50 protein-coding genes and 1 pseudogene (2 of these 51 only partly in view) are annotated in these 57,671 nt (G+C 56.9%); 44 read left to right on the forward strand and 7 right to left on the reverse strand.

Annotated elements, in window-relative coordinates; translation table 11 throughout:
* From HOP44_RS03120 to HOP44_RS03225, 22 genes are all read left to right on the forward strand, one after another.
* Nucleotides 1–562, forward strand: partial view of an immunity protein Imm33 domain-containing protein gene (locus HOP44_RS03120; RefSeq protein ID WP_216667452.1) — the 3' portion only. 62 nt of this gene lie to the left of the window's left edge; the window shows 562 of its 624 coding nt (coding positions 63–624); its start codon lies beyond the left edge, outside the window; the stop codon is at nucleotides 560–562.
* A gap of 280 nt (nucleotides 563–842) precedes the next feature.
* Nucleotides 843–1,448 carry an RNA polymerase sigma factor gene (locus tag HOP44_RS03125; RefSeq protein ID WP_172196247.1) on the forward strand — a complete coding sequence of 202 codons (606 nt, stop codon included), beginning with the start codon at nucleotides 843–845 and terminating at the stop codon, nucleotides 1,446–1,448.
* A complete protein-coding gene (locus tag HOP44_RS03130; RefSeq protein WP_172250456.1) occupies nucleotides 1,438–2,061 on the forward strand; it encodes a zf-HC2 domain-containing protein in 624 nt (207 codons plus the stop codon). Before HOP44_RS03125 ends, HOP44_RS03130 begins: the two co-directional genes overlap by 11 nt.
* A 38-nt stretch (nucleotides 2,062–2,099) precedes the next feature.
* Nucleotides 2,100–2,705 (forward strand): histidine phosphatase family protein, encoded by a 606-nt coding sequence (locus tag HOP44_RS03135; protein ID WP_172250458.1) that lies wholly within the window; start codon nucleotides 2,100–2,102, stop codon nucleotides 2,703–2,705.
* A 297-nt stretch (nucleotides 2,706–3,002) separates the two neighbouring features.
* Nucleotides 3,003–3,221, forward strand: a complete 219-nt coding sequence (locus HOP44_RS03140; RefSeq protein ID WP_172196250.1) for an IDEAL domain-containing protein — start codon at nucleotides 3,003–3,005, stop codon at nucleotides 3,219–3,221.
* A gap of 117 nt (nucleotides 3,222–3,338) precedes the next feature.
* The gene (locus HOP44_RS03145; RefSeq protein WP_172250460.1) at nucleotides 3,339–4,001 is read left to right on the forward strand and encodes a DUF1405 domain-containing protein; all 663 of its coding nucleotides are present in this window, start codon (nucleotides 3,339–3,341) and stop codon (nucleotides 3,999–4,001) included.
* Nucleotides 4,002–4,101: 100 nt separating this feature from the next.
* The gene (locus HOP44_RS03150) at nucleotides 4,102–4,455 is read left to right on the forward strand and encodes a nucleotide pyrophosphohydrolase (RefSeq protein WP_172250462.1); all 354 of its coding nucleotides are present in this window, start codon (nucleotides 4,102–4,104) and stop codon (nucleotides 4,453–4,455) included.
* Nucleotides 4,452–5,252, forward strand: coding sequence for a 4-hydroxy-tetrahydrodipicolinate reductase (dapB, locus tag HOP44_RS03155; protein ID WP_172250464.1), 801 nt, complete (start codon nucleotides 4,452–4,454; stop codon nucleotides 5,250–5,252). Before HOP44_RS03150 ends, dapB begins: the two co-directional genes overlap by 4 nt.
* A gap of 36 nt (nucleotides 5,253–5,288) precedes the next feature.
* Complete coding sequence (gene mgsA / locus HOP44_RS03160; protein ID WP_172250466.1) at nucleotides 5,289–5,714, forward strand: methylglyoxal synthase; 426 nt, start codon at nucleotides 5,289–5,291, stop codon at nucleotides 5,712–5,714.
* Nucleotides 5,707–6,408, forward strand: coding sequence for a bacillithiol biosynthesis deacetylase BshB1 (gene bshB1 / locus HOP44_RS03165; RefSeq protein WP_172250468.1), 702 nt, complete (start codon nucleotides 5,707–5,709; stop codon nucleotides 6,406–6,408). The genes mgsA and bshB1 overlap by 8 nt, the downstream gene beginning before the upstream one ends.
* A gap of 63 nt (nucleotides 6,409–6,471) precedes the next feature.
* Nucleotides 6,472–7,632 (forward strand): N-acetyl-alpha-D-glucosaminyl L-malate synthase BshA, encoded by a 1,161-nt coding sequence (gene bshA, locus HOP44_RS03170; protein ID WP_172250470.1) that lies wholly within the window; start codon nucleotides 6,472–6,474, stop codon nucleotides 7,630–7,632.
* 50 nt (nucleotides 7,633–7,682) lie between these two features.
* Complete coding sequence (locus tag HOP44_RS03175; RefSeq protein ID WP_172251545.1) at nucleotides 7,683–8,963, forward strand: CCA tRNA nucleotidyltransferase; 1,281 nt, start codon at nucleotides 7,683–7,685, stop codon at nucleotides 8,961–8,963.
* A gap of 92 nt (nucleotides 8,964–9,055) precedes the next feature.
* Nucleotides 9,056–10,018: a biotin--[acetyl-CoA-carboxylase] ligase gene (locus HOP44_RS03180; RefSeq protein WP_246369617.1), complete on the forward strand. Its 963-nt coding sequence runs from the start codon at nucleotides 9,056–9,058 to the stop codon at nucleotides 10,016–10,018.
* Between the two features lie 334 nt (nucleotides 10,019–10,352).
* A complete protein-coding gene (panB, locus tag HOP44_RS03185; RefSeq protein WP_172250474.1) occupies nucleotides 10,353–11,282 on the forward strand; it encodes a 3-methyl-2-oxobutanoate hydroxymethyltransferase in 930 nt (309 codons plus the stop codon).
* On the forward strand, nucleotides 11,279–12,193 hold the full coding sequence (panC, locus tag HOP44_RS03190) for a pantoate--beta-alanine ligase (protein ID WP_172250476.1): 915 nt from the start codon (nucleotides 11,279–11,281) through the stop codon (nucleotides 12,191–12,193). Before panB ends, panC begins: the two co-directional genes overlap by 4 nt.
* Nucleotides 12,186–12,569: an aspartate 1-decarboxylase gene (panD, locus tag HOP44_RS03195; protein WP_172250478.1), complete on the forward strand. Its 384-nt coding sequence runs from the start codon at nucleotides 12,186–12,188 to the stop codon at nucleotides 12,567–12,569. Before panC ends, panD begins: the two co-directional genes overlap by 8 nt.
* 176 nt (nucleotides 12,570–12,745) lie before the next feature.
* Nucleotides 12,746–15,610, forward strand: coding sequence for an ATP-dependent DNA helicase DinG (gene dinG / locus HOP44_RS03200; protein WP_172251546.1), 2,865 nt, complete (start codon nucleotides 12,746–12,748; stop codon nucleotides 15,608–15,610).
* 25 nt (nucleotides 15,611–15,635) lie between these two features.
* On the forward strand, nucleotides 15,636–16,313 hold the full coding sequence (locus HOP44_RS03205) for a redox-sensing transcriptional repressor Rex (protein ID WP_172250480.1): 678 nt from the start codon (nucleotides 15,636–15,638) through the stop codon (nucleotides 16,311–16,313).
* A complete protein-coding gene (locus tag HOP44_RS03210) occupies nucleotides 16,276–17,586 on the forward strand; it encodes an amidohydrolase (RefSeq protein WP_172250482.1) in 1,311 nt (436 codons plus the stop codon). The genes HOP44_RS03205 and HOP44_RS03210 overlap by 38 nt, the downstream gene beginning before the upstream one ends.
* Nucleotides 17,587–17,611: 25 nt before the next feature.
* Nucleotides 17,612–18,130, forward strand: coding sequence for a DUF5590 domain-containing protein (locus tag HOP44_RS03215; protein WP_172250484.1), 519 nt, complete (start codon nucleotides 17,612–17,614; stop codon nucleotides 18,128–18,130).
* 516 nt (nucleotides 18,131–18,646) lie between these two features.
* A complete protein-coding gene (locus tag HOP44_RS03220) occupies nucleotides 18,647–19,192 on the forward strand; it encodes a heavy-metal-associated domain-containing protein (protein WP_172250486.1) in 546 nt (181 codons plus the stop codon).
* Nucleotides 19,185–20,687, forward strand: coding sequence for an AAA family ATPase (locus tag HOP44_RS03225; protein ID WP_172250488.1), 1,503 nt, complete (start codon nucleotides 19,185–19,187; stop codon nucleotides 20,685–20,687). Before HOP44_RS03220 ends, HOP44_RS03225 begins: the two co-directional genes overlap by 8 nt.
* A 147-nt stretch (nucleotides 20,688–20,834) precedes the next feature.
* Here HOP44_RS03225 and HOP44_RS23105 read toward each other — a convergent pair whose 3' ends face one another.
* Nucleotides 20,835–21,644 carry a tautomerase family protein gene (locus HOP44_RS23105; protein WP_172250490.1) on the reverse strand — a complete coding sequence of 270 codons (810 nt, stop codon included), beginning with the start codon at nucleotides 21,642–21,644 and terminating at the stop codon, nucleotides 20,835–20,837.
* Nucleotides 21,645–21,754: 110 nt separating this feature from the next.
* Here HOP44_RS23105 and HOP44_RS03235 point away from each other — a divergent pair, with 110 nt between their 5' ends.
* From HOP44_RS03235 to HOP44_RS03255, 5 genes are all read left to right on the forward strand, one after another.
* On the forward strand, nucleotides 21,755–22,669 hold the full coding sequence (locus HOP44_RS03235; protein ID WP_172250492.1) for a LysR family transcriptional regulator: 915 nt from the start codon (nucleotides 21,755–21,757) through the stop codon (nucleotides 22,667–22,669).
* A 165-nt stretch (nucleotides 22,670–22,834) separates the two neighbouring features.
* Nucleotides 22,835–23,707, forward strand: coding sequence for a 3-hydroxyacyl-CoA dehydrogenase family protein (locus tag HOP44_RS03240; RefSeq protein WP_172250494.1), 873 nt, complete (start codon nucleotides 22,835–22,837; stop codon nucleotides 23,705–23,707).
* Nucleotides 23,704–24,912 (forward strand): acetate/propionate family kinase, encoded by a 1,209-nt coding sequence (locus HOP44_RS03245; RefSeq protein WP_172250496.1) that lies wholly within the window; start codon nucleotides 23,704–23,706, stop codon nucleotides 24,910–24,912. The genes HOP44_RS03240 and HOP44_RS03245 overlap by 4 nt, the downstream gene beginning before the upstream one ends.
* A gap of 23 nt (nucleotides 24,913–24,935) precedes the next feature.
* Nucleotides 24,936–26,231, forward strand: coding sequence for an asparagine--tRNA ligase (asnS, locus tag HOP44_RS03250; protein WP_172250498.1), 1,296 nt, complete (start codon nucleotides 24,936–24,938; stop codon nucleotides 26,229–26,231).
* 57 nt (nucleotides 26,232–26,288) lie between these two features.
* Nucleotides 26,289–26,969 carry a DnaD domain protein gene (locus tag HOP44_RS03255; protein ID WP_172250500.1) on the forward strand — a complete coding sequence of 227 codons (681 nt, stop codon included), beginning with the start codon at nucleotides 26,289–26,291 and terminating at the stop codon, nucleotides 26,967–26,969.
* Between the two features lie 321 nt (nucleotides 26,970–27,290).
* Here the strand turns inward: HOP44_RS03255 and HOP44_RS03260 are convergent, their stop codons facing one another.
* Nucleotides 27,291–28,163: a carbohydrate ABC transporter permease gene (locus HOP44_RS03260; RefSeq protein ID WP_172196272.1), complete on the reverse strand. Its 873-nt coding sequence runs from the start codon at nucleotides 28,161–28,163 to the stop codon at nucleotides 27,291–27,293.
* Nucleotides 28,164–28,297: 134 nt separating this feature from the next.
* Entirely contained in the window at nucleotides 28,298–29,248 is a 951-nt protein-coding gene (locus tag HOP44_RS03265; RefSeq protein WP_172250502.1) for an ABC transporter permease, read from the reverse strand.
* Between the two features lie 144 nt (nucleotides 29,249–29,392).
* Between HOP44_RS03265 and HOP44_RS03270 the strand changes: the two genes are divergently transcribed.
* The 6 genes from HOP44_RS03270 to HOP44_RS03295 all read left to right on the forward strand — a co-directional run bounded on the left by HOP44_RS03270 (nucleotide 29,393) and on the right by HOP44_RS03295 (nucleotide 37,087).
* Nucleotides 29,393–31,195 (forward strand): sensor histidine kinase, encoded by a 1,803-nt coding sequence (locus tag HOP44_RS03270; RefSeq protein WP_246369552.1) that lies wholly within the window; start codon nucleotides 29,393–29,395, stop codon nucleotides 31,193–31,195.
* A 21-nt stretch (nucleotides 31,196–31,216) separates the two neighbouring features.
* Nucleotides 31,217–32,824, forward strand: a complete 1,608-nt coding sequence (locus tag HOP44_RS03275) for a response regulator (protein ID WP_172250504.1) — start codon at nucleotides 31,217–31,219, stop codon at nucleotides 32,822–32,824.
* A 111-nt stretch (nucleotides 32,825–32,935) separates the two neighbouring features.
* Entirely contained in the window at nucleotides 32,936–34,609 is a 1,674-nt protein-coding gene (locus tag HOP44_RS03280; RefSeq protein ID WP_172250506.1) for a type 2 periplasmic-binding domain-containing protein, read from the forward strand.
* Nucleotides 34,610–34,855: 246 nt separating this feature from the next.
* Nucleotides 34,856–35,389, forward strand: coding sequence for an RNA polymerase sigma factor (locus tag HOP44_RS03285; protein ID WP_172196276.1), 534 nt, complete (start codon nucleotides 34,856–34,858; stop codon nucleotides 35,387–35,389).
* A complete protein-coding gene (locus tag HOP44_RS03290; protein WP_172250508.1) occupies nucleotides 35,386–35,859 on the forward strand; it encodes a hypothetical protein in 474 nt (157 codons plus the stop codon). Before HOP44_RS03285 ends, HOP44_RS03290 begins: the two co-directional genes overlap by 4 nt.
* A complete protein-coding gene (locus HOP44_RS03295; protein ID WP_172250510.1) occupies nucleotides 35,840–37,087 on the forward strand; it encodes a multi-tm2 domain protein in 1,248 nt (415 codons plus the stop codon). Before HOP44_RS03290 ends, HOP44_RS03295 begins: the two co-directional genes overlap by 20 nt.
* A 156-nt stretch (nucleotides 37,088–37,243) precedes the next feature.
* Here the strand turns inward: HOP44_RS03295 and proC are convergent, their stop codons facing one another.
* The 4 genes from proC to HOP44_RS03315 form a co-directional block, all read right to left on the reverse strand.
* Entirely contained in the window at nucleotides 37,244–38,122 is an 879-nt protein-coding gene (proC, locus tag HOP44_RS03300; protein WP_172250512.1) for a pyrroline-5-carboxylate reductase, read from the reverse strand.
* 58 nt (nucleotides 38,123–38,180) lie between these two features.
* Nucleotides 38,181–39,494: a glutamate-5-semialdehyde dehydrogenase gene (locus HOP44_RS03305; RefSeq protein ID WP_172250514.1), complete on the reverse strand. Its 1,314-nt coding sequence runs from the start codon at nucleotides 39,492–39,494 to the stop codon at nucleotides 38,181–38,183.
* Nucleotides 39,495–39,553: 59 nt separating this feature from the next.
* Nucleotides 39,554–40,657 carry a glutamate 5-kinase gene (gene proB / locus HOP44_RS03310; RefSeq protein ID WP_172250516.1) on the reverse strand — a complete coding sequence of 368 codons (1,104 nt, stop codon included), beginning with the start codon at nucleotides 40,655–40,657 and terminating at the stop codon, nucleotides 39,554–39,556.
* Between the two features lie 493 nt (nucleotides 40,658–41,150).
* Complete coding sequence (locus tag HOP44_RS03315) at nucleotides 41,151–42,068, reverse strand: LysR family transcriptional regulator (protein ID WP_172250518.1); 918 nt, start codon at nucleotides 42,066–42,068, stop codon at nucleotides 41,151–41,153.
* Nucleotides 42,069–42,306: 238 nt separating this feature from the next.
* Here HOP44_RS03315 and leuC point away from each other — a divergent pair, with 238 nt between their 5' ends.
* From leuC to HOP44_RS03370, 11 genes and pseudogenes are all read left to right on the forward strand, one after another.
* Nucleotides 42,307–43,728 (forward strand): 3-isopropylmalate dehydratase large subunit, encoded by a 1,422-nt coding sequence (leuC, locus tag HOP44_RS03320; protein WP_172196283.1) that lies wholly within the window; start codon nucleotides 42,307–42,309, stop codon nucleotides 43,726–43,728.
* Nucleotides 43,729–43,755: 27 nt separating this feature from the next.
* On the forward strand, nucleotides 43,756–44,358 hold the full coding sequence (gene leuD / locus HOP44_RS03325) for a 3-isopropylmalate dehydratase small subunit (RefSeq protein WP_172250520.1): 603 nt from the start codon (nucleotides 43,756–43,758) through the stop codon (nucleotides 44,356–44,358).
* A 230-nt stretch (nucleotides 44,359–44,588) separates the two neighbouring features.
* Nucleotides 44,589–45,131: a stalk domain-containing protein gene (locus HOP44_RS03330; protein ID WP_172250522.1), complete on the forward strand. Its 543-nt coding sequence runs from the start codon at nucleotides 44,589–44,591 to the stop codon at nucleotides 45,129–45,131.
* A gap of 139 nt (nucleotides 45,132–45,270) precedes the next feature.
* Nucleotides 45,271–45,474, forward strand: a pseudogene (locus HOP44_RS23225) (N-acetylmuramoyl-L-alanine amidase family protein); the annotation flags it as partial.
* Nucleotides 45,449–45,778, forward strand: a complete 330-nt coding sequence (locus HOP44_RS03335) for an N-acetylmuramoyl-L-alanine amidase (protein ID WP_253915564.1) — start codon at nucleotides 45,449–45,451, stop codon at nucleotides 45,776–45,778. The pseudogene HOP44_RS23225 and the gene HOP44_RS03335, both read left to right, overlap by 26 nt.
* A 167-nt stretch (nucleotides 45,779–45,945) precedes the next feature.
* A complete protein-coding gene (locus HOP44_RS03345; RefSeq protein WP_172250526.1) occupies nucleotides 45,946–47,355 on the forward strand; it encodes an N-acetylmuramoyl-L-alanine amidase family protein in 1,410 nt (469 codons plus the stop codon).
* A gap of 129 nt (nucleotides 47,356–47,484) precedes the next feature.
* Nucleotides 47,485–50,208, forward strand: a complete 2,724-nt coding sequence (locus tag HOP44_RS03350; RefSeq protein WP_172250528.1) for an S-layer homology domain-containing protein — start codon at nucleotides 47,485–47,487, stop codon at nucleotides 50,206–50,208.
* Nucleotides 50,209–50,342: 134 nt separating this feature from the next.
* Nucleotides 50,343–51,014 (forward strand): endonuclease III, encoded by a 672-nt coding sequence (gene nth / locus HOP44_RS03355; RefSeq protein ID WP_172250530.1) that lies wholly within the window; start codon nucleotides 50,343–50,345, stop codon nucleotides 51,012–51,014.
* An 81-nt stretch (nucleotides 51,015–51,095) separates the two neighbouring features.
* Nucleotides 51,096–51,353, forward strand: coding sequence for an NAD/NADP transhydrogenase alpha subunit (locus tag HOP44_RS03360; protein ID WP_172196301.1), 258 nt, complete (start codon nucleotides 51,096–51,098; stop codon nucleotides 51,351–51,353).
* Between the two features lie 45 nt (nucleotides 51,354–51,398).
* Complete coding sequence (locus HOP44_RS03365) at nucleotides 51,399–55,217, forward strand: dynamin family protein (protein WP_172250532.1); 3,819 nt, start codon at nucleotides 51,399–51,401, stop codon at nucleotides 55,215–55,217.
* A gap of 234 nt (nucleotides 55,218–55,451) precedes the next feature.
* Nucleotides 55,452–57,671, forward strand: partial view of a putative bifunctional diguanylate cyclase/phosphodiesterase gene (locus HOP44_RS03370; RefSeq protein ID WP_172250534.1) — the 5' portion only. It continues 198 nt past the right edge of the window; only the first 2,220 of its 2,418 coding nucleotides appear in the window; the start codon lies at nucleotides 55,452–55,454; the stop codon falls past the right edge of the window.

Below are 57,671 nucleotides of genomic sequence, written 5' to 3' on the forward strand. Positions count from 1 at the left end.
ACTGGAAGCGCAGGGCAAGTTTTTGTTGGATCTGTTTCGGGATACGGAGGAAAAAGCCGGTTTTCTCGAACCCGGCATGAAGATCCAGATCGGCTGGAGCATCCTGTTCGTGCATCAGCAGGATGAATCGAACGTGCACATTCTGGCTCCGGATTACGCGTCCGATCCGTTCGGACGGACGACCGAAGATCTGTCGGCGACCCTTTCGGTGCAGCTGGCGCAAAACCAGGTCCTGAAGCTTGCGGGAGCCCAAGGGGAGACCGCCTTGTTCCAAGATACCCTGATTGCTTCGGAACGCGGACTGGAGGCCGAACGCATCTATTTGGAGCGCACCGAGAACCGGGAAGGCGGAATCTCCGGCTGGTATCTGGGGCCTGCGGAAAGCGAACCGGTCGAGCAGAGCGAATTAAGGCGGTATTATGTCTACCAGCTCTTCAACCGGCGTCCCGGTGCCTTACAAGTCCTGGCGCTGCCCAAAGGATACGTGGCGGTCTTGGACGGCGAGCATTTGGAGGCGCTGCTCGACGGCGACGACCGGAAAGTCTGGCCGGCCGACAACTGAAGCCGCAAAAGTGCCAAGTCAATTCCCATGAAGGACAGCCCATACACCGCGGCGGATCGCAGCGGTTTTTTTGGCTGTCCGGTTTCCTGCGGAACCGCGGGAATTCCGGCAAAATCGGGTAAATACAAAAAGAAAAGAAAAAAACCGGTCCCTACTGCAACTTTATCGCGTTCTTGTCCGTCTATGAGTCGACTGCCCGCACTTTTGGCAAAATACGGGCGATGTGATAAAATGAGCTGTAGAATTTTTTTTGCGGCAATCGAGGGAGGGCGCGTTTTCGATGGAAGATTCCCAGTTGATTCGGGAAATTAAAGCGGGGAATGTCGAACTTTACTCTGTTCTCATGCGGCGCTATCAGCGCAAAATCCTGGCATTTACGTACTATATGTTAAAGGGCGCGGGCCTCGGTCATCTTGCCGAAGACGTCAGTTCCGAAACTTTTTATAAAGCGTTCAAAAGTCTGCAGTCTTTCCGGGAAGTGGAAGCTTCTTTCTCGACCTGGCTGTATACCATTGCAAGAAATACCGCATTGAGCGAACTTCGCCGGAACCGCGCGATGAGCGTGCCGCTCGAAGACGGGGAACTGATCACGGATTCGTCGACGGACGCGGCGCCCGAGCAGGCCCTGCTGCGCAGCGAACAGGTGGGCATGGTGCGTACGGCAATCGACAATCTGCCGGAGAAACAGCGTGCGGCGCTTATTCTGCGCGAATACGATCAGATGGACTATCAGGAGATCGCACGTATCCTCGGACAAAGTATCAGCTCGGTGAAATCCCTGCTGTTCCGGGCGCGCCTGAGTATCAAAACCCAATTGGAACCCTATTATTGCGGCCCGGTCTACGAAGAAGAGATGTACAAGGGGATGAGACCGAATGAAGGGTAGAGAAGAAGGTGGACACCGGAGCGGTTCGCGCTGGAATCCGAATGCCCGGCGTCCGACCGATCTTCCGGAAGATCTAAAAAACAACGGGTTGCCTCCGGAAGACCGGACGGATGAAACCTTCGACTTCGACGATTTCCCCGATCTCGAAGAATTGATGCAGCAGGCGGGAACGGATCTGCCGGAAATGGATGCGGAACGGATGAACCGCAGCGTCATGGACCGGATTTACGAGGAATCTCCTTGGCTGCTGCCCGGCGAATCGAAGACTTATGCTTCACAGCACAGGTTTCGCAGCCGTGCCGCGGTTTGGATCGCCGCCCTGCTCGCCGTTTTCCTTGTCAGTTTCGTTTATCTGGCCGGCTGGGGAATTCCGGACAAACAGCAGAGCGCGACGCGCGAAGTTCCGGCCGGCGTAATCGTTCAGCCGCTGACCGTCGATTCCGGAGTCGTCGAGACGCCGCCCGATACCCAACCGGCCGCGGATCGGGGAATCGTCGAACCGTTGGTCGCGCAGATCGGCCCGACCCATCCGCAGTATTGGATGTTCTTGTCGTTGACCGGCATGGGACTCGCCCTGCTGTCGTTGACCCGGATCGCAAGAATGCGCAGATAACCGCTTGAAAGCGATCGAGAAAGGTTGTGGAGATGCCGATGCTTATCGGATTGATCAGACATGGACTTACCGATTGGAATGCGGCGGGCCGCATCCAAGGCCGCAGCGATATCCCGCTCAATGATGAAGGACGCCGTCAGGCGGCCGTATTGGCCCGGCGTCTTGCGGAAGAAACCTACCGTTGGGATTTCGTGATTTCCAGCGGACTGCTTCGGGCACAGGAAACGGCCGAGATTATCGCCGCCCAATTGAAGCTGCCGATGCTTGAAGCCGATTCGCGTCTCGCGGAACGCGGATTCGGCCAAGTGGAAGGGCTGACCCAGGCCGAGCGGGAAGAGCGATTCGGGGCCGAGTGGAACACCCAGGATATCGGTCAGGAGAAGCTTGAAGCGCTTGAAGAACGGGCTTTGTCTTTTATCGCCGATCTGGAAGCGAAATATCCGGACAGCCATATCCTTGTCGTCACGCACGGGGGGCTTCTGGCCCAGCTGTATGCCGCTCTCTACAAAGGCAGACATACCGAGCGGATCGGCAACCTCTCGCTGACGGTGCTGGAAAAACGGGGAGAGCAGTGGGAACCTCTCATCTATAACTGCACCAAACATCTGCTTAAAGAACCTGCGGCAGACCCAAGAACTCCCTGAAATCCAAGCCTTTCTTCGGCAGCCGCCGACGAAAGGCTTTTTTTGGTTTAAACGCCCCCAGACGTTCTTGCTAAATAAAAATCATGATTTTTACCGTTTTCTGGTGCAAGCTCTCCCTTTCTGGTTAAATTCAAAGAAAGGAGCCCGACTCTTTTCTCTTTTTTTAAAATCGAGAAAAATTGAGGACGCTCTCAATTCTTTCACGCACGGGGTATGCGGGGGAATCCCTACTCCAGCCAGAAGTCGTCGAAGCAGAGTCGGTTGCCGGATGATACGATAACTCGGGAGGTGCGTCCTTTGGACAAGATGAAAGCCGCTTACGAAGTGATGTTGGGCCTGGCCGCCGAGATGGTATGGGATGAAGCGCTGCGCAGACGGCGCTGCGAAATGCTGCAGCAGGACATCGATGCCGCTCTCGCCAATGGGGACGAATTGGCTTTTCTGGCGCTGACCGGCGAATTGAAGCTGCTGGAAGGCCGTTCGATTTCGTCTGAATCCTCGCGCTTGCCAACTTGAAGAAGCCGCAGTTAAAATAGAAATGGGTTCATCACAGCCTGGCCGCCGACGCGGTCAGGCTTTTTGTGAAGGAACGGCTGTTGAAAAGTCGCCCGAATTTGGCGTGGGAGGAAGAAAATGACGCTTTCTTGGTTGTGGAGCCGGGCTCTGCTGACCGACCGAAGGATTCTCTGGCTGCTGCTTGTCAGCAATTTGATCGGAACGGTATACGGATATATTTGGTACGGCGGCCAGTTGGCCAATGTATGGGAAACCCAGCCGGTTTGGCAAATCGTATTTGTTCCGGACAGTCCGACCGGCAGTTTGTTCTTTACGCTTGCCGTATTGGGCCTGCTTTTTCCTCCTTCTTCGAGATGGATGAAAGGGACCTTGAATCTGATCGAGGCGCTGGCGGTTGTCACTTCGGTTAAATACGGGGTATGGGCGATTTCGATTATTGTCTGGGACGCGGGTCTGGGTTATCCGATCGAGCCTCTCAGTTGGATGCTGATTGCGTCTCACGGCATCATGGCGTTTGAAGCGCTGCTGTATGTCCGTTTCTTCAGTCTGGGCGTGCTGTGGCTGATTCCGGCCGCGGTTTGGACTTTTGCAAACGATACGATCGATTATACCTACGGGATTTTTCCGTATCTGTCGCCGGAACATCTGGCCCGGATCGATCAGGTACGCAGCTTCACGTTTGCGCTGACGGCGGCCAGTGTACTGGCCGGATGGGCGGCGATTCGAGGAGCCGGCAGGAGATGGAGATCCGGCGAAAGACAGGTTCGGCGTTCCCGGTAGCTTGGCCGCTGTCATTGTGTTGGAAATGTCTTTGCGATAACATAAGGAAGAATGCAGCGCAAGCCGGTAGGTCAGAAGAACAGCGAAAGGGGGAATCGGCATGGAGAAAAGTCTGGCGGAAATGCAGCGGGAAGTCGACCGTTATATTTCGCAGTTCAAAGAGGGGTATTTCAGCCCGCTGTCGATGCTCGCCCGGATGACGGAAGAAGTCGGGGAACTTGCCCGGGAAGTGAATCACAGCTTTGGCGAAAAGCCGAAGAAGAGCGGGGAAGACGACAATTCGATCGAATTGGAACTGGGCGATATTTTGTTTATTACGCTTTGCTTCGCCAATTCGCTGAATATCGACCTGACAGAAGCCCACGATCGGGTCATGCACAAATTCAATACGCGCGATAAAGACCGTTGGACACGGATCGACGCCGAAACGCGGCAGGAGGAAGAAGAAAAATGAGCGAAAAAATCAGGGTAGCGGTTGCAGGGGCAGGCGGACGCATGGGACGCGAAGTTGTCAAAATGGTACTGGAAGACGAAACGCTGGAATTGGCTGCGGCGATCAACCGTTCGGGAGCCGGGAAAGATGCGGGCGAGTTGGCGGGACTCAAGCCCTGCGGCCTGATCGTGGTCGATGATCTGGATGCGGCGCTGGCTTCCGCCAAGCCGGATGTCCTCGTGGACTTCAGCGTTCCTTCGGTCGTTTACTCCAACACGGTAACGGCGATCAAGCACGGCGTCCGTCCCGTCGTCGGTGCAACGGGCTTTGCGCCCCGGCAGATCGAAGAGCTGGACGAATTGTGCCGGGAAGCGCATATCGGCGGACTGATCGCTCCGAACTTTTCGATCGGGGCGATTCTGATGATGCAGTTTGCGGCGAAAGCCGCAGAATATCTGCCGCATGTCGAAATTATCGAGACTCACGGCGACCAGAAACTGGATGCGCCTTCGGGTACCTCGATCAAAACGGCGGAACTGATCGCGAAAGGCCGCGAGAAGTTCAAGCAGGGCAATCCGGATGAAGAAGAAATTCTGCCCGGTGCGCGCGGAGGCGAATACGAAGGATTCCGGATCCACAGTGTGCGTCTGCCCGGCGTATTTGCGCAGCAGGAAGTCATTTTTGGCGGTTATGGACAGAGCCTCAAGATTCGCCACGATTCTTACGAACGCGCCGGTTACATGCCGGGCGTCAATATCGGCATCAAGAAAGTGATGGCGTATACCGGTATGGTGTACGGGTTCGAACATTTGATGTAGAGCATTCTATCAACCTAGCCGGAAAGAGGGATCTCGATGAAGATCGCATTTATCGCGCACGACCGTAAAAAAGACGAGATGGTCAATTTTGTAACGGCTTACGAAAAGGCTTTTGCAGGCAGCGAGCTGTATTCGACAGGAACGACCGGCCAGCGGATCATGGAAGCGACAAGTTTGCAAATCCATCGGTTTATGTCGGGCCCGCTCGGAGGTGACCAGCAGATCGGTGCACTGGTGGCCGAGAACGAACTGGATCTGATCATTTTCCTGCGCGATCCGCTGATGGCGCAGCCGCATGAACCGGATATTACGGCGCTGCTTCGGATATGCGACGTACAGGGGATTCCGGTAGCGACGAATGTGGCAACAGCCGAGATTCTGGTCAAAGCCCTGATGCGCGGCGACTTTGGCTGGCGGGAGCTGGTACATAAGTACAAACCGGGAATTGAGAGCAATGAGTGAAAAATTGGATATTCTCGTATTTGGTGCCCATGCCGACGATGCCGAGATCGGCATGGGCGGTACGATCGTCAAGCATACCCGAGCCGGCCGGCGCGTCGGAATCTGCGATCTGACTTTTGCCGAGATGTCTTCGAACGGCACCGTGGAGCTGCGCCGGCAGGAAGCCGAGGCGGCCTCCGCCGTACTTGGCCTCTCCATGCGCAGCAATCTCGGTCTGCCGGATCGCGGGCTGTTTCGCACGGACGAGCATATTCGCCGGATCGCGGCCGAAATCCGCAGATGGTCGCCGAAGGTTGTGTTCGCTCCTTATTGGGAAGACCGGCATCCGGACCACATCGCGTGCAGCGCCCTGGTTGAAGAAGCCGTTTTTAATGCCAAGCTGCGCCGTTATATGCCCGAGATGCTTCCGACAACGGTGAGCAGTCTTTATTTTTATTTCATCAACGATCCGGGACGCACCGACCTTATGGTCGACGTCACGGATTTTTATACGGAAAAAGAACAGGCGCTGCGCTGCTACGCTTCGCAGTTTACCGGACCGGGGCAGAATGCGGATGCTGTCGATACCCCGCTGACCGCGCAGTATGTGGAACGCGTCAAAGCGCGCGATTCGCTGCTCGGCCAAAAACGGGGCATCGGTTACGCGGAAGGATTTGCTTCGCGTCTGCCGCATGAGATTCATTTGTTCGACTAGAGAAAACAGGAAACCACCCGGAGCCCCGTATGGGCAGCCGGCAAGAAAGGAGTTCCGGGCTTAATGAAAGACACACTCAAAATCGGCATCACCTGCTATCCTTCGCTTGGCGGATCGGGAGTGGTCGCGACGGAACTGGGCAAGCTGCTGGCGGAAAAAGGACACGAAGTCCATTTTATTACGCACAGTATTCCTTTCCGGCTGGGAGCCTTTCACAAAAATATTCATTATCACGAAGTGGAAGTCAGCGACTATTATGTTTTTCGTTATCCGCCGTACGATCTGTCGCTGGCATCCAAAATGGCGCAGGTAGTCAAACGGGAAAAACTCGATATTTTGCATGTCCACTATGCGGTACCGCATGCCGTGTGCGCTTATCTCGCGAAGCAGATGGTAGGAGACGATCTCAAAATCGTGACTACGCTGCACGGGACCGATATCACGGTGCTGGGGCAGGACGTCACGCTCAAGGACCTGATCGCGCTGGCTATCAACCGCAGCGATGCGGTCACGGCGGTATCGGCGGATCTGGTTCAGCAGACGCGCGAAGCGCTGGAAATCACGCGCGGCATCGATCTGACCTATAACTTTATCGACAAAAGGGTGTATTACCCGCGCGAAGTCTCCGGGCTGCGGAGCGAATTTGCGGCACCGGACGAGAAGATCCTGATGCATATCTCCAATTTCCGGCCGGTGAAGCGCGTGCCGGACGTGATCGAGGTCTTCGACCGGGTCAACCGCGAGATGCCGTCCAAGCTTCTGCTCGTCGGCGAAGGGCCGGACATGCCCAAAGTGCAGAGCAAGATCAGGGAGCTGGGGCTTGAAGACCGGGTTCATTTTCTCGGCAAGCAGGATGAGATCGCCCAGGTGATTTCGCTGGCGGATCTGCTGCTGCTTCCTTCGGAAAAAGAAAGTTTCGGGCTGGTGGCGCTTGAAGCCATGGCCTGCGGCGTGCCTACCGTCGGTTCGGAGGCCGGGGGCATACCGGAGCTGGTCGAACACGGCGTTACCGGTTATCTGGCGCCGATCGGCGATACGGCGGCGATGGCGGCTTACGCCGTGCGCCTGCTGAGCGATCCGGGAGAAAAAGCGAAAATGCGCGAAGCCTGCCTGGAGCGGGCGCATACGCGTTTTTGCGATCAGAAGATCATGCGCGAGTACGAAGAAATCTACTATCGCGTGCTGGGGCGCAAGCTGCCGGAAGCGGTCGTTCAAGGCTGCTGAACAACCTTGAACGACCGCATACAGAAAGAGAGGAAACGGAGTTGAATCATGTGGCGGAGTGGAAGTACGCCGATCCCGAGGAAGTCCGACTGAGCGCGGAAATTCTGCGTACGCTCGAGCAGGCCGGACATACCGCCTGCTGGGTGGGCGGATGCGTCCGCGATGAACTCATCGGCCGTCCGGTCAACGATATGGATATCGCCACGTCGGCCCGTCCCGAAGAGGTGACGGGGCTGTTCGCCCGTACGGTGCCTACCGGGATCGAGCATGGCACGGTGACGGTCGTCGCGGAGAAAGTTCCGTTTGAAGTCACGACTTTCCGGACGGAATCGGATTACAAAGATTTTCGCCGGCCGGATGAGGTTACTTTCGTCCGGTCGCTCGACGAGGACCTGCGGCGGCGGGACTTTACCATGAATGCCATCGCCCGAAAACTCGGCGGCGAATACGTCGATCCTTACGGGGGCCGGGCCGATCTGGAGCTGGGTATGATCCGCTGCGTGGGCGAAGCGCGCGAGCGGTTCCGCGAAGATGCGCTTCGCATGCTGCGCGGCGTACGCTTCGCCTGCGTGTTCGGTTTCGATTTTGAACCGAAGACCTGGGAAGCGCTGCTTGAACTCCGCGGCAATATGACTCATATTGCCGCGGAGCGGATCCGAGCCGAACTCGAGAAGATGATCGGCGGGCCAAGTCCGGCGGAAGGACTGCGGCTGCTGGCCCAAAGCGCCCTGCTGGCCGAAGCGAAGATCCGCATGAAGCCGCAGGCGCTGGAGCAGGCGCGTCCCGCAAGACTGGACGCACTGCCGCCGCAGCCGGCCGAGCTGCGCTGGGCGGCGCTGCTTCAAGGCTTGGGCGTATCCGGCGGCGAAGCGGAAAATCTGCTGAAGAGCTGGACGTTCTCCGGCGGATTCTCCAAATCGGCCGCGGCGCTGCTGCGGATCGACGAGCGAATGGAGGCGGCAGGCGGCGCAGGGAGCCAGCTTGTTTTTATCCGCTGTGTATTGGACTTCGGCCGGAAAGCGGCCGAAACCTGGTTGACCTACCGCTCCGCCCTGGCCGAAGCGGACAAGCTGCCGGCTGCCCGGTTCGAGCAGGCGGCCGAATGGCTGGCGGCGATTCCGGCCGAATCGCCGCGGGAGCTTGCGCTCGGCGGGAACGATATCGCCGGGCAGTTGAATCGTGCGCCCGGCCCCTGGCTCGGCGCACTGATCCGGCGGCTGCTGGAAGCCGCCGCCTTGGGCGAGATCGTAAACGAACGCGAAGCGCTGTTGGCGGGGATGAACCGGCTGCTCTCGGAGACGGATACACGGGAGGAGGCGAGAAGCGAATGACAGAACCGAAACCGACGCAAAACGACAGCCGCCGATCGAACCGCGGGGCCTATCCGCTTCCGGACGGAGACGGACAGGCAAGCCTGCTGGACATGTTCGACGCGGCGGGCGGAGAGTACCTCTCCGGGGAAGAGATCAGCCGGCGGCTCGGCGTCAGCCGCACGGCGGTATGGAAGCAGATCCGCCGGCTCAAAGACGCCGGTTACGTATTCGATGCTTCGCCCAAGCTTGGCTATCGCCTTGCGGCTTCCGTATCCGCCCTCGATACCCGGCGCATCGCGGCACAGCTTCGGACGGTTCGTTTCGGCCGGGAGTTGACCGTGCTGGCGAAGACCGATTCCACGCAGACCGAAGCGGAGAAACGGGCGCGCGAAGGCGCGCCGGAAGGGACTCTTGTCGTAGCCGAAGAGCAGACTTCCGGCCGGGGCAGACAAGGAAGAGTCTGGCATTCGCCGCCCGGAAAAGGCGTCTGGATGAGCACGGTGCTTCGTCCCGAAGGTCCGCTGACCGCCGTGCCGCAGCTGACACTGCTGGCGGCGGTAGCCGTCTGCCGTGCGATTCGTCAGGTAAGCGGGGTGGAAGCCGGGATCAAGTGGCCGAACGACCTGCTGGCGGACGGCCGCAAGCTGTGCGGGATACTGCTGGAAGCGGTGGTCGAAGACGGCGGCGTGCGGCACTGCATTATGGGAATCGGTATCGATGCCAATCTGGAAGAGTCCGATTATCCCGAAGAACTGCGCAGCAAAGTGACCTCGCTGCGGCGCGAATCGGGTATCGAAGTCGATCGCTCGGCGCTGATTGCGGCTGTGATGAACGAATTCGAGACCCTGTATCGGCTGTATGCCGAGAGCGGATTCGAACCGGTGCGGCTGCTGTGGGAATCGCTGAGCGTTACGCTTGGCCGCGAAATCGTCGTGCGCGATGTACGCGGCGAACGCCGGGGATGGGCGCATGGACTCGGCGGGCAGGGCGAGCTGATGATGCGCACGGAAGACGGGGCGGTCGTGCCGGTCTATTCCGGCGATATCGAGCTCTATCCAAAAGAAAGAGAGTAACAAAGAATAAGAAAGGTGTTTTCTTTTCGGAGATTTGTTATACTGGCGGTGTGGAGGCGGTATCGGCGTTTCAAGCCGAACTGCACTGCCGCAGCCGTAAAGATCCGATTGCAAGACCCCCTGTTCCGGACGGACTTTCGCCCGGACCGCGTGAATTGCCCTGCAGTTCTGCTCTGAGCCGTACAAGGACCGAGACAGAAGGGAGAAGCGAATCGTCGCACCCGTTTCTTCTTACCTTTCGGCCCTTTTGGTGACAGCAAAAGGCTTTTTGCGTTGGACAAAGCTGCAAGTCCTGTGCAAAGGCCCACACTATCCACAAAAGGAGCCTGATAAAATGACAGCAAAAAGACCGTTGAACGTAGTGAAAATCCGCAAAATGAAACAGCAGAAAGAACCTTTGACGATGATTACGGCTTACGATTATCCGTCCGCGAAACTTGCGGAAGAAGCCGGCATCGACCTGATTCTGGTAGGGGATTCCCTGGGCAACGTCGTACTCGGCTACGATTCGACGATTCCCGTAACTTTGGACGATATGGTGTATCATTCGAGAGCGACGGCGCGGGGAGCGGGCAATACGTTCATCGTCGCCGACATGCCTTTTATGACCTACCACGGAAGCATAGATGAAACACTCAGAGGCGTGCGGCGCCTGATGCAGGAAGGACATGCGCACGCCGTCAAGATGGAAGGCGGCCTGGAGATTGCCTCCGCGGTCAAAGCGATTGTGCAGGCCGGAGTGCCGGTGCTCGGTCATATCGGCCTGACGCCGCAGTCGGTCAATATGATCGGCGGCTACCGCGTGCAGGGCAAAGACGCCGAAGATGCCAAGCGTCTCATGAACGAAGCCAAAGCGCTGGAAGAAGCCGGAGCTTTCGCGGTCGTCCTGGAACTGGTTGCGGAAGAAACCGCCGCCGCCATCTCCCGCGAACTGTCGATCCCGACGATCGGCATCGGCGCCGGCCGCGGATGCGACGGCCAGGTGCTTGTGTTCCACGATGTGGTGAAGTACGCTTCGCCGTACATGGAGAAAAGATTCGTCAAAACGTTCGCCGATATCGGCTCGCAGATCCGCGGCGGTATCGAAGATTACGTGAACGAAGTGAAACGCGGAGCTTTCCCGGCCGAAAATCACGTATTCAAAGCCGATGAGGGCGTCGGCGAGTCGCTGGATTCGCTGTACGGAGGAGGACGTTCCGAAGAAAAATCGGCTCATCCGGGCGCCGGAACTTCCGATAAAAAGAAAGTGGGGGCGCAGGCATGAAGATTGCCGCCACCATTGCCGAAGCGCGGGCTCTGATTGCCGCGCTGCGCGAAGAGCGCCGCGGATCGGCGCAGGGAAACGCCGTCGGTTTCGTGCCGACGATGGGTTATCTGCACGAAGGCCATGCCAGCCTGCTGCGGCGTTCGCGCGCCGAAAGCGGCATATCCGTGCTCAGCATCTTCGTCAACCCGATCCAGTTCGGACCGGGGGAAGATCTGGACCGCTACCCGCGCAGCGAAAAAGCGGATCTGGAACTGGCCGGGCGCGAAGGCGTCGACGTCGTGTTCCTGCCTTCCGTGGACGAGATGTATCCGGAAGAACGCAAAGCGACCGTCACCGTTACCGGAGTCACCGAGCGCCTGTGCGGCGCTTCGCGCCCGGGACATTTCGACGGCGTGGCGACGGTCGTCTCCAAACTGTTCCATATCGTCAAACCCGATAAAGCTTTCTTCGGAGCAAAAGACGCCCAGCAGGTGGCGGTTCTGCAGAAAATGGTGACCGATCTGAACATGGACGTCGAAATCGTGCCTTGTCCGATCGTACGCGAGGAAGACGGGCTTGCGCTCAGTTCGCGCAATGTGTATCTCAGCAGCGAGCAGCGCAGGGAAGCGCTTGTGCTGTCGCGTTCGCTGCGCGAAGCCGCAGTCCTTATCGAAACGGACGTTTCCGTAACGTCCCGTCAGATCACGAACCAGGTGACCAAGGCTATCGAGACTTCTCCCCTTGCCGAGATCGACTACGTGGAGCTGCTCACCTTCCCGAATCTCGAACCGCTTGTCGCGGACCGCGAACTGTCCGACCTTCGGCAGTCCGGCGGCTCGGTCATCCTTGCGGTAGCCGTCAAATTCGGCACGACCCGACTGATCGACAATGTCATTATGAAGCTCAAGGAGGCTCCTCTGCATGTATAGAACCATGATGAAATCGAAGATTCACCGTGCGACGGTCACGGAAGCGAACCTGAACTACGTAGGAAGCATCACGATTGACGAAGATCTGATGGATGCGGCCGATCTGCTGGAGAACGAGAAAGTGCAGATCGTCGACAACAACAACGGCGAGCGGCTGGAAACGTACGTGATTCCGGGTGTCCGCGGGAGCGGGGTCATCTGCCTCAACGGCGCGGCGGCGCGGCGTGTACAGCCCGGAGATACCGTGATTATCATCTCTTATGCGTCGATGTCGAATGAAGAAGCGCTGCTGCATCGACCTACCGTCGTGTTTGTGGATGAAGGCAACCGCGCCGTCGAGACGGCCGTCAAAGAAATTCACGCCACGATTCGTTAAAAAAGCGAAAAGCGGACGCCGCTCGCATCACGGTGCGCGGCGCCGCTTTTTTTTCTGTACTGCGCGCGCCAAACCTTCCATTTTTCGGGCTTCCTGCGGTGGTGAATGGTTTCCCAAACCGCCCTTTGTCTGTTATGCTGATAAGGAAATACGTATTGAAAGGATTTATCGATTCCATGAAATTTGCCGTGCTGGATTTTGAAACGACGGGCACTCAGGCATCGGATGCCATCATCCAGATCGGTCTGAGCGTCATTGACCACGATCTGCAGATCGTGGATACTTACCAGTCCCTGGTCAATCCCGGCGTTCCGCTTCCGTCGTTCATTGCCGAACTGACGGGAATTCGCGAAGAACAGCTTGGCGAAGCGCCGGTATTGGACGAAGCGATCATCGGGATGATCCCGCTGCTGGACGACGCCGTCCTGATCGGACACAATGTAGCGTTCGATTTCGGCTTTTTGCAGCGCGCACTCGACCAGACCGGATATCTGCCGTTCAGCGGCCGGATTCTGGATACGATCGATCTGCTGCGTATTTTGTATCCTTCGATTACGAGTTACCAGCTCGGCGCGGTTGCGTCGCAGTTCGGCGTTCCGCACGAGCGGCCGCACCAGGCGGATAGCGATGCGCTGGCGACGGCGCACGTTTTTTTGCACTGTCTGGAAGAAGCGAGAACGCTGCCGCTCGTGACGCTGCAGCGCATAGCCGAACTGCTGGCGGGCGACAGCGACCTGGGTTGGTTTTTCCAGACGCTGGTCGAAGAGAAAGAACTTGAACCTCTTCAGGAAAGCGGGGAATTCAAGTTCTACCGCCAGTTCGCGCTCAAGACGGGCGAGTGGGCCGAAGTGCCTCCCGCCCGCGAAATCCGCGACGGCAATCCGCTTGAAGAGGTGTCGTTCGAACAATTTCTGGAACAGGTGCAGAACAATCTGCGGGCCGAACTGCCCGGATACGAAGAGCGGGAATCGCAGAACATTATGTTCGGCAAAGTCCAGGAAGCGTTCGACAGCGACAAGCATCTGCTGATCGAGGCGGGAACGGGAACGGGCAAATCGCTCGGCTATCTCATTCCCGCCATTTACGAGAGCGTCAAGAAAGACCGCAAAGTGATGGTCAGCACCCATACGATCAATCTTCAGGAGCAGCTGCGCGAACGCGACGTTCCGCTGTTGACCAGGGTCGTGCCGTTCGAATTCCGCGCCTCGGTGTTCAAGGGACGCCAGCATTACTTGTGCATGCGCAAGCTGGAACAGAAAATCGACCGGCGCGAATTCGCGCATCCGGCGGACGACGCGCTGACGGCGGCGCAGCTTATCGTCTGGTTGACCCGCACGCAGAGCGGCGACGACGAAGAATTGAATCTCGGGATCGGCCGCGGCCAGGATTTCTGGGATACGATTGCCAGCGAGACCGATTCGTGTCTGGGCCGCGCCTGTCCGTGGTTCCGAAGCTGCTATTATTATCGGGCGAAACATGAAGCCTCCATGGCCGATGTCGTCGTGACGAACCATTCCAAACTGTTCTCCGACGTCAAAGCCGACGATCAGCTGCTGCCCGCCTACGAGCGTCTGGTGATCGACGAAGCGCATCATCTCGAAGATGTGGCCGGCAAGCATTTGGGGCTGCATCTGAAATATTTCTCGTTTGTCCATACCCTGAACCGGCTCTACAAAGACGGGAAAAACGGCCAGCTGCCGGCCCTGCGCCAGCTGCTTGGACGAATCGGTCACGAGAAGAAAAACGATTGGAACGGGGCGATCGACGATATTGTTCCGGAACTGATCGATGCCAAAGAAAGCTGGGACAAACTGACGGAGCTGCTCTATACGCTGCTGCCCGACCGGGCGGATATCTCTGCACCCGAAGCCGGCCAGCATACGCTGCGGCTGACGGCGGGCGAATATCCGGCCGGTTGGGATACGCTGTCGACGCTGGAAGACCAGATCTATGTAGGTCTGGGCGAAGCGATCCGGCGCGGGGAACGCATGGCGGCTTCCGTCAAGGAAGACAGCGGCGATTACACGGCCGAAGGTCTGGCTACGGATATTTCGGGTTTGTTCAAAGATTTATCCGAAGCCAGGGAATCGCTGCGCTTCTTTATGAGGCTCGACGACGGCAGTACCGTATATTGGCTAGAAGGCAGTTCGCAGTTCAAGAGCAAGTCGCTGCAGATGTATGCGGTACCGATCGATGTGAGCGCGCAGCTGCAGCAGCACTTTTTCGATAAAAAGAAAAGTGTCGTTCTGACTTCGGCTACGCTTGCCGTCGACAAGAAGTTTGACTACATGATCGATCAGTTGGGTCTGCGCGAAGCTTCTTCGCAAAAAAGACTGTTAACGGAAGTGCTGCCTTCGCCGTTCAATTACCGGGAGCAGGCGCTGCTGATCGTTCCGCGGGATTTCCCGAGTGTCAAAGGACAGATGGCGGATGCTTCGTTCCTGGCCGCCCTGACCGATTCGCTGGCCCGGACCGCGGAAGCGACACAGGGACGCATGTTGGTGCTGTTCACTTCCTACCGTATGCTGCGCCAGGTATACGAGCCGCTTAAGGAGCTGCTGTCCGCGTCGGGCATTTCGCTGATCGGGCAGGGAGTGGACAGCGGAAGCCGCAGCCGCCTTACCCGGCGTTTTCAGGAGAATGCGAAGACCGTGCTGCTCGGCACCAGCAGTTTCTGGGAAGGGGTCGATATTCCGGGCGATGCGCTGACCTGCCTGGCGATCGTACGCCTTCCGTTTCAGCCGCCGAGCCATCCGCTGCTGGAAGCCAAAAGCGAGCTGCTCAAGCGGCAGAATCTCAATCCTTTCATGAAATTGTCCGTTCCGCAGGCCGTGATCCGCTTCAAACAGGGATTCGGCCGGCTGGTGCGCACACGGCGCGACCGCGGTATCGTGATCGTCTATGATACGCGCGTGATCGAATCGTATTACGGCAAGTACTTTTTATACTCGCTTCCGGGTCCGAAAATGGAGCATATGGCGCTCGAGCAGATTGTGCCGAGAGTTGCCGAGTGGCTGGCACCGGAAGGGAAGTCGGATTAACTTTTTCCCCTGGGAGGGACCTTGAATGAAAGCGGAAAAAATTTCGGAAGCCGTTGTTCGCAGACTTCCCGTCTACCTGCGCCACCTGAGTGAACTGCATAAACGTGAAGTCATGACGGTATCGTCACAGGAACTCGGCCAGAAACTGGATCTGAATCCGGCGCAAATCCGGAAAGACCTTGCCTATTTCGGCGATTTCGGCCGCAAAGGTATCGGATACGACGTTTCTTACCTGATCGAGAAAATTCGCCATATCCTCAAGCTGGACCGTCAGATCAACGTGGCGCTGATCGGTGCGGGTAATCTGGGGCATGCGCTGTCCAACTATAATATGTACCTCAAAGAAAGCATGAAAATCGTAGCGGTATTCGATTCGTATACGCCGAAGATCGGGACCAAAATCAACAAACTGACCGTACAGCCGATCGAAGAACTGCAGCCTACCGTGGCGGAGAAAGGGATTCGCGTCGGGATTATCACCGTACCGGATTCCGAAGCCCAGCGCGTGGCGGACCAACTGGTCGGAGCCGGCGTGGAAGCGATCCTTAATTTTGCGCCTACGGTTTTGAAGGTTCCGGCCGAAGTCCGGATCCATACGGCCGATTTCACGACCGACCTGCTCAGTCTGGCTTATTATCTCGATAACGGAAAGGAAGCGGACATCCATGACAACGACAAACAGCCCGAGCAAGTGGATCGTTAGAAACGGCGTATTTGCCACCGGCCTGCAGGGGGAAGTCGTCAAAGGCTGCATGGTGGTCGATCAAGGCGTTATCGCCTATGTCGGAATCGAAGAACCGGAAGACGCACGCGATCTGCCGTCGGTTGACGGAAAAGGTCTGCTGTTTATGCCGGGTCTGGTCAACAGCCACGGCCATACGGCCATGTCGCTGCTGCGGGGCTACGGCGACGATATGGTGCTGCAGGAATGGCTGCAGACCAAAATGTGGCCGATGGAAGCCAAGTTCACGTCGGACGACGTCTACTGGGGCAGTTCGCTGTCGATCGTCGAAATGCTCAAAAGCGGGACAACGACCTTCCTCGATATGTACGACCATATGGACCGTGTTGCGGAAGCGGTAGTGAAATCGGGAATGCGGGCTTCGCTGACGCGCGGCGTCATCGGACTGTGCTCGGAAGAAGAGCAGGAATCCAAACTGGCCGAAGCGATCGCTTTTGCCAAAGCCTGGCACGGACAAGCGGACGGACGCATCACGGTCATGATGTCGCCGCATGCGCCGTATACCTGCCCGCCTGCCTTTATCGAACGGTTTGTTCAGGCGGCGCACGATCTGGATCTGCCGCTGCACACGCATATGTCGGAAACGGCGGCGGAAGTGGAACAGAATGTTCGGGATTACGGACTGCGTCCGGTAGCCCATCTTGAAAAACTGGGCTTCTTCTCCCGTCCGTCGATGGTGGCGCATGCCGTTCACCTGACGGACGAAGAGATCGAAATGCTCGCGGCGCACAAAGTGGCCGTCTCGCACAATCCGGGCAGCAACCTGAAGCTTGCGAGCGGCGTGGCTAGAGTGCCGCAGCTGCTCAAAGCGGGCGTTGTCGTGTCGCTTGGCACAGACGGTCCGGCCAGCAACAACAACCTCGACATGTTCGAAGAGATGCGTTTGGCCGCGCTGATCCACAAAGGCGTATCGGGCGATCCGACAGCCGTTCCGGCAGCGGAAGCGCTGCGTATGGGAACGCTGTACGGGGCACAGTCGCTGTACCTCGACAATCTGGGTATCCTTGCCGCCGGAATGAAAGCGGACTTTGTTGCACTCGATACCGAACAGGCCCATTTCCTGCCGCGCACCGACTACGTATCGCATATCGTGTATTCGGCTGCCGGTCAGGACGTCCGTCATGTCTGGGTAGACGGGGTTCGGATCGTCAAAAATCGGGAATGTTTGACGATGGACGAAGAGAAAATCCGGTTCGAGGCCCAAGCGGCATTCGAAGGGCTGCTGGCCCGGTAATCCGGACATCGGGAGGAAAGACAACGTGAGCAAGCGTACCAAAATTATCCTGCTGGCCGTGCTCGTTCTGCTGATTCTGCTGTCGGGAGCCTATTTGTATTACACGCTTTCGATGAAAGAACGGACAAACGAGCGGAGCGAGGCCGTCGCATTGGCCGTCTCCAAGGCGCAGTTGACAGAAACCGGGCGGGCAGACAAATGGGTATGGGGCGAGGACTCGATCTTCTGGGTCGTCCAGGGCTCGACGGCTGCGGGCGAGCAGCAGTACGTCTGGCTGCAATACACCCAAGAAGGCAAGCCGGCGGAAGGCAAAAGCGCGGTTCGGATCATGCCGGCGGCCGGAACGATATCCAGGGAAGACATGTGGAACCGGCTCGAAACCGAACTGCCCGATGCCGATTTGATCCGGATGCTTCCGGGCTTCTATAACAAACAGTACGTCTGGCAGATTTTCTATGAACAAGCCGGCGAGCGTTACTACCGGTTCTACAGTCTGACGGACGGAAGGGCGATCGACGAGCCTTTCCTTCTTCCGGGTTGGTAGGAACCCGCTGCCTGAAGAACGCACAACGTTTCCTGCGCGTATGTCTGCGGCGCAGGTTCGCCTGGCTTCTTGGCGAACGTTCGACAAGAAAATCAAAAAAGCTTCTCCATGATTGCGTGGAGAAGCTTTTTTGTCGTTGCGAAACTCCTGAACGGTGCCTCATTCGGCCGAATCCGTAGGAGGTTCGAAGCGGTTGCGAAGATGCCGATCCGCCGCTTGGTCGGAAGCTTTCGAACAGGAGCTGCGACCGTTTTAGGGAAATACCTCCCGGTAAAACCGTGCCAAGCAAGCACTTGCACGGTTGGGTACGAATTAGAAAATGGGAAAACGGTGTGATATACTTATTCTCAACAAAGAGGTAAATTTGGATAAAGGAAAGAAATCGTAGGTTGTCAAGCAAGGTTTGCATACACCAAAAAAGCATTCTGCAAAATGCTTAAAAACGTGTAGCTGATTGATGGATGTCATACTCTGTTCCCACGCTAGCACATACAGCAAGAAGAGGAGAAATGCCCATTGAAAATCCGCATCCTTCCCGTAGCCCTTACTGCCGCACTGTCGCTGATTGTCCTGCTCGGAGGCTGGTTTCTGTATCGCCAGACCGCACTTGAGCGTCCTATTGAGCAGATGCTCGCCAAATATCCGGGCGTTACCAGCGCCCAAGTGAACATTACCCAGAAGCAGGCCGTATTGAAACTCGATCTGCAGTCGAACGTGGATTTGCGCGGGATGATCGCCGAACTTCGCAAAACCGAAGGTTCCCTGCTGAAAAATCGCTCGATCGTTCTCGATATTGCCGACCATTCGACGCCCGAAATCGATGCTTTGTGGAAAAAAGCTTCCTTTTCGGTCGCAGAGGCCATGGCCAACAAACGCTATACCCTGATTCCCGACACGCTGTCCGAAATCCAAAGCGATAACGGCGGCTATACGATCTCCAGCGATATGGACGAACATTACATCTACGTTGCCCTAAGCTCCGCTTCGGACAACAAAGCCAACAAATATATTATTCTGCCGCTTGGTGCGGCGCCTGGAACGGGAGGACAAACCAATGCCTAGATGGACGAAAGAAATACTGGTCGGGTTTACGGCGGCATTCGTTGTTTTCCTGGGACTTATCGGAGTCAACATCATGCCGCTTGCCGTATTGGCCTTGGTAGGAGCAGGAATCTTCGCCGTTCTGCAGATGAAAGGCGGATTGGCGGTAGGCGCGTCACAGGACCGCAAACGCAAAAAGCAAAAACCGGAAAAATTCACGTTCGAACAAATCGGCGGGCAGGATAACTCCAAGCAGGAACTGCGCGAAGCCCTCGATTTTCTGATCAATCACGAAGAAATCAAAAAGCTCGGAATTCGCCCGCTCAAAGGCATTCTGTTGACGGGCCCTCCGGGAACCGGCAAAACGCTGATGGCCAAAGCGGCGGCTCATTATACGGATTCCGTATTCGTAGCCGCTTCGGGCAGCGATTTCGTCGAAATGTACGTCGGTGTCGGAGCGGGACGGATCCGCGATTTGTTCAAGGATGCGCGTACCCGTGCCGCACAGGAGAAAAAGCAGAGCGCGATTATCTTTATCGATGAAATCGATGTCATCGGAGGCAAACGCGAAGGCGGCCAGCAGCGCGAATACGACCAGACGCTCAATCAGCTGTTGACCGAAATGGACGGCATCTACAACAACGAAGAGCCTCGCATCCTCGTCATCGCCGCAACCAACCGCAAAGAAATGCTCGACAGCGCGCTGCTGCGTCCCGGACGCTTCGACCGTCATATCCAGGTCGACCTGCCGGACAAAAAAGGCCGCAAGCATATTCTCGAACTGCATGCCACAAGCCGTCCCGTTTCCAAAGAAGCGGATCTTGACCGGATTGCCGAAGAAGCGTACGGCTTCTCGGGCGCCCAGCTCGAAAGCGTCATGAACGAAGCGGCCATTTACGCCATGCGCGAAAAAGCGGCCGTCATCGGGCAGCAGCATCTCTCCCGGGCGATCGACAAGGTCATGCTCGGCGAGAAGACGGACCGCGAGACGAGCGCCGAAGAAAAACGCCGCGTTGCGATCCATGAACTCGGTCACGCGATCATGGCCGAAGTGCTGCGTCCCGGCAGCGTGAGCCAGGTCGCGCTCAGCCCGCGCGGGCAGGCGCTCGGCTATGTCCGGCACAATCCGCAAAAAGAACAGTATCTCTACACCAAGCAGTTCCTGGAAGAGCAGATCATGATCGCCCTGGCAGGTTCGGCGGCGGAAGAAATTTATTACGGAGGCCGCAGCACAGGGTCCCGCGGCGATTTCGAACAGGCTCTCGACCTGGTCGAGAACATGATCGTTTCGGGTCTTACGGATCTCGGCATCGTCAGTCTCAAGATGCTGACGCAGGAAGAATTGATGAAGCACAACGACAAAATCCTGCGCGCCCTGACGGAAGATACCCGCGGAGAGCTGGATCGTTACCGCCAGGTGTTCGAAGGCTCGCTCGATATCCTGATGCGCGAAGAAGTACTGTCCGGCGATCAGTTCCGGGCGCAGTTCAGTGAATTGGCGCAGCTTCCGGCGTAAGCCGGGATGAAAGAGCTTTTTTCTTTTTTGACAAAAACCTTCGAAATCTTCGCCCGCCGGCGAAGATTTCGAAGGTTTTTTTGCGGGGATTCATTTTGCCGCGGATCGCTTCCGGCGTAAGCCGGGTTGCAACGGTAAGCTGGAAAATCACGTTTCCGGCCATTCCCGTTCCAATACGGCCAGCGCGGAAGCGGCGTACGGCCATCCGGCGTAAAAGGCAAGATGCATGCAAATCGCCGAGAGCTCGCCTCTTGACAGCCCGTGTTCCCGAGCCAGGCGGAGGTGGTAGGGGAGCTGTTTGTCATGCCCGGCCGTCACAAGCGCGGCCAGCGTAATCAGGCTGCGGTCGCGGAAGGAGAGCGCGGGATCGGACCAGACTTCGCCGAACAGCACGCGCTGCGTATAATCGGCGAAGGCCGGAGAGATATCGGCATACGCATGCCCCGCCGAGTTTTTAAGCGAATCTTCCGCCAGAGACTCGGCGGGCCGGAACGGCACACGGGCATCCATGGAGGCCGAATTTGCGGCTTCGGCTGCGGGTTGTGCCGGTTCTTGCAGCCAGTCCGGCGGCAAGTCGATCATCTGCGCCTGTCCAAGGCCGAACGACCAATTCTCGGGTCCCGTCTCGACCAACACGATGAACACGTCCTCAGGCCGTAGGCCGCAATGCTGGGCGATCCGGGAGGCCGCATCCAGATAGAAGCGCTTTTTTCGTTCGGGACTGCGTCCCGGGCCGAGAGCGATCTCGATCACCAACAAGTCTTCGCTGCGCGCAACATCCAAATAATTGGGGCTGAAAAAGAATTCGCTCGCTTCAAGGGCATGGAAAATATGGAAAAAATCATCCGGCGGAACGCAAAAATGATGGACCAGCGATTCCATAAGACTGTCGGCGCAGGTTCTCAACCGCCGGTCATCATGGCGGTCGCGCCGGTAGCTGGTGCGAATTAAAGGCATGGTCGGGTCTCCTTTTCTATGTGAATGCCTTTATTGTAGATCAAGACGGAATATTTATATAATTGAAAATAAACGGCAAGTGATTCGATAATACAGATGGAGATGATTGGATGGATCTTAAAGAGCTGCTTGCTTTCCGGGAAGTGATCGAGCAGGGAACGTTCGCCAAAGCCGCGGAGAAGCTGCACTACGCGCAGTCGACCGTTACCGCCCAGATTCAGCGCCTGGAAAAAGAGCTGGGATTCCGGTTGTTCGAACGGGGATGGGAAGCCAGGCTGACGGAAGCCGGCCGATTGTACGCGGCGGAGGTGAACGGGCTGATCGGTCACTGGACGCATGTGCGCAACAGAGGGCTGGCGCTCGGCGGCGAAGAAAGCGGCCTGTTGGCTTTCGGAGTGATCGAGCCGGTTGCGGAAAACGGACTGTCCCAGCTGCTCGCGGAGTTTCGGCGGCAGAAGCCGGGCATCGAATGCCGGGTGACGGTCGACTCCAGTGAAGGACTGGCACGGTCGCTGAACGCCGGGGAGCTCGAACTGGCGATTTGCGGACAGCCGCGTACACTGGGCGGCGCTTATTTCGCACCGCTTTATGAGGAGGAGATCGTTTTTGCCGTCGACCGCGTCCATCCGTTGGCCGGAGGCGAAGGGTTGACGCTCGAAGACTTTTACCGGTATCCGCTTGTGGCCGGTGGCGAAAACTGTCTGTACCATCTCCGGCTTGAACAGGAATTTTCCGCTTATCCCGCCAAGCCGTTCGCCTATACGATCAGCCGTCTGTCGTCCGTGCCGGGCGCGGCGCGTGCCCTGGGCGGGATTGCGGTTGTCCTGGCTTCGACGGATTTGCCGGATGGCATGGCATATGTTCCGTATAACCTGGAAGATCCGAAGATCGTGGTCGGGCTGCTGCAAAACGGAAACGGACGATACCGGAGCCCGGGCGCGGACGTTCTGGCGGAACGGATTCGCAGTGCTCACAAAATATCCGCAAGTGACCGGCCGCTGCCTTCCCGGCAACAGGTACAATAGAAATAGATGTCCTTCTCCGATAGACCGAATATTTTTAAGCCGCAATTTCTTTTTTACATTTCGGATATGCTAAGATATGATTAGATGTTGGGAATGCAAGACGCTCATGTCGGCTGTAGGAGTGGACAATCTTGCAGGAGAGACCAGAAAGGATGAATACTAGAGATGAATTTTAAAAAAATAGGCGTCGTCGGCGGCGGGGTCATGGGACAAGGCATCGCAGAGATGCTGGCTGCCCGCGGCCTTGATGTGCTGTTGGTCGAGAAAAATGATGAAAAGCTCGACCATGCATACAGCATGATCGAAACCAGTCTGGACAAGAAGCTGGAAAAATGGGGGATTACCCCGGCAGAGAAAAAGCTGACCCTGTCCAGAATCGCGAAAGTCAACCATTTTGCGGAGCTTGGCTCCTGCGATCTGGTCATTGAAACGATCTCGGAAGATCTGGAAGCGAAAAAAGCGGTATTTGCCCAGCTGGACCAAGTTTGCCCGAGCCATGTTACGCTCGCGAGCAACACCTCCGCGCTGAGTCTGACCGAAATCGGCAGCTCTACGCTGCATCCGGAACGCGTCATCGGCATGCACTTCATTTATCCGGTCGCTTCGATCAATCTCGTGGAACTGATCCGCGGATTGAAAACGTCGGATGCCGTTGTTGACGCGGCGAAATTCTTCGTGGAAGATACGCTCGACAAAAAAGGCATCATGGTCTACGAATCGCCGGGTTTTGTCAGCACCCGTCTGATCTGCACGCTGATCAACGAGGCGCTGCATGTACTTGAAGAAGGCGTGGCTTCGGCCGAAGATATCGACGATGCGATGAGAATCGGCTACCAGTTCAACCGCGGACCGCTTGAAATGTGCGACCGTTTCGGTCTGGATTCGGTATTGGCGGCGCTCGAAGGCATGTTCCGCGAATACGGCGATATCAAGTATCGTCCGGCCTTCATCTTGAAAAAGATGGTACGTGCGGGACAGCTCGGCACGAAGACCGGCGAAGGATTTTTCAAGTACGACAAGGATGGTGACAGACTGTGAAAGTACTCGTAATCAACTCGGGGAGTTCCTCGCTCAAATACCAGCTGTACGATATGACCGACGAATCGGTTCTGGCCAAAGGCTTGGTCGAACGGATCGGCATGGATTCGTCCATTCTGACCCACAAACCGACGGGCAAGGAAGAAGTCGTGGAAGTCAGCGAAATTCTGGAACACAATACGGCGATCCGCAAAGTCATCGACAAATTGACCGACAGCGTGCACGGCGTAGTGTCCAGCGTGGACGAAATCAATGCGGTCGGCCACCGTGTGGTACACGGCGGCGAATTCTTCAATGAATCGGCGCTCGTGAACAAGGAAGCCAAGAAAAATATCCGCGCCTTGATCGATCTGGCTCCGCTGCACAATCCGGCGGCCGTCATGGGGATCGAAGCTTCGGAAGTCAACATGCCGGGCGTCCCGCAGGTTGTCGTGTTCGATACCGCGTTCCACCAAACGATGCCGGAAAGATCGTACCTATACGCGATCCCGCGTGTCCTGTACAGCAAGTACAAAGTCCGCCGCTACGGGTTCCACGGCACGTCGCATTATTACGTCAGCCTGGCGGCCGCCGAATTCCTCGGCAAACCGATCGAAGACATGAAGATCATCACGGCGCATATCGGAAACGGCGGCAGCCTGACGGCGATTCAGGGCGGCGTATCCGTCGATACGTCGATGGGCATGACTCCGCTCGAAGGTCTGATGATGGGTACCCGTTCGGGCGACCTTGATCCTGCGATCGTGCCTTACGTTATGAACAAGGAAGAGCTGAGCGTCGGCGAAGTGAACTCGATGCTGAACAAGCACAGCGGCCTGCTGGCTATTTCGGGTATCAGCAGCGACATGCGCGATATTACGGACGGCTGGGAAAGCGGAGACAAAAACGCGACCTTGGCTTTTGAAATGTACGAATACCGTCTGCGCAAGTACATCGGTTCGTACGCCGCCGCAATGAACGGCGTCGACGTGCTCGTCTTTACGGCGGGTGTCGGCGAAAACTCCGCAATCGTGCGCAAAGTGGTCTGTGAAAACTTGTCGTATCTCGGGATCGAGATCGACGAAGAGCTCAACAAAGTTCGTTCCGGCGATCCGCGCCGCATCTCCACGCCCAACTCCAAAGTGGAAGTGCTGGTCGTACCGACGAATGAAGAGCTCGTGATTGCCCGCGATACGTACCGCATCGTGGAAGCGAGCAAAGCTTAACACACAGGAGAGGAATGACTTGCATGTCCACCAAAACAGATATTCGCGGCGTCAGCGGCCATGTCGGCGAGACCGTCAAAATCGGCTGCTGGGTCAACAATAAACGTTCGAGCGGCAAGATCCAGTTTCTTCAGCTGCGGGACGGCACCGGCTATATTCAGGGCGTCGTCGTCAAAAGCGAAGTTTCGGAAGAAATCTGGAACGACGCCAAAAGTTTGACCCAGGAAAGCTCGCTTTACGTGACCGGCATCATTCGGGAAGAACCCCGCAGCAAATCGGGGTACGAGATGACGGTTACGGGAATCGAAGTGCTTCATATCACCGAAGATTATCCGATCACGCCGAAAGAGCACGGGGTCGATTTCCTCATGGACCACCGCCATCTGTGGCTGCGTTCGACCAAGCAGCGCGCAGTGATGGTGGTGCGTGCACAGATCGTCCGCGCCATTCGCGAATTTTTCGATACACGCGGTTTCACCCTGATGGACCCTCCGATCCTGACGCCGTCTTCGGCGGAAGGAACGACCGAGCTGTTCCATATCAAATATTTCGACGAAGACGCCTACTTGACGCAAAGCGGACAGCTCTATATGGAAGCTGCCGCGATGGCGCTGGGTAAAGTGTATTCGTTCGGTCCGACCTTCCGTGCAGAGAAATCCAAGACGCGCCGCCACCTGATCGAGTTCTGGATGATCGAACCGGAAATGGCGTTTGTCGAATTGGAAGAAAGCCTGGAAGTCCAGGAACAGTTCGTCAGCCACGTCGTGCAGTCCGTTCTGACGAACTGCAAAGCCGAGCTGGAAACGCTGGAGCGCGACGTAACGAAGCTGGAGCAGGTGACAGGAGCTTTCCCGCGCATCACGTACGACGAAGCGATCGAGTTCCTGAACAACAACGGTTTCGACGTGCCTTGGGGCGAAGATTTCGGTGCGCCGCACGAAACGGCGATTGCCAACCATTACGACAAGCCGGTGTTCATCACGCATTATCCGGCGGAGATCAAGGCCTTCTACATGAAACCCGATCCGAACCGTCCGGAAGTCGTTCTGTGCGCCGATATGATCGCACCGGAAGGCTACGGCGAAATCATCGGCGGCTCGCAGCGGATCGACGATCCGAAGCTGATGGAAGAACGTTTCGCGCAGCATAACCTGGCTTCCGACGCGTACCAATGGTACATGGATCTGCGCAAGTACGGTTCCGTTCCGCATTCGGGCTTCGGTCTCGGTCTGGAACGTACCGTTGCCTGGATCTGCGGTCTCGATCACGTCCGGGAAACGATTCCGTTCCCGCGCATGCTGTACCGCCTCTATCCGTAAGGCGCTTTACGCATGCTGCGAAGAGCCGATCAGGCAGGCGGAAGGAGGAACAAGCGAGTGAATGACGAAGCCTGGAAGACTTGGGCCATGGGAGTCTCCTATGCGATGGAATCGCCGCAGGTTCATCTTCCTCACGCACTGCTGCGTTTTTACCGCAAAATGGAACTCAGCCTGGAAGAGACGATGCTGCTGATTCAGCTTATCGCTTTCCGACAGGCCGAATTGAACGATTTTCCGACCCTTGAAGAACTGGGAGAACGGACGGGTCTTGAGCCGGGCGATCTTGCAGCCAAGCTGCAGCGCCTGATCAAAGACGGGTTCCTCGCGATCCATGAAGACGAGGATACGCCGTCCGGCATCCGTTACGAACGCTACAACCTGGCCGGGCTGTACGAGCGTCTGGCAGGCTGTCTGGCGGAAGAGCGGCGCAGCCAGCGCCGGTCCGAGCGTCCGATCGTTCCCGAAGAAGAAGCCGAGACGGTCGATAACCTGTTTCGTATTTTCGAACAGGAGTTTGCCCGTCCGCTGTCGCCGATGGAATGCGAGACGATCTCGGTCTGGATCGATCAGGACCGATATCCGGAAGAGCTGATCCTGCTGGCTCTCAAAGAATCGGTCTTTGCAGGCAAACTGCATTTCCGCTATATCGACCGGATCCTGCTCGAATGGAGCCGGAACCGCGTACGTACGCCGGAGGATGTCCGGGCTTACTCCCAAAAATTCAGAGGACAAAGGTGATCCCCACTCTTTGAGCGTAAGCGAAAAGAACGGGAATTGCCGACAGGTTTCTCTCCATACAACGCCGAATTTCACCGTTTGAGCCTTGGCGAAAACGAAGAAAATTGGCACGCCGCTCCCCGCAGCGGCCTTCTGCCGCTTTGCCTTAGGCAAAGCGGTTTTTCTATTCAAAGATTTATGTTCGCCTCCGTCACGCCAACTTTCCAATTTGAACGTTCTTGGACGCAGCTTCTGCATCGACTGCAAAAAGACGCTCTCCCAAAAGCGGAGAACGTCTTTTTCGGTTCTTTTGAATACCGGGCACTGCGGCTCCGGAGAGTCCTATTCTTTTACCGCTCCGACGACAATCCCTGTCACGAAGTACCGCTGCAGGAACGGATACACGATCAGAATCGGCAGGGCGCTGATAAAGATCTGCGAGGCGCGAATCGTGCGCTGGGACAGATTGGCGACCGCCTCGGGATCAAGCTTCGACATATCCGCCTGCACGATGATCGTCTGCATAAAGCTGGCCAGAGGAAGTTTCTCGGAGTCGCGGATATAGATGATACCGTCGAAGTAGGCGTTCCAATGTCCTACCATCATGAACAGGGAGACGGTTGCGATAACCGGCAGCGACAGCGGCAGATAGATGCTGAAGAAGGTCCGCAGATGGCCGGCGCCGTCGATAAACGCGGCTTCTTCGAGGTCTTTCGGAACGCCCCGGAAAAAGTTCAGCAGCAGGATGATGTTGAACACGGCGACGAGACCCGGCAGAATCAGGGCCCAGAGCGAGTTCATCAGGCCGAGCTTGAGGATCAGGATGTACCCCGGAATCAGTCCGCCGCTGAACAGCATCGTGACAACAAAGTACCACAGATACACGTTGCGGGCGGCAAACACGCGGGTTTCTTTGGACAGCGCGTAGGCGGCCGTCGTATTGACGACCAGCGCAAGCGCCGTGCCCAGGATGGTCCGCTGCACCGATACCCAGAGCGAAGACAGGAAGTTGGCGTTGTCGAACGTTTTGGCGTAAGCTTCGAAAGTGAACCCGATCGGCCAGAAAGTGACCAGTCCCGCATTGGCGGGAGCGGTCGAGCTGAGCGATACCATAAGTAGGTGCAGCAGCGGCAGCAGGCAGGCGATCGAGACAGCCGTCAGAAATATATTGTTGCAGATGCTGAAAATCCGGTAAGGAAGCGTTTTGTGATACATGGACGAAGTCTCCTTTCGGCTCGGTGGATTCGTACCTTGACCAAGTTAAAAGTAAGGTTACGCCCTCCTGAATCGCACCTAAAGCGTGTGCGTTTCAGGATAACGTAAACTTCTGATTAAGATGGGTCAAGGTACTAGAAGATGCGGTATCCGGCGAAGCGGTAAGCCAGACGGTACGAGACGGCGATCAGGATCAAGCTGATGACCGACTTGAAAAGGTTCACGGCTGTGGCAAAGCTGAATTGTCCGCTGAGCAGGCCTTCGCGGTACACGAATGTATCGATGATATCGCCTTGTTGGTAAATGAGCGGGCTGTACAGGTTGAAGATCTGGTCGAAGTTGGCGTTCAGCACGTTGCCCAGCGCAAGTGTCGCGATGACGATCGCGATCGGAACGAGCGAAGGAATCGTGATATGCAGCGTCTGTTTCCACCGGGTCGCCCCGTCGACTTCCGCCGCTTCGTACAGCGCGGGATTGATACCCGACAAAGCGGCCAGGAAGATGATCGTATTGAAGCCGAACTCTTTCCAGACGTCGCTGACGATGATCGTGAAGCGGAACCAGTTGCCGTCGCCCAGGAAGAAGATCGGTTTCGTTCCGAACAGGTAGACGATAAATTGATTGATGAGTCCGGTCTGCGCGAGCATATCGATCAGAATGCCGGACAGCGTCACCCAAGAAAGAAAGTGAGGCAGATAAACGAGAGTCTGAATCGACCGTTTCAATGCCATTTTCCGGACTTCGTTCAGCAGCAGGGCAAAGACGAAAGGCACGATCAGGTTCATGACAATTTTGGTACAGGCGAAAAAGAGCGTATTGCCCGTGATTTTGAGGAAATATTCATTCTCCCACATGTACTGGAAATGCTTCAGGCCTACCCAGGGCGACTCGGCAAATCCGAGCGCAGGCTTGTAATCCTGAAAAGCCATTACGATACCGCTCATGGGAATATACGAAAAAATAAAGACCATAATGGCTGCCGGAAGCACCATGAGATGCAGAATCAATGGCTGTTTACGGCCTCTTTTTCTTTTGCCGCCGAGCGCTTCTGTCTGTTTTGTCCGCCCGCTTGTCTTCGCTTTCATTGCTTTCCCCCGCTTCCAAATGTGTGGTGTGTCTCTACGTTCTCTGCTATATATAAATAGTATCAAGCAAGTGTCGGGGTCGATATATAACAATGTTAGGATCGATAGGCTTTTATTAGGGACAACGATCCGGAGGAGTACTTTATGCAGCAAATACTCGAAGCAGCGGGCGTCCGGGAGAAGCCCCGGGGCCGTTTTAGTCTGTTTGCCAAAATGAACAGCTTGATTGCGATTTTGTTTCTTCCGATCGTGCTCGCCTATACGTATTCGAACGATGTGACTTTTCACGTGGTCAGCCGCGAGCTTCAAACGTCCAGTGCCCGTCAGCTGACTTTTCTCTCGGGCCAGATCGATTCGAGGCTCAACCAGATGATGGATTTCAGTCTTACCTTTTCCCGCGATCCGAATGCCCGGGATTTTAACGGATTGAATGTGTGGGGGGACCGGTACGACCGGATGCAGACCCGTTACGCCATTCAGGAAAAAATGAGGCTGCAGTCCGGAGTGACGGATATCTGGCCGGCCCGTTATGCCCTGCATTCGCAGCAGAATCGCCAGGTGATCTCGAATTATGCGCGCACCGGAGACTACAGCGAAGATTATCTGCGGCGCAATATGAGCGGAAAATGGACCTACGGCGACGCGGGCAGCGGACAGCCGCCTTATTTCTATTGGTTCTACACCGACTCGCTCGGGCAGCAGGGACTGCTGACGGGCAGCAGCCTTGTCGTGGAAGCAAGTTTCAGTTCGGACAACATCCGCAATATGCTCGATACCTACAAAGCGGGCGGCCAAGGCGATCCTTTTTATTATCACAAAGGGGATGCGCCCATTCTGAACAGCAGTGCGGACCGGGAGCTGTCGGAGGCCTTGATCGCCGATCTGAATACGCATCCGCTCGAGCGTACCGCCCAGCGGATCGTAGAGCTGCGGGGACAGGATTATCTGGTCAGCTCGGTCGGTTCGGCGCATCTGGACGGCCAGTTGATCGATGTCGTGCCGCTGGGGCAGGTGCTCGGGCCGATCTCGTTCAGCCGCAATCTGTTCTATCTGTCGATCGGACTGCTGTTTGTACTTGGCGTCTCGGCTTCCGTCCTGCTGTACCGCAACGTGCAGCGTCCGATCCGCAAATTGATGAACGGTCTGCTGCGGGTGCAAAGCGGCGATTATTCGGTTCGTCTGCACGCCCGGAACCGGAACGAGTTCTCGTTCGTGTTCGAACGGTTCAACGATATGTCGCAGCGGATCCAGGAACTGATCGAGAATGTGTTCAACGAGAAGATCAGGGCCCGGGAAGCGACGCTCAAACAGCTTCAGGCCCAGATCAACCCGCATTTTCTGTATAATTGTCTGGGCTACATCATCAATATGGCGCAGATGAAAGACGAAGAAGCGGTGGTCTCCATGGCTTTCAACCTGAGTGCCTATTACCGCTACACCACCCGTATGGAAAAAGAAATCGCTCCGCTCGAAGAAGAAGTCCGTCTGCTCGTCAATTATCTCGATATCCAGAAGCTGCGAAACGGCAGAATCGATTACGGCATCGATCTTCCGGAAGAGCTGCGGCGGCAGGAGATTCCGAGGTTGATGATCCAGCCGATTGTCGAAAATGCGGTCATTCACGGAGTAGCCAAGTCCTATGCGTCGGGCGAAATCCGGATTACGGGCGGTTTGGAAGACGGATTCTGCGTGATTCGAATCGATGACGACGGACCGGGACTGGCAGCCGAAGAGTACGAAGCGCTGAATCGGAAAATGGACGAAGAACTGCGGGAAGAGATGGGCTGCGGGCTCTGGAATACGCATCAGCGAATCGTGCATCAATTCGGCAGCCGGTCGGGGCTCCGGTTCGGTCCGTCTCCGGCTGGAGGCTTCCGGACCGAAATTTTCTGGGAGATCCCCGGTAAGCAGGAAGCCGATCCGATCCGTCCGGCTGTAAGCTATTAAAGCAAGAAGGAGAGAATAATTATGCAGTTAATGATCGTCGACGACGAGATTCACTGGGTCGACAATCTGGCCATGAACAAACCCTGGGACACGCTCGGGATCGAGCTGGTACACCGGGCCTATTCCGCGCGCGAAGCGCTGGAACTGATCGAGACCCATCCGATCGATATTGTCATCTCCGATATTCTGATGCCCGAAATGAACGGGATCGAATTGATCGGGAAGATCCGCGAACGGGACCGGAAAATCAAATGCATCATGCTGTCGGGTCATTCCGACTTCGAATATGCCAAACAGGCGATTCGCCATAACGCCGTCGATTATCTGCTCAAGCCGCCGAGCGATACGGATCTGCTCGCCGCGGTCGGTTCGGCCATCTCCCAGCTGAACGCCGAGTGGGAGATGGTCAGTTCGCTGGAACGGACGAATTATGCCCTGCGCGAGAATCTTCCGCTGCTTCGCGGGCAGCTCTTGCTGGACGCATTGGACGGACAGCGGATGCCGGCCGAAGAGTGGGAGCGCAAACTGCACAACTACGGACTGCCTTTTACGGTAGGGCCGTCTGCGCTGCTGCTGGTCCGGATGGAAGAAGAATTCGGCCGATACCGCAACAACGGGCAGCCGCTGATCGAATATGCGATTATCAATATGGCCGAAGAAGTGATGGGAGAATTTCTGGAAGTCTGGGGAGTAAAAGAAGAACACGGCTATCTGGCTTTCCTGCTCCAGTTCAAGGAGGAGGCGCCGGCGGGACGCGAAGGCCTGCTCGAGAAGCTGTCGATTCAGCTTCAGTCCAAGGTCAAGCAGTTTCTCAAAGGCTCGCTGTCGATCGTCATGACCGACTCGTTCGAATTTCCGGAAGAACTGCCGGACGCTTTCCGGCGGGCAACCGCTTATTTTCGCCAAATCGTCGGAGACGAACGGGAATTCGTCATGCGCCTCAGCGAACCGGCAGGACCGCAGGAGCAGGGCGCGCTCCGTTCGTTGTACCTGCCGCCTTCGCTCGAGAACCTGCTTGAAGCCGGACGCTGGGACGAAGCCCGGGAGAAACTGCAGGCGGTCTTCGACGAACTGGACAGCAGTTGGTCGGAATCGTGGGAACACTGTATGGAAGCCGGTTTTCTGATTGCGTCTTCGTATACCAATCTGGCGCATCGCGGCGGACATACGCTGGAAAGTCTGCTCGGCAGCGAGATCGAACCGCTGCAGCGGGGAGAGGTATTCGCTTCGATCGCCCGTCTGCGCAGGTGGTCGCTCGAAGCGCTGCGTCTGCTCAAGGAAGGCACATCGAGCGAGGTCAAAGACAGCCGTTCGCTGTACGTGCGCAAGGTGCAGGCTTTTGCCGACAAAAACCTGCATCTTGACGTCTCGCTGCGCGCCTTGGCCGATCATGTCAATTTGCATCCTACCCATCTCTCCAAGATCTACAAGATCGAGACGGGCGAAGGAATCAGCGATTATGTAGCCAATCTGCGGATGGAACGGGCCTGCTACAAACTCAAATCGACCGACAAAAAAGTGTATGAAATCGGGCTGGAGATCGGCTATATGGACCCCGCGTATTTTATCAAAGTGTTCAAACGCCATTTCGGCATGACCCCGCAGGATTATCGGGACTCCGGCAAATAACGTGACAAAATCCTATCCGGCCTAACAAACTCATATAGATGCCTTCCTGTAAAAGTTGGTACAGTAACGGATGTAAGGTAGCGGTTACAAGTCAACGGGGGGGATTAAGCAATGAAAAAAATCCGGAATGCCTGGAAAATTCTTGCTGTTGCGAGTCTGTTCACAGTCAGCGCCTGCAGCGGCGCATCGGACGGAGGCAAGACCAAGGACGGAGCGCCGGTCGAAACGGAGACGGCGGCAGCCGCGTTCAAAGCCGGTAAATATGATCCGCCGATCGAGATCAGCAGCGTATTGATGCCGAAGAAGTATGTGCAGGGCGACACCAAAGAAAACAACGTCCACGATCGCTGGATGCTGGATACGCTCGGGATCAAACACAAAGATACCTGGTACCCGGCGAATGACGACCAGTACAGACAAAAACTTCAGCTGGCTGTCGCTTCGGGAGAAAAACTGCCCGATTTCGTGCCGGTCCCGACCAACCCGGTTCTGACGAACCAACTGATCGAATCCGGCCAGTTCATGCCGATCGACGAGCTGTTCGACAAGTACGCCAACAAGATTCTCAAAGATCACTCGGCCGAACATCCCGAGCTGTGGTATCCGTTCACGAAAGACGGCAAAAAGTACAATATGCCGATCCTCGAATACACGGATAACGACAATACCGAGCTGTGGCTGCGCGAAGACTGGATGGAGAAACTGAACCTTGAAGCTCCAAAAACGATCGCCGATCTTGAAGTCATCATGGATAAATTCAAAAACGAGAACCCGGACGGCTTGTCCCCGGACAAAGTATTCCCGCTGGCAATCTCGCTCAAAAACAATACGAACACCTGGATGGGCTCGCTCGACTGGCTGTTCGGAGCCTACGGAACGATTGAAGAGCAGTGGAACAAAGACGCGGACGGCAACCTGGAATACGGTTCCATCAACCCGGGTTCCAAAGAAGCTCTCGCGAAACTGCAGGAATGGATGAACAAAGGGTATATCCACGCCGACTCCGCGCTGTGGGACGAGTCGAAAGCGGCCGAGAGCTGGACCAAAGGCACGGCGGGCATTCTGCCCGGCGCGAACTGGGTACCGGACTGGCCGGCTCCCGATCTGCTGAAAGCCGTGCCGGGATCCAAGTATAAAGCCTATCCGGTCCCTGCCGGACCGGACGGAAAAATCGGAACCAAATGGCAAAACTCCGGCGTCAATGCAAGTATCATGATCAACAAAGATGCGGCGCATCCGGAAGCCATTTTCCTGTACTACAACTACCTGCTCGACAATCTCGCGGATCCGAAAGCGGGCAGCGACTACGAGTACGGTTTTGCCAAAGGATACGACTGGGATGTCGTTGACGGCAAACCGACCAGCAACAAAGACAAAATTCCGAATTTCTCCAACGAGTTCCCGTTCCTGACCGGTCCGGCCCGTATTCCGAATCTTTACATGCAAACGCTGGTCAAACTGGCGGACGGCGAAAAGCCGGTAACGCCTTACGAGAAACAAATGGCCGAGTTCCGCAAACCGGAAAACTGGTACGCGGCAAAAGTCGTCATGTCCCAAGCGGACGTCCGCAAACAGAACTACTTCACCGGAGCGGCTACGCCGACCATGATCTCGAAATGGAATCTGCTGCGTCAATCCGAGATGGAGACGTTCAACAAAATCATTTACGGCAAACTTCCGATCGACGCATTTGACGAATTCGTAGCCAGCTGGAAATCCAACGGCGGCGAACAGGTCACCAAGGAAGTCAACGAATGGTACAAATCGGTTTCTTCGGCGCAGTAACACGCAGCCTGGAAACCTTCCTTCGAACGAAAAGGGAAATCGAAAGACCGGATACCGCCGCTGCGGTGTCCGGTCTTTTTTTGGCCGATTTTGTCTGCTTCGGCGGCGGCAGCGTGTACAATAAAAACGGCGAAAGACCGGGCAGAACACAGTGCCGGAAATTTATTTGCAAAATGCGCAGGGGACGTCCTTGGCGGCTGCGTCTATTGGACGGGAAAGGGGGAGAGCACGATTGACGAACAGGAAATGATCCGCGGAATTCTGCGCGGCGATCGCGACGCTTTTCGCGAACTCGTCGACACGTACAGGCAGCCTATATTTCGTATTGCCTTCTCGGTACTGCGCAGCGAGAAGGATGCCGAAGACGTCGCGCAGGAAGTGTTTATCCAAATTCATAAATCGCTCCCCGATTACCGTTCCCAAGGGTTCAAGACCTGGATCTCCCGTATTGCGATGAACAAGGCCATCGATTTCAAGCGCAAGCAGAACCGGCAGCGCGAAGATTTGTACGATTCCGAACCGGCTCTCCTAAAAGTGGTATCGGGAGACGAAGCGCCGCTGAGCCGTATTTTGCGCGAGGAACAGTCGGAAGAAATGCGCAGACGTTTGGAAGAAATGCCTCAGGGACATCGCGATGTGATCGAAGCTTTTTATTTTCAAGGCAAAAATTACGAACAAATATCGGCGGAATTGGACGTTACGGTCAAGACCGTCGAATCGAAATTGTACCGGGCGCGAATGTGGATTCGTCAGCACTGGCAGGAGGAGGAATGGCGATGAACGAGTTCGAACGACACGGACCGCAAGACTGGATGCGTTATGTTCGGGGCACGCTGGCCGAACCGATGAGAGAACGGCTGGAGACTCTGCTGCTGCAAGGTGATGAGCAGGCTTTCGGCCAATATCTGGCGGCGCTCGAGAATGTGGGCGGGGAACTGCCGGGCCTTGCCGACGAAGAAGCATTCAGCGAACGGGTTATGGCTCTGATTCCGGAACCTGCCGACACTTCGGGTACCGGTCGGTTCGGCCGCAAATGGAGCGAGCCGATCGTACTGTATACGGTTGCCGCTGCCGCCGCGCTGCTGCTTACGTTCAGCGGAACGTTCGATCGGCTCGGCGAGCAGGCGGCAAAAGCGGCGGACGAAGCGGGCAAAATGTCGTACAGTCAACGGCTCACGGACGGAGCATCCACCTGGTTGGGCGGCTTCAAAGCGAAAGGGGAAAGCAATCATGAATCGACAACGAAGTAAATTGGCGGCACTGCTGCTGAATCTGGTACCCGGACTTGGCCATGCGTACTGGGGGAAAAAATCAAGAGGTTTCATCTATTTTATGCTTCCCTTTTTCCTGCTGGGGGCGGGAGGGCTGCTGACGTCTTTTGCCAATGACGAAGGGCCGGCGATCGTCGGTGCCGCGATGACGGTAATCGTCTGGTGTATCAGCATGTTCGATATGCTTGTAGCGGTACTGAGCCGTCCCGCGGAGCCGAACGTGCCGCCGGGGTATTACGGGCATGGGCCTGCCGGACCGTGGCACCCGGGTTACACGGCGCATCCCAACGGCGTGGAGCCTCACGGTTCGGGAGCAAGAATGGACCATGAAGAAGCGCATGCGGGATTCGGAGCCGACGAAGAGCCGGGTTACGCCCCTTACGCTCCTTATCCTCCGATCGGAGACGGACGGATGCTGCGGGAGAAAGATTATTTTTCCGACGTTCAGCGTTTTTGTACCGTCATTCTCAGCTTCGTACCGGGACTCGGCCATCTCTACATGGGATTGGTCCAGCGCGGCGTATCGTTCCTGACCGCCTTTTTCGGACTGACCACGGCCCTGATCTTCCTTACGGCTTTTACCGGAGAAGAAACGTTCCTGATGTTTCTAGGAGTGCTTCCGATCATCTGGATTTACGGGATGTTCGATGCGGTACAGCTGGCCGGACGCAAAAGCCGCGGGGAAGAACCGCGCGACTTTTCGCTTATCGAACGGTGGGACATGGGACGCGACGGCAGCGGCAAAAGCCGCACCATGGGCTTGATGCTGGCGATCGTACCGGGAGCGGCCCATATGTACTTGGGGTTGATGAAACGCGGCGCACAGCTGATGATTCTGTTTTTCGGCAGCTTGTATGTGCTCGACGTACTCGGTTTGTCGCTGTTCTTGTTCCTGGTGCCGCTGATCTGGTTCTACGCATTTTTCGATGCGCTGCAGCAGGTCGGACGCTATGGAAGAGAACCGCTGGCCGATAAGCCTTTGCTTGAAAACTTCGACGCGAACCGGGGCTGGATGGGTGTGTTACTGGTTGCGCTGGGACTGTATTATGTGCTCAAAACGATCGTCATGCCGTTTATCGATCTGTATCTGCCGTCCTTGGGATTCCTGCACGATTTCGAGCCGTACATCCGCAATACCGTCGTGGCGCTGCTGTTGATCGGAGGCGGAATCAAGCTGATGAGTTCGGGCCGCCGGGTCAAGATCTGAATCAAGACCTGAATCAAGATTTGACCGGGCAAGAATCCGCGGCTTGAAGAGGCCAGGGTTCAAACTTTCGCACGGGACAAAATACGTTAAAAAAAGTCCGCCTGTATAAGAGCCGAAGCTCTGTACGGGCGGACTTTTGATTTGGAATCAAAAGGGTCAATCTTGGGAGAGGCGGGGAAGCCGGTTCTCCAGATCCTGTCCCATTTCGGCGGAACGCTCCGCGCAGCGCTGGGCGGCCCGGATCACGGCGCCAAAAAAGTCGCTTTCGTCGAGCTTGGCGATCGCCGCCTGGGTCGCCCCGTTCGGCGAAGTCACCTTGCGGCGCAGTTCGGCCGGTTCTTCTCCGGTCTGGCGAACCATTTGGGAAGCGCCGAGTACGGTTTGTACGGTCATTTCGCGGGCTTGTTCGCGGGTAAGACCGCCGAGTACGGCCGCTTCGATCAGCGCTTCCATCATGTAGTAGACATAGGCCGGACCGCTGCCGGAAATACCGGTCAGCGCATCGATCTTGTCTTCTTCGGTCTCGATGACCGTACCGACCGCTTCGAACAGCAGACGCGCCGTGCGGCGCTGATCTTCGGACAATCCGTCCGAAAAGCTGACGCCGGTCACGCCCAGGCCGATCGAACTCGATGTATTGGGCATCGTACGGACGACAGGCTGCTCCGGCCGATTCAGCAGACTGCGAAGCGTAGCGATCGACAGACCCGCGATCATGGAAACCACCAGCGTATGCGGGCCGATCAGCGTGCCGAGCTGCTGCAGCGCTTCGGCGGCGTCTTTGGGCTTCATGGCCAGAATGACGACGGGGAAGGTGCGCAGAACACGTTCTTTCTCCTCGGGATCATTGGTTCCGGGCGTGCCGTAACGCTGTTCGAGCTGTTGAAGCTTGGCCGTATCGCTCCGGTTCAGAAACGTGATCTGCGAAGGCGCGATAACCGCCCGGGCAATCAGTCCGCGGGCGACGGCTTCGGCCATCGATCCGGCTCCGAAAAAACAAAGGCGGTCTTCGATCAGCATACGGGTTTGGGTCATAAGGGATTCATCCTTTCGTGATAGGCGGAAATAGGGAAAAGGGATCGGGCAGAGCCGATCAGGTGCGGATCTGTCCGGTTCCGTAGACGCGGTATTTGGTCGAAGTCAGCGCCGGAAGCCCCATCGGTCCGCGGGCATGCAGCTTTTGCGTACTGATACCGATCTCCGCACCGAAGCCGAATTCGAACCCGTCGGTAAAGCGTGTGGATGCATTATGGTACACAGCGGCGGCATCGACTTCATTCAGGAAGCGGACAGCATGGGCTTCGTTTTCGGTCACGATACATTCGGAATGTTTCGTACCGAAGCGCGCGATATGGGCAGCGGCTTCCTCAAGCCCGTTCACGATCTTGATATTCAGAATATAGTCGTTGTATTCCGTGCCGTAATCTTCGTCCGAAGCCGGTTTGGCTTCCGGGATAATGTCCAGCGTCCGCCGGTCGCCCCGAAGTTCGACGTTAAGTTCGAGCAGGCGATCCGCCAGGGTTCGCAGTTCGCGCTGTGCAAAGTCTTCGTGTACGATAAGCGTCTCCATCGAATTGCAGACGGAAGGGCGCTGCGCTTTGGCATTAATCGCAATCTCGGCGGCCATAACCGCATCCGCCGAAGCATCGATATACGTATGGCAGACGCCGGCGCCGGTCTCGATCACCGGGACTGTCGCGTTGCGGACAACGTTGTCGATCAGCGAACGGCCGCCTCGCGGAATAATGACATCGAGCAGTCCGTTCAGCTTGAGCATCTCGTCGACCGAAGAACGCGAAGCGTCTTCGACCACCTGCAGGGCTTCCGGCGGAAGCGCCGTTTCGGCCAACGCCGCACGCAGCACTTCGGCAATACGCCGATTGGTGGACAGCGCGGCCGAGCCGCCTCTGAGCACAACGGCGTTGCCTGTCTTGAGGCAGAGCGCGGCCGCGTCGACCGTTACGTTCGGTCTGGCTTCGTAGACAATGCCGATTACGCCGAGCGGCACGCTCACTTTCTCGATCCGCAGTCCGTTCGGCCGTTCGATCCGCTCCAGCACGGCACCGGTCGGATCGGGCAGATCGGCGACCAGCTTGAGCGCGTCGGCAATCGAAGCGATCCGGGTTTCGTTCAGCATCAGCCGGTCGAGCAGCGACTCGCTTGTCCCGCCTGCGCGGCCGCGTTCCAGGTCTTCCCGGTTGGCTTCGATCAGAGAAGCGGCCTGCGCATTCAGCGCGTCGGCCATCGCCAGCAGAGCCGCGTTCTTTTCTTCGGCAGACAGCGAAGCCATCCGGCGGGCAGCTGCCGCGGCCGCGGCGGCTTTGGTGCGTACCTCGCTCTGTACGCCGTCGGCGACCGGTGAACCGCCTGCCCGGCCTTGGGGTCCGTTTAGGTTTGTTTTCGTCATCTTCGTTTCCTCCCGGTATTCGTTTTGGGGCCTTTGCAGACCCAGTGGCGTCTTGGAACTCAGCCGAGCGAGATCCATTCGTCCCGGTGAATCGCTTCAAGCCGGTGCAGCCCGTTCAGCCTTTCGAGGACTTTGGGTCCGGGCAGGCCGCAGACGCGCCGCAGATCTTCCATATCGTAATTGACGACGCCGCGGCCCACGATATCGCCGGCCGGTCCGCGAACTTCAACAACATCGCCCGCATGGAATTGTCCTTCCACCGCCGTAATCCCGACCGGCAGGAGGCTTCGGCCTTCTTCGGCTAGCGCGCGTTTGGCGCCGGCATCGACGATCAGGGCGCCCAGCGGCCGGGACAGATATCCGAGCCACTGCTTTTTGACGGACATGGCGGACAGCAGCGTCGTGAAATGGGTGCCGCGGCCTCCGCCGTCCGCGGCTGCCGCCAGATCGCCGGTTTCGTCGGCACGTCCGACGAACACCGGCACGCCGCCGCGGGTCGCGATCCGGGCAGCGTCGAGTTTGGATCTCATGCCTCCGGTACCGACGCTGCTGCCGCTGCCGCCGGCCATCCGGTAAATCTCGTCGCTGATATCGCCGATCGTCTCGTATTTGAGAGCGCCCGGGTCATGCCGCGGATCGGCGCTGTACAGCCCGTCCGTATCGGTGAGGATGACGAGACGCTCCGCTTTGACCAGATTGGCGACGAGTGCCGACAGCGTGTCATTGTCGCCGAACTTCAGTTCGTCGACCGAGACCGTATCGTTTTCGTTGAAGATCGGCAGAATGCCCCGTTCGAGCAGTTCTTCGATAGTCATAACGGCGCTGCCGATCCGTTTGCGGCTGTGAAAGTCGGTGCGCGTCAGCAGAATCTGGGCGGCTACATGACCGTGTTCGGCCAGCGCTTCCTGATACGCGCGCATCAGCAGCGCTTGTCCCACGGCCGCCGAAGCCTGCTTTTCGTGCAGTTTCTTCGGCCGCTCCGGATAACCGATCGCCCGGAATCCGGCTGCGACCGCACCGGACGTAACGAGCAGCGGCTGGAATCCGCGCCGGTACAATCCGGCCAGCTCGCCTGCGAAGTAGGCGACCGCTGCGCCGTTCAATCCGCCCTGACTTCCCGTGAGCGAACTGCTGCCTATTTTGACTACGATGCGTTTTTGCATGAATTCTCCTTCTTTCTGCGGGCAGGAACGATAAAAAGGCTTTCGTCCAGGCGCAGCTCATGCTGCGCGAAGGACGAAAGCCGGATCTGTGCTTCCGCGGTACCACCTTGATTGACGGCCTGAGCCGTCCCACTTGAACCCCGATAACGGAAAGGAACCGTCCGGGCTTGTGGCCCGGATCGCTCGGAGGTAGGATTCGGAAAAGTCCGACCGTGAATTCTCGCAGCCGAGGCCGAAAATCGAAACCGACAGGTTGGAATTTTGGGACCGGATCCGCCCGAACGCATGCCAACATGCGAACAGGTTCTCCGGAACGAAAAGCCAAGCGGCGGATCCAAAATCGTGCCAAGGAATTCACTCTCTGTAAGGCGGGTATTTTCGTACTGGCCCCGTCATTGCGATGCAACATTTGGTTTTTCCTAGAATAGCACGGAGAACCGAGTTTGTAAAAGGAGGAATTTGCGAACGTTCGGACCGTGCCGCGCCGCCCGGTTCAGGAACGTTCCAGGCGCTGCATCGTCGCGCGCAGCGTTTCGATGAACGCTTCCGCCGCTTTGGACAGCGAACGGCCTTTGCGGTAGGCGATGACCAGGGTGCGGTAAGGCACCGGATCGGCCAACGGGAGGTAGACCGGCAGCAGCTCGCTGCGTTTGGAGCGGGAGACGAATCGGGGCACAAGCGTTACGCCCATTCCGGCAGCCACGAGCGACTGCAGCGTCTCCATGTTGCTGCTCTCGAACACCACCTGAGGTTCGTAGCCCGCCTGACGGCACAGGTCGAGCACCATTTTGCGAAAACCCTGTCCCTGTTTCAAAATAATGAACGGCTCATGCTCAAGCTCGCGCATATCGATGCCCGAAGCGGGAGACGCACCCGAGAGTTGGGCCAGCCGGTGATTCGGAGGAACCGCCAGGTCGATCGGCTCGTCGGCGATCCATTCGTAGTCCAGCGTCGGTTCGTTCAAAGGGAGCGACAGCAGGCTGATATCGGTTTTGCCGCCCGCGGTCAGCCGTTCGAGATTTTGCGAAGTATCTTCGAGCAGCGTGACGTCGATGCCGGGGTAGCCGCCCCGAAACGCCGGCAGCACGTGCGGCAGCAGGTGGGAGCCGGTCGTCGGCATGCTGCCGACGGTGATCCGCCCTTTGCGCAGCTGCGAAATGTCTTCCATCTCGACCCGCAGCAGGTCCATTTCGTCGACGATCCGCTGTGCGCGCTTCATGAACTCGTGTCCCGCATGCGTCAGCTGAACGGTGCTTGTATTGCGCTGGAACAGCAGCACGCCGAGTTCCTTTTCCAATTTGGAGAGCTGCTGGCTCAGCGAAGGCTGGGCGATATGCAGCTTCTCCGCCGCGCGCGAAAAATTCCGCTCGGCGGCGATCATGAGGGCGTATTGAAGCTGTCTCAATTCCATGTAGGGATTCTCCTTCGGGGCAAGGGTTCGAGCCGTAGCTTGTTTGTCCGCCTGGGGCTTGTCCGTTTCATTTTACCGCTGTCCGGCAGGATTCGTCTATAGGTAAAACCTATTAGGATTATAGTTATTATATCTTGGAACAATGAGATGACTCCATGTTATATTTAACCCACTAACAAAACCTGGCCTTGATACTCGTGAAACGGGCCGGTTTGAATCCAGCAGCGGGGTGAACGAGATGAGCAAAAAAACGATGTATGAAAAGATCTGGGAAAATCACGTGATTCATCAAGAGGAAGGCAAGCCGTCCATCATCTATATCGATCTTCATTTGGTGCATGAAGTCACATCGCCGCAGGCATTCGAAGGCCTTCGGCTCAGCAACCGCCAAGTCCGCCGTCCGGACCGCACGTTCGCGACGATGGATCATAACGTACCGACAACGGATCGCTTCAATATCAAAGATCCGATTTCCAAGCAGCAGATCGACACCCTGTCGCAAAACTGCAAAGACTTCGGCGTCAAACTGTTCGACCTCGACACGATCGACCAAGGCGTCGTACACGTCATGGGACCGGAGCTGGGCCTGACCCATCCGGGCAAAACGATCGTCTGCGGAGACAGCCACACTTCCACGCACGGGGCGTTCGGCGCTTTGTCGTTCGGGATCGGCACCAGCGAAGTCGAGCACGTTCTGGCGACCCAGTGTCTGCAGCAGGGCAGATCCAAGACGATGGAAGTCCGTTTTATCGGCAATCGTAAACCGGGCGTTACGGCCAAAGATATGATTCTGGGTGTCATTGCCAAATACGGAACCGATTTCGCGACGGGTTACGTGCTGGAATATACGGGCGAGTCGATCCGCAGCCTGACGATGGAAGAGCGGATGACGGTCTGCAACATGTCGATCGAAGGCGGAGCGAGAGCGGGATTGATCGCACCGGACGAAACGACGTTCGAGCATATCCGGGGACGCCAGTACGCGCCACAGGGCGAAGCGTTCGAAGCGGCGGTAGCCGATTGGAAAAAACTCGTGACGGACGAAGGCGCGCAGTATGACCGCGTCGTCGAATTCGATGTCGATTCCCTCATTCCTCAGGTGACCTGGGGAACCAGCCCGGGCATGGGCGCGGATATCGATTCGGTTGTGCCGAATCCGGCCGACTTTACGACCGAGAACGAACGCCGGGCCGCCGAGAAAGCGCTGGAATATATGGATCTGGTTCCGGGAACCCGGATGTCCGATATTCCGATCGATTACGTCTTTATCGGTTCCTGCACCAACGGACGGATCGAAGACCTGCGCGCCGCAGCCGAAATTGCCAAAGGCTACAAAGTGGCGGACCAGGTAACGGCGATTGTCGTTCCGGGTTCCGGCCGCGTCAAGCTTCAGGCGGAAGAAGAAGGCCTGGACGCGATCTTCCGCGAAGCGGGCTTCGAATGGCGCGAAGCGGGATGCAGCATGTGTCTGGCGATGAATCCGGACGTTCTGCAGCCGGGACAGCGCTGCGCTTCGACTTCGAACCGCAACTTCGAAGGCCGTCAGGGCCGCGGAGGACGTACGCATCTGGTATCGCCGGCCATGGCCGCCGCAGCCGCGATTCAGGGACATTTTACCGACGTACGCGACTGGACATTCAAGACCGAAGTCGTCAGCTGACCAATCTCCGGAAAGAAGGGACTTATTATGGAAGAATTCAAACAATTAAACGGACTCGTCGCCCCGGTCGATCGGGTCAATGTCGATACGGATGCCATCATTCCCAAGCAGTTTCTCAAACGCATCGAACGGACGGGTTTCGGCCAGTTTCTGTTTTTCGAATGGCGCTTTGACCAAGAAGGAAATGTGAATCCTGCGTTTGAGATGAACAAGCCGCGTTATGAAGGAGCCGAAGTGCTGATCTCCCGTGCCAACTTCGGCTGCGGATCGTCGCGCGAACACGCGCCGTGGGCTATTCTGGACTACGGATTCCGTGTGGTGATCGCGCCGTCGTTCGCCGACATTTTCTACAACAACTGTTTCAAAAACGGCATTCTTCCGATCAAGCTGTCCGAAGAGCAGGTTCAGGATCTGTTTTCCCGCACGGCCGAACATGAAGGCTACCGCCTGAACGTCAACCTCGAAGAGAAGACGCTGACCGACGCTTACGGACTGCGGATCGACTTCGACCTGGACGAACACCGCCGCCAATTCCTGCTTCAAGGATTGGACGATATCGGCCTGACGCTGCAGCATGAATCCGAAATCTCCGCATACGAAGCCAAACGCGCCGAACGGGCATACGTCTGATAGAAGTCGGCTTACCGCCGAAGCATTCGTTTTTCGACAAGCGCCGCCTGCTTATCCAGCAGTGCGGCGCTTGTTTGCGCGCGTTTTAACCGGGGATCAAGAAGGTCAAAAAGGAAACGGCGGGGAAATCTGTAACGGATTCGAGAAAAATCATTGGTTTTTTGAAAAAAACGTTGGAAAGAGAGCCGGATCTGCCGATAGAAAAACGAGGGGAAGGAAAGGCGAGCCGTATGTCAACAATAAAGGGCATTCGCCGGGGATGGATCCGGTTGGCGGAGGCCAAGGATGTGATGACCGTCGGGAATATCACGATGGTACCGATCCGGGTCGTATCCGAAGATCTCGGGTACAAAGTCGTCTGGAACAAGCAGCGGCGGATCGCGATCGGAGAAGGATCGGATCGACTGGTACTGACCCTCAAAGAGACATCGGCCGAAGCCGGCCCCGTAAGCGTTTCGCTGCAGCAGCCTCCGCCCGCGTCGCTGCAGCAGATCCGTTTCGCGGACGGACGGCTGTCCGTGCTGCTGGACGGCGCATACTCGCCCGTAAGCTCGGTGCTGACCGGGCCGGACCGGATTATGGTGGATCTGCCTGGTACGGCGCTTGGAAGCGGATTTGTTCAGGGGGCTTTCGGGACCGTACAATCAAGGTTCGATCGAAACGCAGGGGCAGGTCGGGGTCAAAGGCGTTCGTTTCTCGCTGTTCAGCCGTTCGCCGCCTTCGGTCCGGATCGTGATCGATCTGGAGCGGCCTCCCGATTACAAAATCTATAGTCAGGGTCAGGTCCTGTTCGTGGAACCGGCCCAAACCGGCGATACCCCGTCCGACAAGCTGGATCCCGGAAGCATGGTCCCGGAAGTCGGAGATGCCGGCCGCCGGGTAGTCGTCGTGGACGCCTGACACGGGGGCAAGCAGACCGGTGCGGTGGGCATGGGAGGCGTGCTTGAAAAAGACCTCAATCTGGCGATGTCACTTAAAGTCGAAGCACAGCTGAAACGGTTGGCCGGAGTCGATATCGTTATGACCCGCGGCGACGATACGACATTGTCGCTGCAGGGACGCGTCGATATCGCCGAAAGCGTACATGCGGATGCGTTCGTGTCTGTTCACGGCAACAGCATGCCATCGGTTCGCCGCCTACAAGCGGTACGGAAACATTGTATTCGCGTCCAGACAACCAAGCTTTTGCCAAAACGATGCAAAGACATGTACTCGAAGCGACCGGTCTCCACAGCAGGGGGCGAAAACGCAAAGTCTTCATGCCACCCGGGAGACGACCATGCCGGCAGTCCTGGCCGAAACGGGATTTAGGAGTCCCGGAGGGAATATCGAGCGGATGATCGACGGAAATTGGCAGGACAAAGTGGCCGCGCCGATCGCTGCGGGCATTGCGGAGTATCACGGATTAAGCGTGAATTGATGACAAAATTGAAATAAATGCCGCAACTTTTCAAAAAAGGCCGCGTCTAAATTAACGTGAGCAGCTGTTGGGATGTCAATGGTTCGGAATCGTCCGAAAAGCGTTTGGGAGCAAGCGCAGGTAGGACCGAAGTCCGACGAAAAAAGCGAAGAATTTAGAGGTGGATAATGAAAAAGTATGTTTTGATGACAGTGATGGCGGTCCTGATGTTGATGTTCTTGCTCCCGCATACGGGACAAGCGGCCTCGTCCGGAACCAAGATTCTCTTGGACAACCGCGAGTTGGCCAACGCAGACGCGTTAACGGTCAGCCAAAGCACGATGGTGCCGATCCGGGTCGTATCCGAAGAACTGGGTTACAAGGTTCGTTGGAATCAATCGGCCCAGCAGGTGAGCATCGTCAGCGGTGCGGATACCGTTGTACTCACCATTAACCAGAAAACGGCCACGGCAAACGGGGCCCTCGTTTCTCTGACCCAGCCGGCCGTCGCACAGAACGAAACGACTTACGTGCCGCTGCGCTTCGTCAGTTCACAGCTTGGACTTCAAGTCAAATGGGAAAATGCCGCCAAAACCGTACACCTGTTTACACAGGGTAATCCGGCCGGCGGACAGATCGGAGCGACCACTCCCGGAACTACTCCCGGAGACTCGATGACGCCGGTAACTACGCCCGTAACGCCTTCGGCGGAAGTGAAAGCCATCAGCTTCAGCGACAACCGGCTGTTGATTTCGACCGACAAAGCGGTTACCGCGAAAGACTCCGTGCTGACGGGACCCAACCGGATCCTGATCGAACTTCCGAACACGAGATTCGGCTCGGCAATCGGCGGGAATCTCGCTGTGGGCGAGACCGGCACCCTTTCTTCCGTCAATGCGGAGAACGTGTCGAAAATCCGGTATTTCGTTCCGAAATCGTCGCCTAACAGCGTCCAGGTCGTGATCGATCTGAAGAGCGTCAATACCTACAAATTGTCGGCCGAGGGAACTTCCTTGTTCGTGGCTCTCGATAAAGCGGCCGCGCCGACGACCAATGTGGGCGGAAACGGCAAAAAAGTGATCGTGATCGATGCCGGACATGGCGACCATGATCCGGGCGCGGTCGGCAACAGCCTCCGCGAGAAAGACGCCAATCTGGGCATCGCGCTCAAAGTCGAAGCCATTTTGAAAAAGAACCCGAAAGTCGATCTGGTGATGACGCGGAGCGATGACACGTTCCTCGAATTGAAAGAACGCGTTCGGGTGGCCCAAAATGTCAACGCCGACGTCTTTATCTCGATCCACAACAACAGCGGTTCGGCCGCAGCGAACGGTACCGAAACATACTACCAGCGTGCCAACAGCAAGACGCTGGCAACGACCCTGCACAAGTACATTCTCGAAGCGACCGGCTTCAAGGACCGCAAAGTGCAGTACGGCAATTTCCATGTCATTCGCGAGACGACAATGCCTGCGGCTCTGCTCGAAATCGGCTTTGTCAGCAACGCGGCAGAAGCGGCCCAGCTCAAAACGGATGCTTTCCAACAGCGTGTAGCCGAGGCGATTGCCAAAGGACTGCTCGAATATTTGGGACTATAGAACGAAAAAGGCCCCGGCGCCCAATGTGCCGGGGCCGATTGTTTGAACCGGCAGGAAAGCGAAGTGCCGACGGCGAATCTTTAAGGTTAGCGGTTGGATCGCTTGTACATAAGAAAGGGGACAAAAAATATGCAGCATATCAAATTCAACAAGATGGTTCCGGCCGTTCTGGCCGTCATGATGGGGGCAAGCGGCGGCTCTGTCGCTCTGGCGGCCGAGGTGCCGGCTTCTTCGGCAGCTGCGGCACCTTCGGCAACGGCAGCGTCCGCGGCGGGCTTCAGCGATGTGAAGTCCGGATACTGGGCGGAGAAACACATTTATAAACTTGCCGCGCAGGGTATCGTGCTCGGGCAAAACGGCCAATTCAAGCCAGGCGATAACATTACCCGTCAGGAAGCGGTCACGATGGCGATCCGTTTCGCCGGGGCGGAAAGCGGACTGGGCACGATCGAAACTTCGGTGCTTCCCGACAAGCTGACCGTCAACAATTATTTCAAACCGTATGTGGATCTGGCGCTCGAAAAAGGGCTGCTCAAGTCCGCGGAAGAAACCGATCTTGACGGCAAAGCCTGGGGAACGCAGCCGGCAAGCCGCGAGTGGGTAACCAAAATCCTGGTCCGCGCCATCGGCAAAGAATCCGAAGCGCTGTCTGCGGCGGCCGCTACCTCGTTCGCCGATAACGCCGACATTGCCAAAGCGAATCTCGGCTACGTCAGCACCGCCGTCAAACTCGGCATCGCACAAGGGATGGACAACAACAAGTTCAATCCGGGCGGTTCGGTTACGCGCGCACAGATGGCGACTTTCTTCAGCCGGGCCCAAAGTTACATAACGCCTGCCTATGCCGGAACGACGACGGGAATCGTGACGGGGCTGACCCCGAACTCCGTTACTTTGTATGCGGAAGGCAAAAGCGCCACCTACGCGCTGAGCGCTTCGACGCCTTATTTCGCTGCCGGTGCCGACACCCGCGTGCAGGCTTCCGAGCTGAAATTGTATACCCGGGTCATGGCGGCAGGCGCAAACGGCCAGGCCGCTTACGTCGAAATCGTCGATCCCAAAGCACAGGTGGAGACGATTACGGGAGAATTCGACCGTTTGACCGATAACCGTACGCTTTTCCTGAAAACGGCTTCCGACTATCCCAAATACGAGTACGACGCTTCGACCGTATTCCTGGACCAGAACGGCAGTCCGATCGATCCCAAGAATATCAGCGCGGGAAGCCGCGTGTCGCTGCTGAGAGAAACGTACTCCGGCGAAAATAAAATCCTGACGATTCAGATGACATCCGGCAATATCAGCAAAAACGATACGGGGACGGTCGCTACCGTGGATGCGGCTTCGGGCACGATTACGTTTGTCGGATCGGCCGGCGCATCGGAGACGTACAAATTCGATTCCGGATCGATTATCCGCTACGGCAACGAAATTGTAGGCTTGTCCGATCTCAAAGCGGGCAGCAAAGTCCGTTATACGATCGAAAACAACGCCGTTCGTACCGTCGAAGTGACAGAAAGCGTCGAACGCACCCTGACCGCATCGCTGTACCAGACATCTGCCGACGGATCCACGCTGACTTACAAGACGGACGGAGGCGCACTTGAGGTCAAACTGCTTGCGGACAAAGCCGAAGTTATCATCGGAGGCAAAATCGCTTCGCTGCAGGACCTGATTCCGGACAAAACGCAGGGAGACCGCGTGGAATTGACCCTGAACGGCAGCGGGGAAGTCACCCGTATCGTGGTCAAAAACCGGGAAGCGACCCAGCTGTCGCTCGCAACGGTCAGTTCATACGACGCGGCTACGGGCGTGCTTGCGGTGATCGATACGGCGGGCAAACCGTATGCGTTCACGCTCGACGCCAACGCCAAGCTTGCCTACAACGTTCCTGCGCCGACGCTCAAAGGAATCGAGCCGCTGCTGATCAAAGGCCGCGGATTGAACCTGACGGCGGTAGGCAGCCGCCTGATCTCCCTCGAACTCGTCTATAAGTACGAAGGCACGGTTGAACAGGTGAATGCCGCATCACAGGCGGTTACGCTGAAGCTGGACGACGGCACAAGCATCAAACTGCCTTACGGCACAACCGGTACGGTCGTTCAGGTATACGGGGTCAGCGGCGCCACCATGGCGAATGTAAAAGCGGGCGACCGGATCGTCGCTTCGCTCTACGCCGACCGCGTAGCGCTGCAGTCCGTGGCCGTTCAGACCACCAAGCAGTTCCGCGTCATCGACACGACGCCGGGAAGCAGCCGCTTGAGCGTCGAGCAGGGCGGAACAACCGCAAGCCTGTTCGTCGACAACAAAGCGATCTTCAATGCGCAGGGGGCCCAGATCGGATACGCCGGTCTGACGGCCGGCGCTTTGGTCGATGTGACGTTCAGCGGCCCGGAAGTATCCAAAGTCAAATTGTCCGACAGTATGCTCGGTACGATCCAGAGCGTCGATCCGGCCGGTCGTTCCGTTACGCTGCTGACTTCGACAGGAGCGGCACGGACCTACTCGGGCGCCGTTTCGCCGCTCAACGTCAGTCAGAACGGATCGCTTGTATCCGGGTTGAGAACCCTGACGGCGGGGCAGCATGTACAGGCTGTCGTTCAACCCGACGGCAGCACGACTTTCACGATATTCCAGGCATTGAGCAAAACATTTGCGAGATACGACGCCGTGACGCAGACGGTCGTAGTCAAAATCACGCCGGGTTCCGCGGAGAACAACGTGTTCAAGGTGGCGCCGGAAGCATGGATTCATCAAGGAACAACGAATATCGGCGTGCAATCGCTCGTCGGAGATGATAAAATCGTATTGTATCTGAATAACAACGTCGTATACGAGCTTGTGAAGCAATAGATTTCGGCCCGGCGGCTCGCCGGGTTCGGCCAGGCCGGCTCGGCGCGAACGCCATCGTTCGCACCGGCCGGTTTGTCTTTGACATCGATTGTCTGTCCTTGCTCGTCCTTGCGGCGCGGGAAAAGGATTGAGCCATGACCAACGCGAAAGTCAGACATATCCTGGACACGATAGCCGGACTGTATCCGGATGCGCACTGCGAACTCGAACACGGGAACGCGTTCGAGCTGACGATCGCGGTACTGCTGTCGGCCCAATGCACGGATGCCACGGTGAATAAAGTGACCCGGGATCTGTTCCAAAAGTATCATACGCCGGCAGACTATCTTTCGGTCCCGCGCGAGGAACTGGAACAGGATATTCGCCGGATCGGGTTGTACCGCAACAAAGCCAAGCATATTCAAAGTCTTTGCGGGCTGCTGATCGAGCAGTACGGAGGAGAAATTCCGAGCGTGCACGACGAGCTGGTCAAGCTGCCCGGCGTAGGGCGCAAGACCGCAAACGTCGTGGTCTCCAACGCTTTTGGGGTCCCGGCTATTGCGGTCGACACCCATGTCGAGCGGGTATCCAAACGTCTCGGGCTTGCGGCGCCGGAAGATTCCGTACTGGAAGTCGAAAAGAAGCTGATGAAAAAAGTGCCGAAAGACGAATGGACGCTCACGCACCATCGCCTGATTTTTTTCGGTCGGTATCACTGCAAGGCCCAATCTCCGAACTGCCAGGTCTGTCCGCTGCTCGACGTCTGCAAAGAAGGCAAAAAGCGCATGAAGACGTCGACGGTGCGCAGAACCCGCCAATCGGGATAAGGCGGTTTCGGAAAAGAGATCGACAAATTACACAAAAAGAGGATGGACAGCATGGAAAATATGGAAAACATGATGACAAACATGAAATGCGTAACGGTGTACACGAACGAGTTCGAGAAATTCTCGGATATCTTCGAACAGATTCTGGTCAGCGACATTCCGGAAAATGAAGATACGGAAATCGAAGGCGTAACGGTAGGCTGCGTCAACGAAATTCCGGAAGAATACATCGAGCAAATGCGCGTTAAACCGGAAGTGGTCGTCATGCGCGACAAAAAGCGCGACATCACCATTTTGCAGCACGGCAAAATTTTCGAAATTTTCATTCCATCCGTCTAAGATCGGTGTAACGAAGCTGAAACGGAATTGAACCTGGAGGGGCATATGGCGGAAACGACAATGAAATCCGGGGATCTGCAACAAACATTGGAGCGGCTGCGTGCCGCTCTAATTTTGTATGAAGATTCCACAGCGGCGGCTAAAATCGGCCAACTGCAGCGAAAATGGAGCGAGCGTGAATTGACGCTCGCTTTTCTGGGCCATTTCTCGGCCGGCAAGTCCAGTCTGATCAATGCGCTGTGCGGAGGGCCCCTGCTGCCCTCGGGGCCGCTTCCGACGACCGCGAATGCGGCTATCATCCGAAACGGGGAACGGCGCGCGGAAATTACGCTGCATCCGTCGGAGGAAGCGGCCGGACGGCAGGAACCTACTGCTGCTGTCGGCAAAGACGGGCTCAAGCTCGTACTTCCGCCCGAAGATATGGAAGAAGCGCTCGAACGCTACTGCAAAGACGGAGAAGCTTATGCGACGGTCGAAATTTGGGGCGATATTCCGCTGCTTCAGGGCGGAGGGGCTTTCCTGGATACGCCCGGCGTCGACTCCACGGATGCGGGACATGCTTCGGCTACGGATGCGGCCCTGCATCTGGCGGATGTCGTTTTTTACGTGATGGACTACAACCATGTCCAGTCCGAGACCAATCTGACCTTTGCCAAAAGTCTGTCGGATCTGGGCAAGCCGCTGATTCTGATCGTGAATCAGGTCGACAAGCACCGCAGCGAAGAACTGTCGTTCTCCCATTATCGGGAAACGGTGGAGCGGACTTTCGCCGATTGGCAGATCGGGGCGGCGGGCGTCCTGTATTTGTCCGTCAAACATCCGGATCATCCGCTCAGCGGATGGAACCGGCTGCAGGACTTGATCGGAGAACTGTTGGCCGATCGCGAGGCGCTGCTCGAACGCGGCGTACGGCTTGCGGCCCAGGATTTGATCGACCGGCACCTGCTGAGCGAACGGGAGATACGACCGGATGAAGCGGTGCGGCTGAGTGCCGAGGAAGAAGCCGGCGAAGCGGAAGCGGAAGCCAGACTGCAAGCGCTTCAATCGGAGCACAGCGAAATCGCAAACCGCGGAGCTTCCGCACGCGAGCAGCTGATGACGGATCTTGGCCGTACGCTCGACAATGCGCCGATCATGCCGGCGTCTCTGCGCGATCTGGTGCAGGCCTATCTGGAAGCTTCCGTGCCCGGATTCCGTGCCGGAGGGCTGTTCGGTGCGAAGAAACGGGCGGAGAAGGAACGCGACGAAAGGCTCGAGAGCGTAACCGCCGATTTTGCCGAACGGGTAGAAGCGGGGCTGGATGTGCATGTCCGCGAAAGACTGCGGGCATTCGGACGGGATCTCGGCGTGTGGGATGCCGATCGCGAGAAAGAGCTCGAACGGGCGCTGCCGCGCGTCGAGTCGGTCTGGATTACCGGCCTCCTCAAAGACGGCGCACGTATCTCGCCGGAATACGTCATGAATTTCTCCGGCGAAATGCGCAGCGATACGCTGAGCCGGTTCCGCAGAGCGGCGCAGGATTTTGCGGACCAACTGCTGGAAAGACGCATGCCGCAGGATGAGGAGAAGCTGGCGGAACTGGAGAAGCGGATGGCTTCCGCATCGGCGCTGGCGGACAAAGCGCGTCTTCGCCGCGAAGTGCGCGAAGCGCTGGATCATCGCGAAGACGAGCTGACGCAGATGCTTGGAAACCGCGAGGATCTGCCGGTTCGTCAGCTGTTGAAAATAGAAAACCTGCCGGAATCGGGCGGCAGCGAAAATGAAATGTCTACGGCTGCGCCGGACGAAGAAAGCGGAATGCTGTCCGGAGGAATAGGCGCGGGCAATCCGGCCGGGATCGAACGGGCCGCGGACGGCGGGGAATCGGCGAAGCGGGGCGGACGCGAAGTTTCGCCGACTTCCGTATCCGTCCATTCGGCATCCGAGACGTCGGGACGCTTGGGGATTCTGCATGCGGCGGCGGATCGTCTGCATGAGGCTTCAAGTCTGCTCGAACCGCTGTCCGCGTTCGGTTCGTCCCTGCGTACGATGCGCGAACGCGAGTCTTCGCTGCGCGGAGGACGCTTCACGCTTGCGCTGTTCGGAGCGTTCAGCGCCGGCAAATCTTCTTTTGCCAATGCGCTGCTCGGAGACCGGTATCTGCCGGTCTCGCCGCATCCGACAACCGCCGCAATTAACCGGATCATGGCGCCGGAGCGCGCCGAAGACCATGGGCGTGCGCTTATTGTCATGAAGACGGGGGAAGAGCTGATGGACGATCTGGCCGACGCCTGCGAGCTGCTGGGGCTGCACAATCCGTTTACGGGGCGTTGGCGGGCCGAAGTTCGGGCTTTGACGCCGGACCGGATCCATCCGTCGGGACGCGCCCATTACAGCTTCCTGCGCGCCGCGGATGCGGGATTTGATCGTGCCGAGCCTTTTCTCGGTACGCAAACGCTTGCCGGTCCGGAAGAATTCCGGATGTATGCGGCGACCGAGAGCTGGGCCTGCTTCGTCAAACGCATCGATCTGTATATCGATTCGGAGTGGACACGCCAGGGCATCGTGCTGGTAGATACGCCGGGAGCGGATTCGGTTCATGCCCGGCATACGGGTGTCACGTTCGATTATATGAAGAATGCCGACGCGCTTGTCTTCGTGACCTATTACAACCACGCGTTCTCCCGGGCGGACCGCCAATTCCTGGCGCAGCTCGGGCGTGTCAAAGGCAGCGATACTGTCGACAAGACTTTCTTCATCGTCAATGCTTCCGATCTGGCCGATTCGGAAAAAGAATGCGCCGGGGTGACGTCGCATCTGGAAGAACGTCTGCGCGGAGAAGGGGTTCTGAACCCGCGGATCTATCCGGTCTCCAGTCTTCGGGCTCTGGCAGGCAAGCAGGACGCAGCCCTTCCGGCCGACCGTTCGAGCGAAGCCGCGCCGGCGGAAGTTCTTCCGTTCGACCGCTTCGAAGCTTTCGAGCGCGAGTTGATGCATTTTGCCGCCGAAGAATTGGCAGGTTTGGCCGCATCGGCGGCCGACCGCGAAATCGAAGCGGCCCGCGCGCGTCTGGCCGGCTGGATCGAAGAAGCGGCTCAGGGCGAGCAGGAGCGGCAGCTTCGACTGGAACGGCTGGGTCGTTCGCTGACCCGGGCCCAGGAGATTGCAGGTCTGGCCGGAGAAGCGGATAAAGCGCCGGAACTGGCCCGCGAGATCCGGGAACTGCTGTTCCATGTGCGCCAGCGGATCGAATTCCGGTTCGGGGACTGGTTTGCCGAAAGTTTCAATCCGTCTTTGCTGCATGCGGGAATCGGCGATCTGAAAGCTTCTTTCCTGGCCTGCGGCCGCGAATTGTCGCGGATGGTTGCCCGTGAAGCGGAGAACGAGCTGCTTGCGACGGGTCTTCGGATCGAACGCGCCGGTCAGCGGATGCTGGAGGCGGCGCTGGCAGATACACGGGCCCGGCTTGCCGAGCTCGGAACGCCGTTTGACCGATTGGAGCAGACGGACAGCTCAGCCTGGGAGACGCCGCATATTTCCGAAGTTCAGCTGGGATCCGCTTTGGACTGGGCGTCTCTGTGGCCTTTGTTCAAAAGCCCCAAAGTCTTTTTTGAGCAGCGCGGCAGAGATGTAGTCCGTGAAGCGGCTTTGGCGACTTTCCGCGAAGCCCTGCAGCAGGTGACCGAAGTCCGGCTGGCGGAATTCGAGGAATTCTACGGCAGGCAGCTGGCGGACAAATTGTCTATCGAAGCGGGCGTTCTGCGTCAGCAGGCGGAGGAAGCGGCCGAAGGCATCCGGATTTCCTTGTCCGATCGGCCGGATACCCCGCTGTGGACTCAAATCGAAAATCGCTTGAAAATGATACTCCAGACGCAAGAGAAATAATAAGCAAGACCTTAGGCTCATAAAAACTCTATCTAAAATCCTTTTTTGGCATTAAACTGAGAGATATACAAGTAAAGGGCGATCCCTGGCACTTGTATATCTCTTTTTTTGGTTTTTATGAGTTTAAAGACTCAAATTGCCGGGTAACTATTACGATAAAAGGCTTAGATGGATGGGAGTATCGGCGCAGTTAGCAAATGCAGGTCCAAAGCTATTCAGGCGGGAGAGAAGATCATGAACGACATCCGAGAAATCCTATCATTGAATGGGTTATATTTGACGATTGCACTGCTGGGCTCGATTGCGGCATGTGCGCTTATTGTGTACGGAGCGGCTTGGAAAAGATCGGAACTGCGGACGGAACGGGTGAAAAAGCGGCAGGGCATCGTCGTGCTGCTGGGCGCCGCCGCTTTTGGAATCGACCACATCGTGGCCCCCTTATCGCTGAATTTGCAGGTGAGCTTCGATTATTACGCGGTTCACCTGATATTCACCGTGCTCGGCTGCTTGACCGCGACAGGGCTGGTTCTCCGCTATGCGGTCGTGCCTTCGAACGGAGGGGCGCGATTTTTCTGGACGGGTTTGATTCTGGCGTTTACGATTTTGCTGTTCGATTATGCGAATGTGCTGCTGCTGTTCCGTCATCTGGCCGTATGGAATCCCGATCTGGTCGCGATGAACGTGCTGCTGACATTCTGTATCGGGTTTGCCGTCATGCGGCTGGTCACATTGTCCAACCGCAATCGGGAACACGGTCTTCATTCGCGTTGGAGCCTGCCGGGAATCGTATTATGCGGGTTTGCCCTGTTCGGAATTCCGATCTTGTGCGTCCTGTCGGTCCTGCCGCTCGATCTGTATATCCAAACGGGCGAAATTGGCGGAAACCGGGCCTTTTTGCTTCCTTATCTGGTCATGCTCGGCGTCGTATGCCTGCTGTTCGCCGTACCGGACGACTTTGTCCGTATTCGCGAGAAACTGCAGGGAATGAAGATCCGGGAGCGCGAACAGCATTATATTTCCTTATACGAACATAATCCCGACGGCGTTATCGAATTCGATACCCATGGCGTGGTGACCGGCATGAACGTGGAGGCGGAAATGATCGCGAAGAAATCCGGCAAAAAAGTGCTGGACGCCCGCTTCAGCGATCTGTTCTCCGGCGAACAAAGACGCATGGTTGCCGAACACATGAAGCTTGTACTCGGAGGAACTCCCGGGACCGCCGAGATTGATCTGGCCGGACTCGACGGGCATATTCAATCTTACGCGCTGACTTCGCTTCCGATCGTTGTGGATCGCAGCGTCGTAGGCGCTTATAGTATCGTCAAGAACGTTACCAAGCGGAAAAGGGATCAGGAAACGATTCGGCATCTTGCTTATCATGACGAATTGACCGGGTTGTCCAACCGCCGTTCGTTCGAAGTCACGCTGGAGCGTTACGCGAATTACGGAGACCGGAAGCCTGAACCTTTTACCCTGCTTTTTATCGATCTGGACCGATTCAAGCGGGTGAACGACTTTTTCGGTCATGCTTTCGGAGACCTGGTTATCAAGCAGGCGAGCCGATTGATCAAGGAATGTATTCCTTCCGATGCGTTTCTGGCCCGGATGGGCGGAGACGAGTTTACGGTCATTCTGCCTTCCGTCTATCGCCGTCAAGAAGCGGAGAAGTGGGCGGGACGTATCGTGGAACGCTTCAACGAACCTTTTGAAATCGGCAAGCATACGGTCAAGCTGTCGGCATCGGTCGGCATTTCGCGTTATCCGGATGACGGATTGTCGAGCGAACTGCTGACCAAATACGCGGACTACGCCATGTATGACGCCAAGCAGAACGGAAGCGCCCAATACCGGTTCTACGATGCGGCAAGCGACCGGACAAGCTTGGCAGAAATGAAGCTGGAACAAGAGCTTGAGCAGGTGCTCGAACACAATCAGCTGCGTCTCGTGTACCAGCCGAAATTCGATATCCGCAGCGGCCAAGCGATCGGGTACGAAGCGCTGGTACGCTGGGATCACCCGATTCACGGAGAAATTTCGCCGCTGCGCTTCATTCCGCTGGCCGAGAAAAGCGGCATGATCGTAGCGATCGAACAATGGGTGCTGCGAACAGCCTGTTTGCAGGCCAAAACCTGGGAGCGTGAAGGCCGCGGTATTCTGCCGATCGCCGTAAACGTGTCGCAGGTGCATCTGATGAAGCCGGACATCTACGAATCGATTCTGCAAACGCTGGAAGAAACGGAGTTCGATCCCAAGCTGCTGGAACTCGAGATTACGGAAAGCGCCATGATGCATAACGAAGAGCATGTGATAGAGATTCTGGATAAACTCAAAGCGGCCGGTATTTCCGTTTCGATGGACGACTTCGGTACCGGATACAGCTCCCTCAGCTATCTGCACAGTTTGCCGATCAGCTGCCTCAAGATCGATCGCTCGTTTATCCAAAAAATCACG

Source organism: Saccharibacillus deserti (assembly GCF_013618475.1).
In the GTDB taxonomy this organism is placed as follows: domain Bacteria; phylum Bacillota; class Bacilli; order Paenibacillales; family Paenibacillaceae; genus Saccharibacillus; species Saccharibacillus deserti.

Coding starts and splice junctions, on each gene's coding strand:
- HOP44_RS03335 (WP_253915564.1), top strand. CDS start 45,449: ATGCGTTCGTGTCTGTTCACGGCAACAGCATGCCATCGGTTCGCCGCC.
- HOP44_RS03145 (WP_172250460.1), top strand. CDS start 3,339: ATGACGCTTTCTTGGTTGTGGAGCCGGGCTCTGCTGACCGACCGAAGG.
- HOP44_RS03345 (WP_172250526.1), top strand. CDS start 45,946: ATGAAAAAGTATGTTTTGATGACAGTGATGGCGGTCCTGATGTTGATG.
- HOP44_RS03235 (WP_172250492.1), top strand. CDS start 21,755: ATGGATCTTAAAGAGCTGCTTGCTTTCCGGGAAGTGATCGAGCAGGGA.
- HOP44_RS03365 (WP_172250532.1), top strand. CDS start 51,399: ATGGCGGAAACGACAATGAAATCCGGGGATCTGCAACAAACATTGGAG.
- panC (WP_172250476.1), top strand. CDS start 11,279: ATGAAGATTGCCGCCACCATTGCCGAAGCGCGGGCTCTGATTGCCGCG.
- HOP44_RS03210 (WP_172250482.1), top strand. CDS start 16,276: ATGACAACGACAAACAGCCCGAGCAAGTGGATCGTTAGAAACGGCGTA.
- HOP44_RS03135 (WP_172250458.1), top strand. CDS start 2,100: ATGCTTATCGGATTGATCAGACATGGACTTACCGATTGGAATGCGGCG.
- leuC (WP_172196283.1), top strand. CDS start 42,307: ATGAGCAAAAAAACGATGTATGAAAAGATCTGGGAAAATCACGTGATT.
- mgsA (WP_172250466.1), top strand. CDS start 5,289: ATGAAGATCGCATTTATCGCGCACGACCGTAAAAAAGACGAGATGGTC.
- HOP44_RS03240 (WP_172250494.1), top strand. CDS start 22,835: ATGAATTTTAAAAAAATAGGCGTCGTCGGCGGCGGGGTCATGGGACAA.
- proC (WP_172250512.1), bottom strand. CDS start 38,122: ATGACCCAAACCCGTATGCTGATCGAAGACCGCCTTTGTTTTTTCGGA.
- HOP44_RS03270 (WP_246369552.1), top strand. CDS start 29,393: ATGCAGCAAATACTCGAAGCAGCGGGCGTCCGGGAGAAGCCCCGGGGC.
- HOP44_RS03205 (WP_172250480.1), top strand. CDS start 15,636: ATGAAAGCGGAAAAAATTTCGGAAGCCGTTGTTCGCAGACTTCCCGTC.
- HOP44_RS03305 (WP_172250514.1), bottom strand. CDS start 39,494: ATGACGAAAACAAACCTAAACGGACCCCAAGGCCGGGCAGGCGGTTCA.
- HOP44_RS03180 (WP_246369617.1), top strand. CDS start 9,056: ATGTTCGACGCGGCGGGCGGAGAGTACCTCTCCGGGGAAGAGATCAGC.
- HOP44_RS03150 (WP_172250462.1), top strand. CDS start 4,102: ATGGAGAAAAGTCTGGCGGAAATGCAGCGGGAAGTCGACCGTTATATT.
- HOP44_RS03125 (WP_172196247.1), top strand. CDS start 843: ATGGAAGATTCCCAGTTGATTCGGGAAATTAAAGCGGGGAATGTCGAA.
- HOP44_RS03280 (WP_172250506.1), top strand. CDS start 32,936: ATGAAAAAAATCCGGAATGCCTGGAAAATTCTTGCTGTTGCGAGTCTG.
- HOP44_RS03285 (WP_172196276.1), top strand. CDS start 34,856: ATGATCCGCGGAATTCTGCGCGGCGATCGCGACGCTTTTCGCGAACTC.
- HOP44_RS03290 (WP_172250508.1), top strand. CDS start 35,386: ATGAACGAGTTCGAACGACACGGACCGCAAGACTGGATGCGTTATGTT.
- HOP44_RS03260 (WP_172196272.1), bottom strand. CDS start 28,163: ATGTATCACAAAACGCTTCCTTACCGGATTTTCAGCATCTGCAACAAT.
- HOP44_RS03330 (WP_172250522.1), top strand. CDS start 44,589: ATGTCAACAATAAAGGGCATTCGCCGGGGATGGATCCGGTTGGCGGAG.
- HOP44_RS03265 (WP_172250502.1), bottom strand. CDS start 29,248: ATGAAAGCGAAGACAAGCGGGCGGACAAAACAGACAGAAGCGCTCGGC.
- HOP44_RS03225 (WP_172250488.1), top strand. CDS start 19,185: ATGCCTAGATGGACGAAAGAAATACTGGTCGGGTTTACGGCGGCATTC.
- dinG (WP_172251546.1), top strand. CDS start 12,746: ATGAAATTTGCCGTGCTGGATTTTGAAACGACGGGCACTCAGGCATCG.
- HOP44_RS03315 (WP_172250518.1), bottom strand. CDS start 42,068: ATGGAATTGAGACAGCTTCAATACGCCCTCATGATCGCCGCCGAGCGG.
- asnS (WP_172250498.1), top strand. CDS start 24,936: ATGTCCACCAAAACAGATATTCGCGGCGTCAGCGGCCATGTCGGCGAG.
- bshB1 (WP_172250468.1), top strand. CDS start 5,707: ATGAGTGAAAAATTGGATATTCTCGTATTTGGTGCCCATGCCGACGAT.
- bshA (WP_172250470.1), top strand. CDS start 6,472: ATGAAAGACACACTCAAAATCGGCATCACCTGCTATCCTTCGCTTGGC.
- HOP44_RS03360 (WP_172196301.1), top strand. CDS start 51,096: ATGAAATGCGTAACGGTGTACACGAACGAGTTCGAGAAATTCTCGGAT.
- HOP44_RS03275 (WP_172250504.1), top strand. CDS start 31,217: ATGCAGTTAATGATCGTCGACGACGAGATTCACTGGGTCGACAATCTG.
- HOP44_RS03130 (WP_172250456.1), top strand. CDS start 1,438: ATGAAGGGTAGAGAAGAAGGTGGACACCGGAGCGGTTCGCGCTGGAAT.
- proB (WP_172250516.1), bottom strand. CDS start 40,657: ATGCAAAAACGCATCGTAGTCAAAATAGGCAGCAGTTCGCTCACGGGA.
- panB (WP_172250474.1), top strand. CDS start 10,353: ATGACAGCAAAAAGACCGTTGAACGTAGTGAAAATCCGCAAAATGAAA.
- panD (WP_172250478.1), top strand. CDS start 12,186: ATGTATAGAACCATGATGAAATCGAAGATTCACCGTGCGACGGTCACG.
- HOP44_RS03295 (WP_172250510.1), top strand. CDS start 35,840: ATGAATCGACAACGAAGTAAATTGGCGGCACTGCTGCTGAATCTGGTA.
- dapB (WP_172250464.1), top strand. CDS start 4,452: ATGAGCGAAAAAATCAGGGTAGCGGTTGCAGGGGCAGGCGGACGCATG.
- leuD (WP_172250520.1), top strand. CDS start 43,756: ATGGAAGAATTCAAACAATTAAACGGACTCGTCGCCCCGGTCGATCGG.
- HOP44_RS03350 (WP_172250528.1), top strand. CDS start 47,485: ATGCAGCATATCAAATTCAACAAGATGGTTCCGGCCGTTCTGGCCGTC.
- HOP44_RS23105 (WP_172250490.1), bottom strand. CDS start 21,644: ATGCCTTTAATTCGCACCAGCTACCGGCGCGACCGCCATGATGACCGG.
- nth (WP_172250530.1), top strand. CDS start 50,343: ATGACCAACGCGAAAGTCAGACATATCCTGGACACGATAGCCGGACTG.